The sequence below is a fragment of the Dankookia rubra genome (assembly GCF_004355005.1).
GTDB classification, from domain to species: Bacteria; Pseudomonadota; Alphaproteobacteria; order Acetobacterales; family Acetobacteraceae; genus Paracraurococcus; species Paracraurococcus ruber_A.
On the sequence record NZ_SMSJ01000048.1, the window covers coordinates 1 to 43,410 of the forward strand.

The window sequence follows — 43,410 nt, forward strand, 5'->3', positions numbered from 1 at the left end:
GGCCGGGCGCATCCCGCCGCTCGCGGCCCGGCCGCTCTATGTCGAGCCGCCGGCGGTGCGGCTGCCGGCGTGACCCTGGCCGCGGCCGGCGCGGCGGATGCCGGGGCCCTCGCCGCGCTGCATGCCGCCGCCTTCCCGCCGGGCGAGGCCTGGGGGGCGGATGCCATCGCGCTGATGCTCGAACTCCCCGGTACCTACGGCATCTGGTCGCCGGGCGAAGGCTTCGTCCTGGCCCGCGTGGCGGGCGGCGAGGCGGAGATCCTGACCCTCGCGGTCTGTCCCGCGGCGCGGCGGCGGGGCCTCGGCGGGGCGCTGATGGCGGCGGCGCTGGCCGGCGCGGCGCTGCGCGGCGCGGCGGCCATGTTCCTCGAGGTGGCGGCCGGCAATGCCGCGGCACTTGGGCTCTACCTGGGGCTCGGCTTCGCCGAGGTCGGCCGGCGGCGGCGCTACTACCCCGACGGCTCGGATGCGCTGGTCCTGCGCCGCGGCCTGGACCCGGCGCCGGGCGCGGCCTCCTGACGCGGATCGATCCAGTCTTGTCACGACATGCCGGCCGCCCGGCCTGCGCGCGCCGGCAGGGTCGCGGCTCAGCCCTTCCGCAGCAGCAATTCGGTGATGCCGTCGGCGGTGTCGCGTTGCGCCAGAACGGTGTGGCCCTGTTCGGTCGCGGTGCGCGGCACGTTGCGGGTGGGCTCCTCCCCGCGCATGCGGATCAGCAGCGTTTCCCCGCTTTTCATGCGGTCAAGTGCGAGTCTGGTGCGGACAAAGGTCATAGGGCAAGTGTCGGTGGTGATGTCGAGCGACCGATCACCGTTCAGTTCTTGCATGTAGACAGATTCCAATGGATCATGCGGTACGAATCGCCGAAACGCATTGCGAAACGGCTATGGTCGGCAGTATAGCTCGGCGACCGACAACGGGAAGATGCGTCACATGGCCGAAGATTCACCCTCTGCTGACCTGCTGGGACTGACCGCTGAAATCGTCGCGGCGCATGTTTCCAACAATCCGGTGGCACTCACCGACCTGCCGAACCTGATCACCGAGGTTTACCGCACGCTGACCTCCGTCGGCCTGCCCGCTTCCAAGCCGCAGCCGGAGCGTCCGCAACCTGCGGTGCCCGTCAAGAAGTCGATCACACCCGAATACCTGATCTGCTTGGAAGACGGTAAGAAGTTGAAGATGCTGAAGCGGCATCTGCAGACCTCCTACAACATGACCCCCGAGCAGTACCGGGAGCGATGGGGCCTCGGGTCCGACTATCCTATGGTTGCGCCGAACTACGCCAAGCATCGGTCGTCGCTGGCCAAGAAGATCGGGCTCGGCACCAAGCCGCGGGGCCGCCCGGCCCGCGGTGCGCGGCGGGATGCCGTGGCCGCCGCCATCGCCGTCCCGACCAAGTTCGGCTGACCTGCCGGCGGCGGGCCCGCGGCCGGCCCAGGCCGGCGCCAGGGGGCAGCCGCCGCTTTCCGGCGCCGCCTCCCCGCCTCCGCCATGGTGGCCTGCGCCGCGGGAGGCTATGGTCCCGCCCCTGACCGAACCGAAGGGGGCCGGGTGTGCCGGCCACCGACCATCAAGGGCCGCGACCGAGCCGCATGGACACCCCCGCTTCCACCGACCGCGAGGGCATTTCCCGCATCGAGAGGCTGTGCATCGACCGCGGCCTGAAGATGACCGGGCAGCGCCGGCTGATCGCCCGCGTCCTGTCGGAAAGTGCCGACCACCCGGATGTCGAGGAGCTGTACCGCCGCGCGCATGAGCGGGACGCGCATATCTCGATCGCCACGGTCTACCGCACCGTCCGGCTGCTCGAGGAGAAGGGCATCCTCGAACGGCACGACTTCGGCGGCGGCCGCGCCCGCTACGAGCCCACCGAGCACGGTCCGCACCACCACCTCATCGACGTGGATACCGGCAAGGTGATCGAATTCGCGGATGCCCGGCACGAGGCCATGGCGCAGGAGATCGCCGCCCGGCTCGGGTTCCAGCTGGTCGACCACCGGCTGGAACTCTTCGGGCGCCGCTTCCCCGAGCCAAAGCCGGCGGCGCCGGCGCGCCGTGCCCCGCGTCCGCGCAACGGGCGCGACCCGGCATGAGCGGCAGCGCGGTGGAGTCGGGCTTCGGCGAGTTGCGGGCCGGCAATCTCGGCGTGCGCCTGGCCGAGACGGCGGCCGAGATCGACGCCTCCCTCGCGCTCCGCTTCCGCGTCTTCTACGAGGAGATGGGCGCTCACCCGGATGCCGCGACGCGCGCCAGCGGCCGCGACCGGGACGAGTTCGACGCCGTTGCCGACCACCTGCTGGTGGTGGACCACGACCTGGGGGAGGGGCCGGAGGCCGTGGTCGGCACCTACCGGCTGATCCGCCGCCGGGCCGCCGCCAGCATCGGCCGCTTCTATTCCGCCGCGGAATACGACATCGCCCCGCTGGTCGCCCTGCCGGGGGAGATCCTCGAGCTCGGCCGGTCCTGCGTCGATGCCAACCACCGCACCCGCGGCACCCTGCAGCTGCTGTGGCGCGGCATCGCGGCCTATGTCTTCTACCGCAAGATCGACCTGATGTTCGGCTGCGCCAGCCTGCACGGCACCGACCTCGACGCGCTGGCGCCGGCGCTGACCTACCTGCACGCGCACCACCTGGCGCCGCCGGCGATCCGCCCGCGCGCGGTGCCCGGCCGCTTCGTGCCGATGGACCGGCTGGACCCCGCCACGCTCGACCTGCGGGCGGTGGTGAAGGAGCTGCCGCCGCTGGTGAAGGGCTATCTCCGGCTCGGCGGCTTCGTCGGCGACGGCGCGGTGCTGGACCACCAGTTCAACACCACCGATGTCTGCATCGTGGTGAAGACCGAGCTGGTCACCAACAAATACGCCAAGCACTACGAGCGGGCGAACGGCGTCGGCCTGACGGAGTGACGGCGGCGCCCCTGCGCGGGTGGGCGCGCGGGAACCCTGCCGCCCCCCGCCGCGTCCGGGCGGGATGCCCGGGCATCGCCTGCTCGCCTTCCTCGCCGTCCTGCTGACCGCCCTCGCCATGGTCCCGGCCGGGGCGCACCTGCTGGCGCTGCCGAACAAGCTGGCGATGGGGCGGGACGCCTACCTCGCCGCCCAGGGCGCCTATGCCGGCTGGGCCATGGCCGGCGCCTTCCCGATCGGCGCCATCCTCGCCTGCCTCGGCCTGGCGCTGCGGCCGCCGCGGCCGGCCTCGCCCTGGCCGGCCCTGCTGGCCGCCCTGCTGCTGGCGGCGGGGCTGGCGGTCTTCTTCCGCTGGACCCTGCCGGCCAACCGGGCGACCGCCAACTGGACCCGGCTGCCGGAGGACTGGCCCGGGGGCTGGGACGCGCTGCGGGCGCAGTGGGAATGGTCGCACGCCGCGAATGCCGTGCTGACCTTCCTCGCGCTCCTCGCCGTACTCGGCGCGGCGCTCAGCCCGGCTCGGGAATCGGCACGTCGAAGCCGTTGAGGGTGACCGAGACCAGGCAATAGAGCCCGACCAGGTAGACCAGCTCGGCCGCGGCATCCCGGCCGAAGACCTCCACCCCCTGCTTCCAGGTGATCTCCGGCAGCACGCCGCCGGCGACCAGGGCGGCGGCGATGTCGTAGGCCACCGCCTCCTCCCGCGTCAGGTCGGCGGGGCGCTGCCCCGCGACGATGGTGGCGATCTTCGCGTCCGGCAGGCCGCGCTGCTCGGCGGCGATGACATGCGCGTAGATCTCGTAGGCTGCCCGGAACTTGGCGCCGGTGACGAGGATCGCCACCTCCCGCACCGGGCGGGGCAGCTTGGTCTCGAAGGACAGGGTCTTGGTCAGCTCCCAGATCGGCCCGCCGATGCGCGGCCAGTGGATCCAGGGATTCCACGGGCCCTCCAGCGACCCGTCCGGGGCGATGGTGGCGAAACCCTTGAAGTTCTTCTCGATGCCCGCCTTCATGTCGGCGTGCAGCGGCTTCTGCGCATCGTCGAGCTGGGCGGGCGGGATCAGCGGCAGGCGCATGCGGGGTCTCCGTTGTCGCGGGCTATCCCCCGGGTAACGCCGGTCGCTCCCGTTTGACGCATGGCCTGGACGGGGGACGCTCGTCCGCCTTAGCCTTCGCGGCATGAGCGACGCCCCCCCGAGCCCCGAGAAGGCCCCCGCCATCCACGACATGGGCGGCCTCAGCCGCTTCCGCTGCAGCCCGGTCGAGCGCGACGAGGCGCCGCCGGACGCCTTCGGCAGGCGGGTCGACGCGCTGCGGCAGGTGCTGGCCGCGAAGAAGATGATGACGGTGGACGAGCTGCGCCGCGGCATCGAGTCGATCCCCGAGGACGAGTATTTCGCGCTGACCTACTACGAGCGCTGGATGACCTCGATCTGCACCCTGATGGTCGAGAAGGGCGTGGTCGCGGCGGAGGACCTGCGGTGACCGGGCCGGGCAGCGTCGCCGGCGAGTCCGGCCAGCACGAGGCGCGGTCGGCACCGGCTGGCGCCCGCTTCGCGGTGGGCGACCGCGTCCGCGTGAAGGACGACTGGCCGGAGCGCCGCGGCCCCTGCCACATCCGCACGCCGCACTACCTGCGGGGACGGGACGGGCGGGTGGAGGCGGTGCTCGGCGCCTTCCCCAACCCCGAGGACCTGGCCTTCGCCCGCCCGGCGCCGGTCCGCACGCTGTACCACGTGCTGTTCGAGCAGCCGCCGATCTGGCAGGAGGGCGAGCCGGGCGACACCGCCCTGGTCGAGATCTTCGAGCACTGGCTGGAACCCGCCACCCCCGAGAGGAAGGCCGCATGATGCCCGCCGGTTCACGCCCCCGCGCCGCCCGGCGCCCCGGCGATCGGGGGGCGGCATGAGCGCCCCCGCCCGCGCCGCCTCCGTCGCCCGGCTCGAGAAGCTGCTCGCCGCGCTGATGGCCAAGGGTCTCGTCACCGAGGCGGAGCTGGCCGAGATGCAGGCCCGCACCGACCGCGCCAGCCCGGAGATCGGCGCCCGCATGGTCGCCCGCGCTTGGCTCGACCCCGCCTGGCGGGCGAGGCTGGTCGCCAGCGGCAGCGAATGCGCCGAGGCGATGGGCGTCTCCATGGCCGGCGCCCCGCCGCTCGGCGTGCTGGAGGACAGGCCCGGCCTGCATCACCTCGTCGTCTGCACGCTCTGCAGCTGCTACCCGCGCGCCGTGCTGGGCTATCCGCCGAGCTGGTACAAGAGCTTCGAGTACCGCTCGCGCGCCATCCGCGACCCGCGCGGCGTGCTGGCGGAATGGGGCACCACCCTGCCGCCGGGGACGAAGATCCGCGTCGTCGACAGCACCGCCGACTACCGCTGGATGGTGCTGCCGATGCGCCCCGAGGGCACCGAGGGCTGGTCCGAGGACCAGCTCGCGGCGCTGGTCACGCGCGATGCGCTGGTCGGGGTTGCGCTGCCGGTGCTGCCGATGGCCGCTGCCGCCGAATAGCCTGCGCTCCGGCGCGGGTTCGCGCGTCCAGAGCGCCCGGGAGGACACCATCCGAAGGACAGGCGAAGCGCGCGCCGCGGCGGCGCGCCGGTGAACGAGGCCGTTCCCCCCCAGGCCTCGCCGGCCCGGGCTGCTCAGGCCCAGGCTGCGCAGCTCCAGGCCGCGATCGAGCAGGACGGCCTGCCGCAGCCGCGCCGCGCCTGGGCGGTCGCCGCCGTCTCGCTCTCCATCGCCATCACCGTGCTCGACAGCTCGATGCTGAACGTGGCGCTGCCGGGAATCGCCCGGACGCTCGGCATCACCCCGGCCAGCGCGACCTGGCTGCTGAACGCCTACCAGCTCACCGTCGTCACCACGCTGCTGCCCCTGGCGTCGCTCGGGGAGAAGCTCGGCTTCCGCCCGGTCTTCCTCGGCGGCTTCGCGCTGTTCGGCCTGGCCTCGCTCGGCTCCGCCATGGCGCCGGGCTTCGAGGCGCTGCTGGTCTGCCGCATCCTGCAGGGGCTCGGCTCGGCCGCGGTGATGAGCCTGACGGCGGGGATGATCCGCCACATCTACCCGCTGAAGCAGCTCGGCCGCGCCATCGGCATCAACAGCATGGTGGTGGCGACCGCCGGCGCCTCGGCGCCGAGCCTCGCCGCGGCGATCCTGACGGTCGCGCCCTGGCAGGGGCTGTTCGCGGTGCATGTGCCGGTCAGCATCATCGGCATCCTCATCGGCTGGCGGTCGCTGCCCGACCATCCCGGCACCGGGCGGCGCTTCGACTGGGCCAGCGCCGCGCTGAACATCGCCAGCTTCGGGCTGTTCTTCCTCGGCGTCGACCTGGTGCTGCACGCGACCGTCCCGGCGCTGCTGCTGATCGGCGGCGGGGTGGGCGCCGGGGTGCTGCTGGTGCAGCGCCAGCTCAGCCAGCCGGCGCCGCTGCTGCCGCTCGACCTGCTGCGGATCCGCACGATCGCCTTTTCCGTCGCCGCCTCGGTCTGCGCCTTCTCCGCCTGGTATTCGAGCTACGTCTCGCTGCCCTTCCTGCTGCAGTCGGCCGGGATCAGCCAGGGCGGCACCGGGCTGATCATGACGCCCTGGCCGCTCGGGATGGCCTTCGGCGCGCCGGTCGCCGGGCGGCTGGCGGACCGCATCCCGACCTCGCTGCTCTGCGCCGCGGGGATGGCGGCATTGGCCGCGGGCCTCGCGGTGGTGTCCGGCCTGCCGCTGCTCGGCAACGGGTTGCTGGTGGGCGGGATGATGGCGCTCTGCGGCGCCGGGTTCGGCACCTTCTCCGCCCCCAACAACCGGACGATGCTGGGCTCGGCGCCGAAGGCGCGGGCCGGCAGCGCGGGCGGCATGCAGGCGACGGCGCGGCTGCTGGGCACGACGCTCGGCACCACCGTGGTCGGGCTGTGCTTCCAGCTGGCCGGGGCCGGCGGGGCGCGGGTCGCGCTGCTGGCGGCGATCGGCTTCGCGCTGGCCGCCGGGGCGCTGAGCCTGGTGCGGCGGCGGATGTAGCCCTGGCCGCCGCGGCGCGGCTCCGATCCGAGGGTAAGGCGCGCCGGCCAGAAAAAGGGGGCCGGTGGTTGCCCACCGGCCCCAAGTGGTAAACCGCACGCCCGGCCCCAGGCCGCGGCGCAAGGTCACTGGGAGGAGACGTCCAAGGCATCGCCTGAACGTGTACAATCTAACTCACGGAGACGTGAGTCCAAAGGAAATTCGGCCGGATGATACATGAATCCGCTGTTAACCGATGCGTGGCCGGGTCCGAAACAGTATGATCCGGACAAAAAAAGGGCCGGTGGTTGCCCACCGGCCCAAGTGGTGATCGAAGTGCCCAGCCCCAGGCTGCGGCAGGAGATCACTGGGAGGAGACGTCCAAGGCATCGCCTGAACGTGATTTGTATACGATCATCACGATTACGTGAATGTGGGCGAATCATGTACAAGAATCCATCCAGCGCCGCGCCGGTCCCCGGGGCTGCGGCGGCTCGCGTCCCGGAGTGAACGCCGCAGCGCCGTGACTCCTTGTTGTCGGGGCAGCTTCGCGCATCCGGCCGTTCACGACCTGCCGCGATCTGCTCTATCCCGCCGCATGCGCCTCGCCGCCCCCATCCTGTCGCTCCTGCTGCTGCTCGGCGCCTGTGCCGCGCCGCGTCCGGCCCCGGACCCCCCGCTGCCCTACCCGCCGGCGGCGCGCGAGCGGATGCTGCGCATCGCGCTCGCCGAATGGGCGGACTGGGGCGGGCTGGTGGTCGCGCCCGGCCAGCGCCCGCCGACCGCCCGGGCGGAGAGCGAGCCGGCGAATTTCCCCCGCGTCCTGGCCTATTGGCGGGCCGTGCCGCAGGACGAGGGCGCCGTCGCGCGCAACCGCCGGCTTTATGCTGCGGCGCTCGCCGGCGACCCGGACGGCGCGGCGCTCTGGCAGGAGCCCTTCTGGTCCGCCGCCTTCGTCAGCTACGTCATGCAGGCCGCCGGCATCGACCGCCGCGAATTCCCCGGCGACGCCGCGCATTCGGCCTATGTCGACGCGCTGATCGCCGACGCCGCCCGCTTCCCCGCCACCGCCCCCTTCCTGCCGCGCTCCCCCTTCGAGGTGCCGCCGCGCCCGGGCGACCTGCTCTGCGCCGATCGCGGCCGCGCGCCGATCCGCGACTGGCGGGAGCGTGCCGCCGACCAGGGCCGCTTCCGGCCGATGCATTGCGACATCGTGGTCGAGGCCGCCCCGGACCATGTCGACGCCATCGGCGGCAACGTGCTGGACGCTGTCACCCGCACCCGTTTCGCCGCGGACGCTTCCGGGTATCTTCTCCCCGAGCCGCCGGGCGCCCCCGCCTGGTTCGCCATCTTCGAGAACCGCCTCGGGCGGCTGCCGCCCTGGAGAGAGACATTCCCATGACCGACCTGTTCGAGCCGCTGGTCCAGCGCGGCGTGACCTTCAAGAACCGCATCGGCGTCTCGCCGATGTGCATGTATTGCTGCGGCGGCGACGGGAAGCCGACCGAATGGCACCTGCAGCACCTGATGTCGCGCGCCGTCGGCGGCGCCGGGATGGTGATGACCGAGGCCGCGGCGGTGACCGCCGAGGGCCGCATCTCCCCCGACGACCTCGGCATCTGGGAGGATGCGCAGCTTCCCGCCCATGCCCGCCTCGCCGCCGGGATCGCGGCGATGGGCGCCGTGCCGGGCATCCAGCTCGCGCATGCCGGCCGCAAGGCCAGCCGCAACGCCCCTTGGGAGGGCGGCCCGGCGCCCGCCGCGCGCGGCTGGGTGCCGCTCGCGCCCTCGGCCGAGGCCTTCGACGACTATGCCGTGCCGCGCGCCATGACCGAGCCGGAGATCCTGGCGACCATCGCCGCCTTTGCCACGGCGGCGCGGCGCAGCGTGCGGGCGGGCTACCGGGTGATCGAGCTGCACGCGGCGCACGGCTATCTCGGCCACCAGTTCCTTTCGCCGCTGTCGAACCGCCGCAACGATGCCTGGGGCGGCGACCTCGACGGCCGCGCCCGCTTCGTCCTCGAGATGAGCCGCGCGACCCGCGCCGCCATCCCGGACGAGATCCCGCTCTGGGTCCGCGTTTCCCATACCGACTGGGTCGAGGGCGGCTGGACCACCGGGGAGACGGTCGAGCTGTCCCGCCGGCTGAAGGCGCTCGGCGTCGACATGATCGACGTCTCCTCCGGCGGGCTGCACCCGGCGCAGAAGATCGCGCTCGGCCCGGGCTACCAGGTGCCGGGGGCGGAGGCGGTGAGGACCGGCGCCGGGATCGCGGTGGCCGCGGTCGGGATGATCACCGAGCCGGCCCAGGCCCAGGCGATCCTGGCGGAGGGCCGCGCCGACCTGATCCTGCTGGCCCGCGCCCTGCTGCGCGACCCCTACTGGCCGATCCATGCCGCCGCGGCGCTCGGCCGGACCGAGGGGCTGCGGGTGCCGCCGCAGTATGAGCGGGGCTGGGCGACGCTCGGGAAGATGGGGCGGGATGCCTCGATCGCAGCGCCGCTCGCCACTCTGTAATCGCGATCTGGGGGACTTGCCCTGCAAGCTCCCCGCCGGGAGGCCCGGGCGAGGCACCGGACGCTGGCCCGGATTCGAGGGAGGCATGCGATGTCCGCCTACCTGATCGCCAACGTGAAGGTCACCGACCCCGCGCGGTTCGGCGAGTACATCCGCCAGGTCTGGCCGCTGATCGACCGCCACGGGGGCCGCTACCTGGTCCGCGGCGGTCCGGCGCAGGCGGTGGAGGGCGAGCCGGTCGAGGTCGTGGCCGTCATCGAGTTCGCCGACATGCCGGCGCTGCGCGCCTTCTGGGACAGCCCGGACTATGCGCCGCTGCGCGACCTGCGCCAGGCCTGCACGGTGTCGCAGGTCATCCTGGCGGAGGGCGCGCCGGCCGCCTGACAGGGGAGGAGACGAACCATGCCCGCCTATCTCGTCGCCAATATCCGGGTGAAGGACCCGGCGAAATTCGCCGCCTACCGCGACCAGGTCACGCCGATGATCGCCCGCTTCGGCGGCCGCTACCTGATCCGCGGCGGCGCGGTGACGCCGGTCGAGGGAAGGCCGAACCTCGAGCGCGTGGTGGTGCTGGAATTCCCCACGATGGACGCGCTCAAGACCTTCTACCACAGCCCCAACTACGCCCCGCTGATCGCCCTGCGGCAGGACGCGGCGGAGGGCGACGTGGCGTTGATCGAGGGCTACGCCCCGCCTGATCAGAGCAAGGCCTGATCAGAGCATCTGGCCGCCATCGACGATGATGGTCTGCCCGGTCACCCAGCGCGCGGCCGGCGATGCCAGGAACATCGCCACCTCGGCCACCTCCTCCGGCGTGCCGAGCCGGCCGAAGGGGATGCCGGCGAGGATGCCGTTGTAGAGCTTCGGGTCGCTGGTCTTCCGCGCCTCCCACGACCCGCCGGGGAATTCGATGCTGCCGGGCGCCACCGCATTCGCGCGGATGCCGCGCGGCGCATACATCGCCGCCTGGGACTGCGTGTAGTTGATCAGCAACGCCTTCACCGCCGCATAGGCCGGCGTCCGCAGGCTCGGCCGGTAGCCGGAGATCGAGGAAACGTTGACGATGCAGCCGCGGCTCGCCTCGAGGAAGGGCAGCGCCGCATGCGTCGCGCGCACGGTGGCCATGACGTCGACCGAAAGCCCCTGCGCCCAGTGCTCCTCGGTGTCCTGGCTGCCGAAGCCGGAGGCGTTGTTGACCAGCACGTCGATGCCGCCGAGCGCCTCGCCCGCCGCGGCGACATAGGCCGCGACGGCGGCGCGGTCGCCGAGGTCGCAGGGGGCGGCATGCGCCGTCACGCCGAGTGCGGCGATCTCCGCCCGCGTCGCCTCCAGCGGGCCGGTGCTGCGGGCGCAGATCGAGACCGCGGCGCCGGCCCCGGCGAAGCCCAGCGCGGTGGAACGCCCGATGCCGCGGCTGCCGCCGCAGACCACCACGCGCCTGCCCTTGAAATCGAACATCCCCGTCGTCTCCCTCAGTCTCTCTCTCGCCAGGCGGCCATCAGCGCCGCCGAGGTCATCAGGTCGGCGTATTTCTGCCCCATGTCGAAGAGGTTGGCCTCGTGCGGCCCGACCGCCCGGTCGCCGACGCAATCCGTCACGCAGACCGTGCGGAAGTTGTGCTGCAGCGCGTCCACCACCGTCGCCCGCACGCAGCCCGAGGTGGTGCAGCCCGCCACCGCCACCGTATCCACCCGCCGCATCGAGAGCCACCCCGCGAGTTCCGTCCCGAAGAAGGCGGAGGCATTGCGCTTCCGCAGCACCCGCTCGCCCGGCGCCGGTGCCAGCGCGGGCACGATCTGCGACAGCGGGCTGGCCTCGGTCAGCCTGCGCAGGCTCGGCACCTTGCGGGCGAAGCCGCCGGCGTCCGAGCCGTCCTCGGCGTAGACCACGCGGGTATGCACCACCGGCCAGCCCCGTTCGCGCGCGAAGGCCAGCAGCGGCACGGTGCGTTCGATGGCCGCCGCGATGTTGCCGCCGCCGAAATGCGCCGGGTCGGTGAAGCCGACCACGAAATCGACGATGACCAGCGCCGGCGCCAGGCCGAGCCCGCTGCTCTGCCCCATGCCCTGGGCGGCGTAGATGCCGATCTCGGGATGCGCCATGCGGGATCCTCGTGCCGTGCGGGAAAGGCTATCGCGGTTCGCTTCCGGAGGTGAACGCGGCGTTGCCGCCGCGCGTCGTCGTCAGGGCGGGGTGCGCTCCGGCCTGTCCGGTTCACGACGGCGCCTTGGCGCGGCGCTGCCAGCAGGTCCGTCCCGGTTCAAACGACCGGGCCGCACATCGATGTGATCTATATCATCTGTATGACGCCGCGCGGCGATGCCCGCTTCCAGGATGCCGGCTCCAGGCTGCGGGTCGGTCCCGCACGAGGCCGGGAATTTCTGTTTTCGACCTTTTAACGAGCCACGAATTTCCACCTTCCGCATAGGAGGCGGCCATGGACAGATCTCCGAACGGCGCGGCGGGCACGCCGGTGCTCGCCGCCATTGTTATCGTCATTCTTCTGGCGCTGTCGGCCTGCACGGCTACTCCGCCGCCGCGCAGCTATGCCCAGCCCGGAGTCCCGAGCACCTATACGCGCCAGATGCACGACGCCGCCTATTATACCGGTGCCGATCCCGCCTTCCCGCGCACCGGGAAGGCGAGTGGCGGCGGCTCCGGCGGCGAATAGGCGGGCCGAGGCGGTTCGCGTCCGAAGGTGAAGGCGGCGCCGCTGCAGGCCTCGGTCCTCGGAGGGGGTCCCGGCGTCCGGGCGTCCACGCTCCGCCGCCCCTGCTCCGGCCCCTTGCCTGGACGGTGGAGTGGCGCGTCCGGCCAGGCGCGCCCTTCGCCGATCCGCGCCGGGCGGCGTCGCCCGCGCCGCATGGCTTGATGCCGCCGCGCCCAGGCGCATCTCTGCCCGGCATGAACATACCCTTCCTTTCCCGCCATCCCCGCGTCGCGCTGGTCCGCCTGCAGGGCGCCATCGCCGCCCGTCCCGGCTTCGGCGGCGGAATCAGCCTCGCCACCACCGGCCCGGTGCTGGACCGCGCCTTCGGCCTGAAGCGGCTTTCCGCCGTCTTCCTCGTCATCAACTCGCCCGGCGGCTCGCCGGTGCAGTCGAGCCTGGTGGCCGCCCGCATCCGCCGCCTGGCGGAGGAGAAGAAGCTTCCCGTCATCGCCTGCGTCGAGGACGCCGCGGCCTCGGGCGGCTACTGGATCGCCTGCGCGGCGGACGAGATCGTCGCCGACCCGTCCAGCATCCTCGGCTCGATCGGCGTCATCGCCTCGGGCTTCGGCTTCCAGGGCGCGCTGGAGCGCCTCGGGGTGGAGCGGCGGCTGCGCACGGCGGGGACGGAGAAGAGCTTCTGGGACCCTTTCCGGCCCGAAAGCCCGGAGGATGCGGCGCGGCTGGAAACCCTGCTGGGCGACCTGCACGGCGAATTCCGCGCCTGGGTCACGGCCCGGCGCGGCGCGCGGCTGAAGGCGCCGCCCGAGGAGGTGTTCACCGGCCGCTTCTGGCCCGGCCGCCGCGCGGTGGAACTGGGCCTCGCGGACCGGCTGGGCGACGCGGCGGGGGAGGCGAAGCGGCGCTTCGGCGAGAAGGTGCGGCTGGTGCCGGTGGGTGGGCCGCGGCCCTCGCTGCTGCGGCGCCTGCTGCCCGGCCTTTCGGCCGAGGCGGTGCTGGCGGCGGTGGAGGAACGGGCGGCCTGGGCGCGGCTCGGGCTGTAGGGCGGGGCCGCGCAGGTCCCGGACACGTTCCTGGCCCGGGTGGCACCGGGGCGGAGGCGCGGTTTCCGGACAAAGCCGGGGCCTCGGTCACGGCGGCGTCGGGGCGACGGGGTGGGGAGGGATGCGCGCGCCATCCCTGGATTTTATTCCTATAGACATGTAAAAGGCAAGCCCGGCCTTGCGGTCCGGGCTCCATCCTTGCGGCAGCGGAGGCGGTGAGGCCCCCGCCGGTTCAGCCACCCTGGCGGGCGGCCTGGCCGGCCAGCTGCCGGCGCGGCGCCGGCGCGGCGCGGTAGACCAACTGGCGGTTCTCGCCGCCGCCGACCACCTCCGCCACCAGGCCGGACGGCGCCTGGACGCTCGGGGCGGGCGCATAGGCCAGGCGCTGGTTCTCGCCGCCGCCGATGATGGTGGCGAGGCCGCCACCGACGAGGTTGCCGCTGGGGACGGCATAGCTCACCGCGGCATCGGCGCCGCCGCCGACCAGGCGGGGGCCGTTGTCCTGGGCCTGCGCGGCGCCAATGGCGGCAAGAGCGATCGCGGAGGCGAAAAGGGCGTTGCGGATCATCTGGGTCTCTCCTCGGGGTGCCACCGGATGCGGTGGCGTTGGGCGGATAGATACCGGACGATTGGATCGTGCACGATAGACCAATTCGCATGGCCGCCCCGCGATTTGATCATGGGCGCTTAAATCGTGCGCGATATATTAGAACGGCCGGATGACAGGAGGCTGCATGACCGAATCCCCCGCCGCATGCCCCGGGGTGGCCGCCACGCCGCTCGACCTCGACGAATTCCTCTGCTTCGCGGTGCATTCCACCGCGCAGGCGATCGGCCGCGCCAACAAGCCGATGCTGGACGCCATCGGCCTGACCTATCCGCAATTCCTGGTCATGGTCGTGCTCTGGGCGGAGGACGACCAGACGGTGGGCCGGATCGGCGACCGGCTGTACCTCGAATCCAATACCCTGACCCCGCTGCTGAAGCGGCTGGAGGCGGCGGGATACGTCACCCGCCTGCGCTGCCCGGAGGACGAGCGCCAGGTCCGCATCCGCCTGACCGAGCAGGGCCGTGCGCTGCGGGCCAAGGCGGCGGCGCACCGGCCGGAATGGGTCGACCGCGCCTTCGCCGACCGCGCGGCCATGTGCGAGCTGCGGGCGCGGATCACCGACCTGCGCGAGCGGTTGCTGCCGAAGGCCTGACCGTCAGCCCACCGACCCGCCCACCTGCCGGATCCAGTCCGGCAGGTTGTAGTAGGTGCTGACCCGGGTGATCCGGCCGCCATCCACCTCCAGGAAGGCTCCGGCCGGCAGGCTGTAGCGCTGGCCCCGGGCCTCCGGCAGGCCGGGATCGGTCGCCAGGTACTCGCCTTCCACCCGGAACTCCGCCGCGGCGCGGCGGCCGGTGGCATCCACCATCACCACCAGGTCGCGGATCGCTTCCCGGTACGAATGGTCCATCTTCGCCAGGAAGGCGCGGAAGGCCGGCCGGCCCGCCTCGCGCGGGCCCTGGTTGATGTCGTGGAGCACCTCCTCCGCCAGCAGCGCCAGCATGGCCTCCCGGTCGCCGGCGTCGAAGGCGGCGTAGTAGGCGCGGATCAGGCGTTCCGTGTCCGTCATGGGCGTGCTTCCTTCCTGGCGCGGGGCAGCCCCCACTATGTTCCGCGGCGCCGGCATGGCAAAAGCCGCCGCATGTCGACCGCCGCATCCACCGCCGCCCCCGCCCGGCCCCCCAGCTTCCAGGAGCTCATCCTCCGGCTGCACGCCTATTGGTCGGCGGAGGGCTGCGTCATCCTGCAGCCCTACGACATGGAGGTCGGCGCCGGCACCTTCCACCCGGCGACCACCCTGCGCGCGCTCGGCCCGAAGCCCTGGAAAGCCGCCTATGTCCAGCCCAGCCGCCGACCCTCTGACGGGCGCTACGGCGAGAACCCCAACCGCCTCCAGCACTACTACCAGTACCAGGTCATCCTGAAGCCCTCGCCCGCCGACCCGCAGAGCGCGCTGATCGGCAGCTACCGCGCCATCGGGCTCGACCCGCTGGTGCACGACATCCGCTTCGTCGAGGACGACTGGGAAAGCCCGACCCTCGGCGCCTGGGGCCTCGGCTGGGAGGTCTGGTGCGACGGGATGGAGGTGACCCAGTTCACCTATTTCCAGCAGGTCGGCGGCATCCCCTGCGAGGTCCCCTCCTGCGAGCTGACCTACGGGCTCGAGCGCCTGGCGATGTACATCCAGGGCGTCGAGAACGTCTACGACCTCGACTTCAACGGCCAGGGCGTGAGCTATGGCGAGGTCTTCAAGCGGGCCGAGGTGGAATACAGCCACCACAACTTCACCCACGCGAACGTGGAGAAGCTGTTCCGCCACTTCCAGGACGCCGAGGAGGAATGCGCCGACCTGCTGAAGCAGGGCCTGGCGCTGCCGGCCTACGACCAATGCATCAAGGCCAGCCACCGCTTCAACCTGCTCGACGCCCGCGGCGCCATCAGCGTGACCGAGCGCGCGGCCTATATCGGCCGTGTCCGCGCCCTGGCGAAGGGCTGCTGCGAGGCGTGGATCAAGGGCGGCGGCTAGGGTAGAATGATGCCCGGCATTCTACCATGGAGGCCCCGATGGGCCAGCTGAACATCAAGGACGAGGCGCTGATCGCCGACGCCAAGGCGCTGGCGGACCTGCTCGGCACCTCCACCACCGACGCCATCCGCCGCGCGGTGAACGACCGGCTGGCGCGCGAGCGGGTCGGCCGGGACGAGGAGAGGCGCCTCCGCTTCGAGCGCATCATGGCGATCGCCAAGGAAGCCTCGAAGCTGTTCCCGCCGGGGACCAGCAGCGACCATTCCGACCTCTATGACCAGGACGGGCTGCCCCGGTGATCATCGATACCTCCGCCATCATGGCGATCCTGCGCGACGAGCCGGACGCCCCGCAACTCGGCGAGGCGCTCACCCAGGCGGCCTCCGTCTCCATCTCGGCCGCGACCCTGGTGGAGGCCTGCATGGCGGTGGAAGGGCGGGCCGGCCCCCCGGTGCGGGACCGGCTGGAACGGCTGCTCGCGGCAGGCCGCGTCGAGGTCGTCCCCTTCACCGCCGAGCACGCCGCCGTGGCCGCCGAGGGCTGGCGCCGCTACGGCAAGGGCCGCCACCCCGCCGGCCTCAACCTCGGCGACTGCTTCGCCTATGCCCTGGCCAGGTCGCGCGGCGAGCCGCTGCTGTTCAAGGGCGACGACTTCTCCAAGACCGACGTAAAGGCCGCGCTCCAGCCCCATGCCTGAACTCCTGATCGAGCTCTTCTCCGAGGAAATCCCGGCCCGCATGCAGGCGCGGGCGGCGGAGGAGCTGTGCGCGGCGCTGCTGAAGGCCCTGTCGCCGCTGATGACCGCGGCGCCGCGCCCGCTCTTTGGCCCGCGCCGGATCGCGGCGCTGGGGGAGATGGCGGCGCGCGCCGAGACGCCGGGCCGGGAGGAGCGCGGGCCACGCCTCGGCGCCCCCGATGCGGCGCTCGACGGCTTCCTCCGCAAGCATGGCGCGACCCGCGACCAGCTCACCCAGCAGGGCCAGTTCTGGGTGCTGCAGAAGCCGGGGCAGGTGACCGAGGCCGCGGCGCTGCTGGCCGGGACGCTGCCCGGGCTGCTGCGCGGCTTCCCCTGGCCGAAGTCGATGCGCTGGGGCACCAGCGACTTCGCCTGGGTGCGGCCGCTGCAGCGCATCCTCTGCGTCCTCGACGGTGAGCCGGTCCCCTTCGCGCTGGCGCAGGGCGAGGACGCGGTGCATGGCCTCGCCGCCGCCGGGCTGACCGAGGGGCATCGCGTGCTGGCGGGCACCGAGCCCTTCCCGGTGCGGTCCTTCGCCGATTACGAAAGCGGCCTGCGCGAGCGCTTCGTGGTGGCCGATGCCGCCGAGCGCGAGCGGATCATCGGGACCGGCATCGCCGGCCTCGCCGCCGCCGAGGGGCTGGAGGTGGTGCCCGACCGCGGCCTGCTGGCCGAGGTCGCCGGGCTGGTCGAATGGCCGGTGCCGCTGCTCGGCCGCATCGACGAGGCCTACATGGACCTGCCGCCGGAGGTCATGCGGACCTCGATGCGGGTCAACCAGCGCTACTTCGCCCTGCGCCACGGGGATGGCCGCGCCGCGGCGCGCTTCGCCGTGGTCAGCAACATCATCCCCCGCGACGGCGGCGCGGCGATCGTCGCGGGCAACGAGCGGGTGCTGCGGGCGCGGCTGTCGGATGCGCGGTTCTTCTGGGACCAGGACCTGAAGCAGCCGCTGGAGAGCACCCTGCCGAAGCTGGAGGGCGTGGTCTTCCACGCAAGGCTCGGCACCCAGGGGCAGCGGGTGGCGCGGCTGGAACGGCTGGCCGGGCTCGTCGCGCCGATGGGCGGCGCCGAGCCGGGCCTGGCCGCGCGGGCGGCGCGGCTGGCCAAGGCCGACCTGGCGACCGGGATGGTCGGCGAGTTCCCCGAACTGCAGGGGGTGATGGGCCGCTACTACGCGCTGGCCGGCGGCGAGGACCCGCGCGTGGCGGAGGCGATCGGCACGCATTACCGGCCGCTCGGCCCGGGCGACGCGGTGCCGGCCGAGCCCGTGGCGGTGGCGGTGGCGCTGGCCGACAAGCTCGACCAGCTGGTCGGCTTCTTCGCGGTGGACGAGCGCCCGACCGGATCGGGCGACCCCTATGCGCTGCGCCGCGCGGCACTCGGGATCATCCGGCTGATCCGGGAGAACGGGCTGCGGCTGCCGCTGGCCGGGCTGATCGGGGAGGCCTTCTTCGGCTACCCGCAATCCACCGGCAGCACCGCCAGCCCGGAATTCGGCATGGCGGTCGCGGCGGAGACGATGCAGGCCGGCTGGCGGCCGCCCGCCGGGTCCGCCCATCCGCCGATGGTCGCCGCCTTCGCCGCCGGGCTGCTCGACTTCCTGGTCGAGCGCCTCCGCGTCCAGCTCCGCGCCGAGGGCGCCCGGCACGACATCCTCACCGCCGTCTTCGGCGCCGCGCCGGACGACGACCTGGTGCGGCTGCTGGCCCGGTCCGACGCCTTGGCCACCATGCTGGCCACCCCGGACGGGGCCAACCTGCTGGCGGCCTACAAGCGGGCGGCCAACATATTGCGCATAGAGACCCGCAAGGACGGCCCGCATGACGGCCCGGTCGACCCCGCGCGTTTCGTCACCGGCGCCGAGCGGGCGCTGGGCGAGGCGGTGGCCGGCACCGCCGCCGGCGTGGCCGCGGCGCTGGCCGCGGAAGACTTCCTGGCGGCGATGGCGCAGCTTGCCAGCCTCCGCGCCCCGGTCGATGCCTTCTTCGACCAGGTCGTGGTAAACGATGCGGACCCGCAACTCCGCGCCAATCGCCTGCGTTTGCTGCATATGCTCTGCGCCGCCATGGATGCGGTCGCGGACGTCTCGAAAATCGAAGGTTGAAACCGCCCGGGTGTATTAACGCCGCGTTCATGCAAAGCTGTGTCGAACGCCAGGCATCCGAAAGCCAAGGGGAACATCGCCGATGAGCAAGTGGGTCTACAGCTTCGGCGCCGGCCATAACGAAGGCAAGGCGGAGATGCGCAACCTGCTGGGCGGCAAGGGCGCCAACCTGGCCGAGATGGCCAGCATCGGCCTGCCCGTGCCCCCCGGCTTCACCATCACCACCGAGGTCTGCACCTACTACTACGACCACGAGAAGCAGTATCCGCCGGAACTGCGCGACCAGGTCGGCGCCGCGCTGGCGCTGATCGAGACCGCGGTCGGCGCCAGGTTCGGCGATACCCAGAAGCCGCTGCTCGTTTCCGTCCGCTCCGGCGCCCGGGTCTCCATGCCCGGGATGATGGACACGGTCCTCAACCTCGGGCTCAACGACCAGACGGTGGACGGCCTCGCCGCGGCGTCCGGCGACCCGCGCTTCGCCTGGGACAGCTACCGCCGCTTCATCCAGATGTACGGCAGCGTCGTGCTCGGCGTCGACCATCACCGCTTCGAGGAGATCATCGAGCACGTCAAGCTCGACCGCGGGATCGTCGAGGATACCGGGCTCACCGCGCAGGACTGGCACCGCGTGGTCGACGGCTACAAGGAGATGGTGGCCGAGGTCACCGGCAAGCCCTTCCCGATGGACCCCGCCGCCCAGCTCTGGGGCGCGATCGGCGCCGTCTTCGGGTCCTGGATGAACGCGCGGGCCAATACCTACCGCCGGCTGCACGACATCCCGGCGAGCTGGGGCACCGCGGTGAACGTCCAGGCCATGGTCTTCGGCAACATGGGCGAGGATTGCGCGACCGGCGTCTGCTTCACCCGCGATCCCAGCACCGGCGAGAACATCTTCTACGGCGAGTACCTGATCAACGCGCAGGGCGAGGACGTCGTCGCCGGCATCCGCACGCCGCAGCCGATGGCCCAGCTCAAGGCCAAGCCGCACGAGCGCAGCATGGAAGCCGCCATGCCGAACGCCTACCAGGAACTCGTCGCGGTCCGTGCCAAGCTCGAGCAGCACTACACGGACATGCAGGACATCGAGTTCACGGTGCAGCAGAACAAGCTCTACATGCTGCAGACCCGCAACGGCAAGCGCACCGCGGCCGCCAGCCTGAAGATCGCCGTCGACATGGCGCGGGAAGGCCTGATCAGCGAGACCGAGGCGATCAAGCGGGTCAATCCCTCCGCGCTCGACCAGCTGCTGCACCCGACCCTCGACCCCAAGGCGCCGCGCAAGCTGCTGTCGAAGGGCCTGCCGGCCTCCCCCGGTGCCGCCTGCGGCACGGTGGTCTTCAACGCGGACGAGGCCGAACTGCGCGCCGCCAAGGGCGAGAACGTCATCCTGGTCCGCATCGAGACCTCGCCGGAGGACATCCACGGCATGCATGCCGCCAAGGGCGTGCTGACCACCCGCGGCGGCATGACCAGCCACGCGGCGGTGGTCGCCCGCGGCATGGGCCGGCCCTGCGTCGCCGGCGCCGGCGGCGTCACCATCGACTACGGCGCCCAGGCGCTGCAGGCCGGCGGGCAGGTGGTCCGCGCCGGCGAGACCATCACGCTCGACGGCGCGACCGGCGAGATCTTCATCGGCAGCGTGGCGATGGTCGAGCCGCAGCTCTCCGGCGACTTCGCCACGCTGATGGAATGGGCGGACAAGGTGCGCCGGCTGAAGGTGCGGGCGAATGCCGAGACGCCGCTCGACGCCGACACCGCGCGCAAGTTCGGCGCCGAGGGCATCGGCCTCTGCCGGACCGAGCACATGTTCTTCGACCCGCAGCGGATCGGCGCGGTGCGGCAGATGATCATGTCGGAGACCGAGAGCGGCCGGCGCGAGGCGCTGTCCCGCCTGCTGCCCTTCCAGCGCAAGGACTTCGCCGACCTCTTCCGCATCATGGTCGGCCTGCCCGTCACCATCCGGCTGCTCGACCCGCCGCTGCACGAGTTCCTGCCGCACTCGGAAGCCGAGATCGCCGAGGTCGCGGGCTCGCTCGGCACCGACGTCGCCACCATGCAGCGCCGCGCGGCGGAACTGGCGGAGGCCAACCCGATGCTCGGCCACCGCGGCTGCCGGCTCGGCATCTCCTACCCCGAGATCTACGAGATGCAGGCCCGCGCCATCTTCGAGGCCGCCGTCGAGGTGGCGAAGGAGAGCGGCGCCGCGCCGGTGCCGGAGATCATGATCCCGCTGGTTGCGACGCGGCGCGAGCTCGAGATCACCCACAACCAGGTCGACAAGGTGGCGCAGGAGGTCTTCGCCGAGACCGGCCACCACATCGAGTACTACGTGGGCACCATGATCGAGCTGCCGCGCGCGGCGCTGACCGCCGACCGGATCGCCGAGGTCGCCGACTTCTTCAGCTTCGGCACCAACGACCTGACCCAGACGGTCTTCGGCCTGTCGCGCGACGACGCCGGCAAGTTCCTGCCGCTCTATGTCGAGAAGGGGATCATGCCGAAGGACCCCTTCGTCAGCATCGACATCGACGGCGTCGGCGCGCTGGTGAAGATCGCCAAGGAGAAGGGCCGGTCGGTGAAGCCCGACCTCAAGCTCGGCATCTGCGGCGAGCATGGCGGCGACCCCGCCTCGATCCAGTTCTGCGAGGAGGCCGGGCTCGACTACGTCTCCTGCTCGCCCTACCGCGTGCCGGTGGCGCGGCTGGCGGCGGCGCAGGCGGCGCTGACCGGCGGCGGCGGCGACCGCACGGCTTGAGGCGCGGCGGCCCGGCGCGGCGCAGCCGCGGCGCCGGGCGCCTCGTTCCGCAGACCGCCGGCAACTGCCCCGCCCCGGTCCCCGTTGGCCCGGGACCACGGGAGACATCGCCATGCCGGACAACCAGCAGACCCCGCAGCCGAAGCAGCGCCAGGACCACCAGCCCGGCACCGAGGCGGAGATGCGGCCGCAGCCGCAGGACCGCATGGAGCACTGGAAGCCGAGCGGCAAGCTGACCGGCAAGACCGCGCTCGTCACCGGCGGCGACAGCGGCATCGGCCGGGCCGTCGCCATCGGCTTCGCCAAGGAGGGCGCCGACGTCGCGGTGCTCTACCTGGACGAGCACGAGGATGCCGCCGAGACGAAGCGGCACGTGGAGGCGGCGGGGCGCAAATGCGTGACCATCGCCGGCGATGTCGGCGACGCGGCCTTCGTGAAGCAGGCGGTGGACCAGGCGGCGACCGCGCTCGGCGGCCGCATCGACATCCTGGTCAACAACGCCGCCGAGCAGCATGTCTGCGAGGACTTCGCCGAGATCCCGGAAGCCCAGGTGGAGCGCACCTTCCGCACCAACATCCTCGGCATGTTCTGGATCACCAAGGCGGCGCTGAAGCACATGCCCTCGGGCAGCGCGATCATCAACACGACCTCGATCACCGCCTTCAAGGGCAGCCCGATGCTGGTCGACTATGCCAGCACCAAGGGGGCGATCCTGGCCTTCACCCGCAGCCTGTCCCAGGCGCTGTTCCAGCAGAAGCGGATCCGGGTGAACGCGGTGGCGCCGGGGCCGATCTGGACGCCGCTGATCCCGGCCAGCTTCGACGAGGAGAAGACCGCCAAGCACGGCGAGAGCGCCGGGATGGGCCGCGCCGGCCAGCCGGACGAGGTGGCGCCGAGCTACATCTTCCTCGCGGCCGACAGCGACAGTTCCTACATCAACGGGCAGACGCTGCACCCGAATGGCGGAAGCGTGGTGAACGCGTAAGGAAGGGCCGGGGGAGGAGGTATTCTCCCCCGGACCCCCCCATCCATCTCTGTGGGTCGGCGCCCGCTGCGCGACGGCTGCCGGACTCACAAAAGGGAAGGGTGGGGCCCGGGGAGGGAATACCTTTCCCTCCCCGACCTTGGCTTCAGATCCACCGCCGCACGCGCCCCATATACGCCGCATAGGGCGCCCCGAACCGCGCCCGCAGATAGGCTCCTCCCGCGCCACCACGTGCCGGTCCAGCACCAGGAAGGCGGCCACCAGCGCCAGCCAGGGCCAAAGGTCGCCCCAGTGCAGCGCGAAGCCCGCGGCCACCGCCAGGAAGCCCAGGTAGATCGGGTTGCGGCTGAGGCGGAACGGCCCGCGTTCCAGCAGCGCCTTGTCCGGCCTGTCCGGCCGCGGGTCGACCCCGGCGCGGAGCATGGTCACCACCGTCCAGACCGAAAGCCCCATGCCCAGCGCCATCAGCAGCGCGGCGAGGTTGGGCGCCGGGGTGCTGACCGGCACCGGCACGGTCCGCTGCAGCAGCCAGCCGGTCCCGACCAGCAGCCCGACCAGGACCGGCGGCGGGACGCGGACGCCGGGACCGTGAAGGTCAGGGGCGGATATAGGCGAAGCCTTCCTGCTGCAGCCGGGTCAGCTCCACCACCCCGGCCGGGACGACGTCGCCCTCCGGCACCGCCAGCAGCGCCTCGCGGGCGACCTTCTGGCCGCGCAGGCTGTTGCTGCAGACCAGGAACCGGGCGCCGCGGCGGCGCAGCGCGGCGACATCGGCGCCCAGCTCGGGATTGCCCGCGGCGTCCAGCAGCAGGCGGATGCCGGAGGAGTTCAGCAGGCAGACCAGCTCGAGCCCGTCGCCCACCACGTCGAGGTGGTTGCGCATGTTGCCGAGCGCGGTGCGCCAATGCGCATGGTCCGGCCCGCCCTCGTCGCCGACATGGTAGACGACGCGCTGGCGGATGGGGGCGGCGGCGGCGATGCCGGCGGGGGTGGCAGCCAGGGCGATCCCGGCGGCGAGGCGGCGACGTTGCATGGGTTTGGTCCTCCTGGGCGGCAGGCTACACCACCGGCTCGCGCGCCGGGATCACCATCCAGCCGGGGATGCGGGGGGTCAGCACCGCCTCGCCGCAGGCCAGCCTGCGGCCGTCCAGCGCGTCCAGGCGCAGCTGGGCGATGCCGCTGCCGTCGCGGCCGGAGCGCATCGCGCCGACCTCGGCGCCCCCCGCCAGCACCGGCGTGCCGGGGGCGGGCAGCGGGCCGTCGACCGCAACCGGCACCAGCCGGCGCTTGAGCAGGCCGCGGTACTTGGTCCGCGCCGTCAGCTCCTGGCCCATGTAGCAGCCCTTGGTCCAGGAGACGCCGTGCAGCTCGTCGTAGCCGGCCTCGAGCAGCACGGTCTGCTCGGGCACCAGGTCGCGCGAGCCTTCCGGCAGGCCGAGCGCCAGGCGGTGGCGGTCCCAGTCCTCGGGCGAGGCGTCGGCCGGCAGCGGCGCGGGCGCCAGGGCGCGCCAGCCGGCCTCCGGCAGGCGCGGGTCGGGCGCGGCGATGGTGTCGGGCGGCACCGGCGCGCCGCCCCAGCCGGCATGCACGGCGAACTCGGCCGAGGCGTCGCGGACCGCGACCCTGGACCGCAGCCGGAAGCGGGTGAGCTTCTGCGCCAGCATCGCCGCCTGCGCCCGCTCGCAGTCCAGCAGCAGGCGGTCGCCATCGGCCAGGATGAGGAACTCCGCCAGCCACTTGCCCTGCGGGCTGAGCAGCGCGGCGAAGACCGCCGTGCCAAGCCCTGAGGGCCCCTGCGGCTCCGCCGCAGGGGATGGGGGGCCGGCCCCGGCGACGTCGTTGGTGACCAGGCCCTGGAGGAAGGCGGTGCGGTCCTCGCCCGTCACCTCCAGCACGCCCCTTTCGGGCAGATACGCGATCGGCATGGCGTGCAGGTGGGCGATCCCCCCGCCGGCTGCAACGGGTGCCCACATCGGCGCCGGCGTGTTACAGGCGCGGCGCCGTGCGCATCCTCTTCATCACCTCCACCCGGATCGGCGATGCCGTGCTGTCGACCGGGCTGCTGGACCACCTGATCCGCACCTACCCCCACGCCAAGGTGGTGGTGGCCTGCGGCCCGGTGGCCGAGGGCGTCTTCGCCCGCATGCCGGGCCGCGCCTGGACCATCGTGCTGACCAAGCGCCGCTTCCGCGCGCATTGGTGGGAGCTGTGGCGCCAGGCGGCCGGCCAGCGCTGGGACATCGTGGTCGACCTGCGGGGCTCGGCATTCTCGTGGCTGGTGCGGGCGAAGCGCCGCTACGTCCTGCGCGGCGGGCGGCAGCCGGGGCACCGGCTGGCGCATCTCGGCGCGCTGCTCGGCCTCGACCCGCCGCCGCTGCCGGTCGCTTGGTTCGGGCCGGCCGAGCGCGCGCGGGCGGCTTCGCTGCTGCCCGGCGAAGGCTTGTGGATCGGCCTCGGCCCGACGGCCAATTGGGACCGCAAGGTCTGGCCGGCCGAGCGCTTCGTCGCGCTCTACCGGGCGCTGACCGCACCGGGCGCGCCGCTGGAGGGCGCGCGCGCCGCGGTGCTCGGCGGGCCGGGGGCGCAGGAACGCGCCATGGCGGCGCCGGTGCTGGCCGCCCTCGGCGGGGAGGCGGTGGACCTGGTCGGCGGGCTGGCCCTGCCGGAGGTCGCGGCGGTGCTGGCGCGCTGCGCCCTCTTCGTCGGCAACGACAGCGGGCTGATGCACCTTTCGGCCGCGACGGGCACGCCGACCCTCGGCCTCTTCGGCCCCTCGCCGGTCGAGGCCTATGCCCCGGCCGGGCGGCGGACCGCGACGGCGGTGGCGCCGGGCAGCCCCGGGCTCGACAGCATGACGGGCCTGACGCTCGAGATGGCGCGGGAGGCGGCCGAGCGGCTGCTGGCGGCGAAGGTGGCGGCGTGAGCGCCTCCGCCCGCCGCGACCCCGCGGCCCCCGAAGGCCTGCCCCGGCCCGGCCCCCGCATCTCCGCCCTGGTGGTCGCGCGCAACGAGCAGTCCCGGCTGCCGGCCTGCCTGGCGACGCTGGCGGCGGCGGACGAGGTCGTCGTCGTGCTCGACCGCAGCACCGATGCCAGCGCGGAGATCGCCCGCGCCCATGGCGCCCGGCTGCTGGAAGGCGGCTGGGAGCTGGAGGGCGAGCGCCGCAACGCCGGCATCGCCGCCTGCACCGGCGACTGGATCCTCGAGGTCGATGCCGACGAGCGCGTCCCGCCCGCGCTCTGGGCCGAGATCCGCCGCGTCGCCGCCGCCTCCCCGCACGCCTTCCACCGCGTCCGCATCGACAACTACGTCGGCGACCGGCTGATCCTGCACGGCTGGGGCGGCAGCTTCGGCACCACCCTCAAGCCCATCCTGTTCCGCCGCGGCGCCAAGCGCTGGCGCGGCCAGCGCGTCCACCCCGGCCTCGACTGGACGGGAACCGAGGGCGAGCGGATCACCGCGCAGGGCATCCGCCACGAGCTCGACCGCGACATCTCCGACATGCTGCGCCGGCTCGACAAGTATTCCTCGGCCAAGGCGGCCGACATGCTGGCGGCGGGCAGGATCGGCTCGCTGCCGGACAACCTGCGGCGCTGCGTTTCCCGCTGGATCAAGTGCTATGTCGGGCGGAAAGGCTACAAGGAAGGCGGCTGGGGGCTGCTGATCGCGCTCTGCGCCGGGCTCTTCCCGCTGTTGTCGCACCTGAAGGCCAGGCTGGAGCCGGAGCGGCACCGGCCGAACCCGCGGGGGTGAGGGTCGTGCCGGAAGCGCGCGGGTGCGCATAGTCCTGGCGACCGAAGGCCCGCGGCTCGGCGCCGGGGCGCTGGCCGACCGGCCGCTGGGCGGGGTCGAGACCGCCTTCGCCCTGCTCGCCGCGGCCTTCGCCCGGCGCGGGCATGACGTGGAACTGCGCGCCGGGACCGCGCCCGCCGAGACCCGCGACGGGCTGCGCTGGGCGCCGCTGGCCCGAGGGGGCGGCCAGGGCGGCGCGCCGGCCGACCTCGCCATCGCCAACCGCCTGCCGCGGCTGTTCCGCGCGCTGCCACGGGGCCGGCGGGTGCTCTGGCTGCACAACCCCGGCAACTACCTGCGCAAGCCGCGCCACCTGCTGCCGCTGCTGGCCGCCTGGCCGCGCATCGTCACCCTCGGCCCCGCGCATTCCGCCAGCCTGCCGGCCTGGCTGCCGCTGCGCCCGGCCGAGATCCCGCTGGCCCTGGCGCCGCCCTTCGACGCGCCCGCGGCCCCCAGGGCGCCGCCGCCCCCGGTCGCCATCTTCGCCTCCAACCCGCTGCGCGGGCTCGACTGGCTGCTGGAGCTTTGGGCCCGGCGGATCCGGCCGGCGCTGCCGCTTGCGGAGTTGCACCTCTATGCCGGTGCCGCCACCTATGGCGGCGACGCGCGCCTGGCCGCCCGCGCCGCGCCGGTGCTCGCCCGGGCCGCCGGCATGGCGGGGCAGGGCGTCCGCGTCTTCGATCCCCTGCCGCGCCCCGTCCTGGCGGCGCGGCTCAGCGAGGCCCGCCTGATGCTCTACCGCGGCGATCCCGGCGAGACCTTCTGCCTCGCCCTGGCCGAGGCCCAGGCGAGCGGCCTGCCCGCGGTGGTGACGCCGCTCGGCGCGGTGGCGGAGCGGGTGGCGGATGGCGTGACCGGCGTGGTCGCCCGCAGCGACGCCGCCGCCGCCGAGGCGGCGATCCGCCTGCTCTCGGACGACGCCGCCTGGGCCGCCATGCACCGCGCCGCGCTCGCCCGCGGTCCCGGCCCCTCCTGGGACGACGTCGCCGCCCGCTTCGAGGCCCTGGCATGACCGCCACCGCCCCCTTGCGCATCGCGCATGTGATGGCCGGCGCGGCCATGGGCGGCGCCGAGGCCTTCTACGAACGCCTTGTCCTGGCCCAGCATGCGGCGGGGGAGGAGGTGCTGGCGGTGATCCGGCGGGAGGCGGGGCGGGCGCAGCGGCTGCGGGACGGCGGCCTGCAGCCGGTGGAGCTGCCCATGGGCGGCTATTTCGACCTGGTGACCCGGCCGCGGCTCGGCCGGGTGCTGGCCGCCCATGCGCCGCGCGTGGTGGTGGCCTGGGCCAACCGGGCCGGGCGCCATGCCGGGGCAGTGAAGCGGCGCGGCGCGCCCTGGGCCCTGGTCGGCCGGCTCGGCGGCTACTACGACCTGAAGTACTACCGCCATTGCGACCACCTCGTCGGCAATACGCGGGACCTGCGCGACTGGATCATCGGCCAGGGCTGGCCCGCCGCGCGCACCCATTTCGTGCCCAATTTCGCGCATGACTTCGCCGGCCTCGCCCCCGCCGCGCTGCCGGCGCCGGCCGGGGCGCCGAGGCTGCTCGCGCTCGGCCGGCTGCACGCCAACAAGGGGTTCGACGTGCTGCTGCGGGCGCTGGCCCGGCTGCCCGGCGCGCATCTGTCGCTCGCCGGGGAGGGGCCGGAGCGCGCCGCGCTGGAAGGCCTGGCGGCGGAACTCGGCCTCGCCGGCCGCGTCGCCTTCCTCGGCTGGCGGCGGGATACCGGGGCCTTGCTGAATGCCTGCGACATCTTCGTCTGCCCCTCGCGGCACGAGCCGCTGGGCAACGTGGTGCTGGAAGCCTGGTCCGCCGCCCGCCCCGTGGTCGCCGCCGCGGCGCAGGGGCCGGTCGAGCTGATCCGCGACGGGGAGACGGGATTGCTGGTGCCGAAGGAAGACCCGGTGGCGCTCGCCGCCGCCATCGCCGGGCTGCTGGACGCGCCGGCCCGCGCCGCGGGCCTCGCCGCCGCCGGCCGGGCCGAGTTCGCCCGCGACCATGCCGCGGCGCCGGTGCTGGCGCGCTGGCGCGAGTTCATCCAAGCCGTGGAGCCGCGCTGATGTGCGGCCTGGCCGGCCTCGCCCTGCGCCAGGGGCTCACGCCGGACGGCACGGTGCTGGAGGCGCTGACCCGGGCGCTGGCGCATCGCGGCCCGGACGGCGCCGGGCACCACGTGGCCGGCAGCGTCGCGCTCGCCCATACCAGGCTGGCCATCATCGACCTCGTCACCGGCGACCAGCCGCTGTTTGCCGGACCCGCCGCGCTGGTCGCCAATGGCGAGGTCTACAACTACCGCGAGCTGCGCGAGGCGAACCAGCTCCGCTGCGCGACGGCCAGCGACTGCGAGCCGCCGCTGCATCTCTGGCGGCGCGACGGCATCGGCTTTGCCGAGGGGCTGCGCGGCATGTACGCGATCGCCCTGCAGGACCGCGCGGCGCGGCAGGTGGTGCTGGCGCGCGACCCCTTCGGCATCAAGCCGCTCTATGTCGCGGACGTGCCGGGCGGCATCGCCTTCGCCAGCGAACCGCAGGCGCTGATCGCCGCCGGGCTGGTGCAGCCGCGCGTGCGCGCCGCGGCGCGGGCCGAGCTGCTGCAGCTGCAATTCACCACCGGCGCCGAAACCATCTTCGAGGGCGTCACCCGCGTCCTGCCGGGCGAGACCATCGTCATCGCCGACGGCGCGGTGACCGAGCGGCGCCGCCGCGCCGCGCTGCCCGAGGGCGGGCCGGAATCGTTCACCGCCGAGCAGGCGCTGGCCCGGCTGGACGCGGCGCTCGAGGAGAGCGTCCTGCTGCACCAGCGCTCGGACGTCCCCTATGGCATGTTCCTCTCGGGCGGCATCGACAGCGCCGCGGTGCTGGCGATGATGGCGCGGCTCAATGCCCAGGGGGGAACAAGCCCGGTGCTGGCCTTCACCGCCGGCTTCGACGTGCCCGGCGCGGCCGACGAGCGCGCCCAGGCGGCGGCGCTGGCGCGATCGGTCGGCGCGCGGCACGTCACCGTCGCCGTCACCGAGGCGATGGTCTGGCGCGAGCTGCCGAGGATCGTCGCCGCCATGGACGACCCGGCGGCCGACTACGCCATCATCCCGACCTGGTTCCTGGCGCAGCGGGCGCGGCAGGAGGTGAAGGTGGTGCTCTCCGGCGAGGGCGGCGACGAGCTCTTCGGCGGCTACGGCCGCTACCGCGCGGCGATGCGGCCCTGGTGGCTCGGCGGCAAGGCGCCGCGCGCGCATGGCAGCTTCGACCGCGTGGATGTCCTGCGCGCGCCGCCGACCGGCTGGCGCGACGGCATCGGCGCGGCGGAGGCGTCGGCGGCCTCGGCCGGGCGGACGCGGCTGCAGGCGGCGCAGGCCCTCGACATCGCGGACTGGCTGCCGAACGACCTGCTGATCAAGCTCGACCGCTGCCTGATGGCGCATGGCGTCGAGGGCCGCACGCCGCTGCTCGATTCCGGCGTCGCCGCGGCGGCCTTCCGGCTGCCGGATGCGCTGAAGGTGCAGGGCCACACCGGCAAGTGGCTGCTGCGGCAATGGCTGGCGCAGCACATGCCGGCAGCGGCGCCCTTCGCGCCGAAGCAGGGCTTCACCGTGCCGGTCGGCGCCTGGATCGAGCGCGTCGGCGACCGGCTCGGCCCGCTGGTCGCGGCGCAGCCGGGCGTTGCCGAGGTCGCCCGGCCGGACCGGGTGGCGTCGCTGTTCCGCCATGCCGGCGGCGACAAGCACAAGGGCTTCGCCGCCTGGCACCTGCTGTTCTACGCGCTCTGGCACCGCCGCCATGTCGAGGGGCGGCGCAGCGAGGGCGACGTGTTCGAGGCGCTGGCGGCGCGCTGAGCGCCGCCCGCCCTCAGAAGATCTTCTCGATCAGGAACATCAGCACCACGCTGCCGATCGCGCCGGCGCCGACCATCAGGACCGCCCGGTTGCTCTCGGCGTCGAGCCGCCGGAGATAGTCCGACCTGTTGGTGTCATAGGCCATGATGCCGCTCCGCTCCGTTGCGCCCGCCGTGGCGCGGGCCGGCGGGAAAACGTGGCCGTCGCGGCGGCGGTTGCCGGACGGTCCGCCCGCGTCACCGTAGCAGGGCCGAGAGGTGGTTCGCCGCCGCACCGGCCTGGGCTATAGGCTGGTGGCCGCACTCCCCCGAGGAAGGAACCCCGCCCCATGACCAGCTACGACCTCATCCTGCGCGGCGGCGCCTGCGTGCTGCCCTGGGGCGTCGAGACCACCGATGTCGGGGTGCGGGAAGGGCGCATCGCCGCGCTCGGCGACCTGCGCACCGCGCATGCGGCGAACGAGGTCGATTGCCGCGGCCTGCACGTGCTGCCCGGGCTGATCGACGCGCACGTGCATCTCCGCGACCCCGGCGACCCGGCGGTCGAGGACCTGTCGCACGGCACCAGGGGCGCGCTGCTCGGCGGCCTGACCGCGGTCTTCGACATGCCGAACACCGCGCCCTCCATCACCGACCGCGAGCGGCTGGACTGGAAGCGCGGCTATCTCGACGGCCGCGCCTGGGTCGATGTCGGGATCTATGTCGGCGCTAGCATGCGCAACATCGGCGAGCTGGCCTCGTTGGAACTGCAGCCCAACGTCTGCGCGGTGAAGGTCTTCGCCGGCAGCAGCACCGGCGACCTGCTGGTGGCCGACGATGCCTCGCTGGAAGCGGTGATGCGCAGCGGCCGGCGGCGGATCTGCTACCATTCGGAAGACGAGTACCGGCTGCAGGAGCGGAAGCCGCAATTCACCTCCGGCATGCCGCACCGCAACCACATGGTCTGGCGCGACGTGGAATGCGCCTTCCTCGGCACGCGGCGACTGATGGCGCTGGCCCGCAGGACCGGGCGTCCCGCGCATATCCTGCACGTCTCGACCGCCGAGGAGCTCGACCACCTCCGCGACTTCCGCGACCTTTGCACGGTGGAGGTGCTGCTCAACCACCTGACCCAGACCGACGAGGCCTATGACCGGCTCGGCGGCTATGCGGTGATGAACCCGCCGATCCGCGACGAGCGGCACATGCGCGCCGCCTGGGCCGCGGTGGCGGACGGCACGGTGGACGTGGTCGGGTCCGACCACGCGCCGCACAGCCGCGCGGCGAAGGAGCGCCCCTGGCCGGATTGCGCCGCGGGGCTGACCGGGGTGCAGACCATCGTGCCGCTGATGCTCGACCATGTCAGCGCCGGGCGGCTCTCGCTCTCGCGCCTCGTCGACCTGATGTGCGCCGGCCCGGCGCGGGTCTACGGGGCGACGGGGAAGGGGCGGCTGGCCGCCGGCTACGACGCCGACTTCACCATCGTCGACATGAAGAAGCAGCGGACCATCGAGGAGAGCTGGATCGTCTCCCCCTGCGGCTGGACGCCCTTCGCCGGCCATGCCTGCACCGGCTGGCCGGTGATGGCGATCCTGCGCGGCGAGGTGGCGATGCGCGAGGACGAGGTGATCGGCGCGCCGCGCGGGCAGGCGGTGCGCTTCGCCGAGGCGCGGGGGTGACAGGAAGGTCGGGGAGGGAAACTGGCATTCCCTCCCCAAGCCCCGCCCTTCCCGCTTGTGGGGCGGGCGCCGCCGCGCGGAGGGTGCCAGACCCACGAAAATGGATGGGGGGTCCGGGGAGAATACCTTCTCCCCGGCCTTCCCATCGCGTCCCCGTGTTTTCGCCCTTGCCATGCCCCGGCGCAGTCTGCGGCCGTCACATGGGGAGGACGAACCGATGAGTGGTTCCTACAAGGGCGCCTGCTTCTGCGGCGCGGTCGAGATCACCGTGACCGGCGCGCCGAACGCCATGGGCTATTGCCATTGCCGGTCCTGCCGGTCCTGGTCGGGCGGGCCGGTGAATGCCTTCAGCCTCTGGTCGCCGGACGCGGTCAAGGTCACCAAGGGCGCAGAGCACCTGGCGACCTATGCCAAGACCGAGATGAGCCACCGGCAGTTCTGCAGCAAGTGCGGCGGCCACCTGATGGCGCAGCACCCGCCGCTGCAGATGGTCGACGTCTTCGCCGCCACCATCCCGGAGCTCGACTTCCAGCCGGCGGTGCACGTCAACTACGGCGAGACGGTGCTCCGCATGAAGGACGGGCTGCCGAAGCTGAAGGACTTCCCGGCCGAGTTCGGCGGCTCGGGCGAGATGGCCGCGGAATAGCCGGAGCGGCGTGCCGGACCTCCGCTCCGGCACGCGGCGACCCGCGTCAGCTGCCGGGTCGTCCGGCCTTCGCCCGCTCCGCCTCGCGCCGCCAGTCCTCGGTGGTCTTCACCGCCGGCCGGGCCGGGCCGGCATAGGGGTCCACCTGCGACTGCGTCGCGGCGACGGCGCGGCAATCCTCGCACATCTCGAGCACCGCGAGCCGCGCCGGGTCGGCGAACATCCAGTGGCCGGATGTCGTCAGCTTCGCCTTCACCCGGTCGATGCTGCTGCGGGTGCCGAAGGCCTTCGCGCAGACGGTGCAATGCGCCGGCGGCTCGGCCTTCACCACCACCGGCTGCGCCGCCGTCTCGGCGAAGTTCAGCCGCGGCTCCAGCGTGATCACCTTCTCCGGGCAGGTCGCGGCGCAAAGGCCGCATTGCACGCAGGCATCCTCGACGAAGCGCAGCTCCGGGCTTTCCGGGTTGGCACTGAAGGCGCCGGTCGGGCAGACCATGGTGCAGGCGAGGCAGAGCGTGCAGCCCGCGGCCGCGACGCGGGCCAGGCCGAAGGGCGCCTGCTCCGGCATCGGCACGACATCCGGCGCCGACGGGTCGTGCAGCGCGCCGAGCGCCAGCCGCAGCACCTCCCGCGGCGTGCCGAGGGCGAGGAATTGCGCCGGGGGGGTCGCGCCGCGCAGCGCCAGCGGCGGGGCCAGCGCCTCGGCCAGGGTGAAGGGATCGTCGGTCTCGATCGCCGCGGCGCGCGGCAGGGCCGCCGCCAGGCCGAGGCCGTCCAGCGCCGCGCCGGCGTAGTCGAGGTTGCGGAACAGTCCTTCCGTCCCGTGGCCCCGGCGCGCCGGCAGCAGCACCCGCACGCCCGCCGCGCCCCAGGCGAAGGCGGCGAGGAGGATCGACAGGTCGGCCTGCGCGACCTCGTTCAGCCGCAGCGGCAGGACCCGGGCGGGCAGGCCGTCCCCATGCCGGGCGAGCGCGTCGATCAGCGCCTCGCCATGGGCGGCGTCGTGCAGCAGCACCACGGCGTCGCGGCCGCCGGCCTCGGCGAAGCCCAGCAGCAGGGCGCGCAGCCGGGCCAGGCTGGTCGCCGGCGGCGGCAGGGCATAGGTGGCGGCGCCGGTCGGGCAGACCGCGGCGCAGGCGCCGCAGCCGGCGCAGATCTCGGCGGAGATCACCACATGGTCGAGGGCGCGGCCCGTCGCGACGTCCCGGCCCGGCGCGATCGCCCCGGTCGGGCAGAGGTCGAGGCAGCGCGTGCAGCCCGTCCGCCTGTTGCGGCCATGCGCGCAGAGCCCGGCCTCGAAGCTGACGAAGCGCGGCTTGTCGAACTCGCCGACCAGCCCGGCGGCCGCGGCGACCGCGCGTTCCACCGCGGCGGGATCGGCCGGGTCGGCGCGGAGGTAGCCCTGCCGCACCTCGTGCGCCGGAAAGAGCGGCACGCCGCCGGTCAGGTCGAGGATGATGTCGCAGCAGCTCGCGGCCCCGTCCCGCGCCGGGCCCCAGCGGTAGGCGTCGCGGGAGGCCGGGCTCGGCGCCGCATAGCCGTCCACGGTCACGTCGAAATTGCCGAGCCAGCCGGTCGCGGCGCGCGCCCGGCCGCGCAGCACGGGGAAGGCGGCGGTGCGGGCGGGGGCGACCGGCTCGGACCCATCCAGCAGCACGGTCAGGTCCAGCCGGTCGGCCAGCCGCCCGGCCGCGGCGATGGCGCCGGCCTCGCGGCCGAGCACCAGGGTGACGCCCTCGCTCCGCAGCGGCACCAGCGGGACGGGGGGCAGCGGCACCGCCGCGGCGGCCAGCAGCCCGGCCATCTTCGGCCCGGCCGCCGCGCCCTCCCGCGACCAGCCGGCCTGTTCGCGGACGTTCACGAAGGTGAGCGGCGCCGTGCTGCCGGCCGCCTCGGCCTCCTGGGCAAAGAGCGGCGCCTCCTGCGTGCAGGCGACGGCGACGGGGCGGCCATCGTCCAGGGCGCCGAGGAAGCGGTCGAGCTGGGCGCGGCAGAGCTGCTCGGCGGTGCGCAATTCGGTCCCCCGCGCGGCGCAGCCGCGGGCGAGCGCCCGGCCGTCGAGGACCATCGTGTCCTCGCAGCTGCAGACGAAGCATATTGTCCCGCGCCCCTCCGGGGCGACAGGGCGGTCCCGCTCGGTCATCCGAACACCATTCTCCTCGGGCCGGCGCCTGGGCGTGGCGGGGCAGCGCGCATATATGCCGCGCTCCCGCCGCTTGCGACCCATGGCCCGGAGCCGTGCCGATTCCCGACCTGCCCGACCTGCCGACCGTCTTCGCTCCCGTCCCGCTGCGCGAGGGCGGCGATGCCATGGCGCGCGCCATGGCCCTGGCGCCGGAGCGCGGGGCGGGGACGCTGGCCTGGGTGCGCTCCGCCGGCCGGGCCGAGGCGGCGATGGTGCTGGAGCCGGAGCTGCCGCTCGCCGCCGCCCGCCTCGCCTTCCTGGCCGCCTGCAACGCCCTGGCCGATGCGCTGGCCGCCGAGGGCCCGCCGGAAATCCCGGTGGAATTCGCCTGGCCCGGCAGGCTGCGGGTCAACGGCGCCGCCTGCGGCGCGGTCCGCCTGGCCGCGCCCCCCGGCTGCGCCGAGGAGGAGGTGCCCGCCTGGCTGGTCCTGGGGATGGAGGCGCGGATCGCCCTGACCCTGCCGGTCGAGCCGGGGGAGCGGCCCGACCTGACCGGCCTCGCCGAGGAGGGCTGGGAGGGGCTGAGCGCGGCCGAGCTGACCGCGGGCTGGGCCCGGCACCTCATGGCCAGTCTCGACGACTGGCAGGCGCGCGGCCCGCGCCGGCTGTCGGAGAACTTCCTGGCGCGGCTGGCCGACGAACGGGAGGTCCCGGGCCAGCGGCGCGGGATCGACCCGGCGACGGGCGACCTGGTGCTGGACCGGGACGGGGTACGGGCCAGGTGGTCCCTGCGGGAGGCGCTGGCGTGAGGGCGGGCCAGCGAAGGCCGGGGGAAAAGCATTCTCCCCGGACCCCACAGCTATTCTTGGGAATCCGGCACTCGCCACGCGACGGAGCCCGACCCACACAAAGGAAGGGAGGGGCCTGGGCAGCGAATACTCCTTTCCCTCCCCGGCCTTTCTGGGGCGCCCCATGAAGCTCCCCCGCACCCTCCGCCTCGACCCCTCCGACCTCGTCGTCTTCACCGCCGCGGCCGAGCCCGGCGAATGGGCGGTGCCCGGCGGCTTCGCCTTCTGGGACGAGGACCCCGCCGCGCTCTCGGGCAAGCGCCGGCAGGATTTCCGCGCCGGCTTCCTCGGCCTGTCTTCCTTCGGCTTCTCGACGCTGGTCGAGGTCGCCGAGGCCACACCCGGCCAGCGCGAGCAGGCGGTGGCGGCGCTGGCCGCGCATGTCCTCGCCCGCTACGGCGCGCCGGACGCCGCCGCCGCCCGCGCCGCGGCGGAGGAGGAGATCGGCTTCGCCGCCTCGCTCTGCGACCACCCGCCCGGCACCGTCCTGGCGCTGGCCCGCGTCGTGGAGGACGGTGCGGTCCGCGAGCGGTTCCGCACCCTGCACCGGCGCGAGGCACCGCACCGCGACTTCGGCGCCCTGCCGGTCTTCGCCATCCTCGAGACCGAGGGAGAGGACCCGGAGCGCCCCGACCTGACCAGGCTGTCCCCGCATGGATGACTTCTGGGTGGCCTCCGGGCACCTCTTCTGCGACCGCGACGCGGCCGGCCGGCTGCGGCCGACGCCCGACCTTTGGCGCGCCTTCCTCGCCCGGCCCGAGCTGGTCCCGCCGGAGGAGGCCTGCGACGCCGAGCTTGCCTTGCACACCGGCCTGCTGGCCGACCCGCTGCGCGCGGTGCCCGCTTCCCGGGTGGCCGCGCTCGCCGATCCGGATGCGCGGGAGAATTGGCAGGTCTTCCTGCGGTTCCGTGACCGGGTGCAGGCGCAGCCCAGCCTGGAGGCCGCCTGGCTGGCGCTGTTCCGCGGCGACGTCCACGGCATCCCGCCGCTCTTCCTGCAGATGCTGACGCATCTCGTCGCCCGCGCCGCCCTGGAGGGGGAGGGGAACGCCTATACCCTCCGCGCCGCCGAGCTCTTCTTCCGCCCACAGCGCGCCGCCATCCACCAGGGCGCGACCCTGCTGGCGGACGAGGAGGTGCTCGACGCCCGCGCCGCCGAGGGCGACCTCGGCCCCATCGGCCGGCTGCTGACCGAGGCCGGTGCCGCGCCGCGCGAGGTGGAGCTCGATGTGCTGGCGGAGGCCAATGCCGCGGGCTACCGCGCCCGGTCGGACGCGCACGACCTCGCCCTCGACATCGCCGAGGACCGGCCCGGCCAGCACGGCCTGGCCCGCGCCCTGGAACGCTTCATCCACCACGTCATGGGGGAGCGGGTGACGATCCGCCCGGTCCCGGTGATCGAGGACCGGACCTGGACCTGGCATGTCGGGCTCGACCCGGAAGCCACAGCGATCGCCAATGACCTTTGGCAGGGCAAGCCGGTGCAACAGGTCCGGCTTGCCCGCATTCTCTGGCTGGGTGTCCTGGAGTTCGCGGAAATGTCGCGGGTGTTGCCGCGGGCGGCGGGCCGGCCGGTCTACCTGGCCCTGGCGATGGATGCGGCGCGGCGGGTGCGGCTGAAGCCGCAGAACCTGGTCGGGCTGCCGCTCGCCCTGCCCGGGGAGGGCGCATGATGCGCGTCCCGCCAGCCCCTGGCCTGCGGCCACCGCCGGCGGCCGGGTGCCCGAAGCGGCGCCGGCACCCCAGGCGCGACCTGCGCCGGCACGTCACGAGGCCGGTATGAGCGCCCGGCTCGAGGTTCCCGGCACCGTCCGCGTCCCCGTCGCGGTGCTGGTCGAGCGCCGGCCCGGCGTGACGCCATGGGCCGAGTGGTCCTGGCGCCCGGTCGAGGTGCTGGAGCAGGCGCCCGAGCTGCCGCCCTGGACCGTGCTGCGGGAGTCCGAGGGCCGCACCCTCTTCCTCGCCGGCCATGCCGAGGTGGCGCTGCACCCGACCGACACCACCAATTACCGCGACAACCTGACCGCCGCCGCGCCCTCGGTCTGGGTGGTGCTGCGGGAAGCGGCGACCGCCCCCGGCCTGGCGCTGCACCTCGTCACCGTCGATGCCGGGGAGGCGCATGTCTATGCCGATGCCGGCAACGACCTGCTGGAAGCCTTGCCGATGCCGCCCGGCCTGCGCGCCGTCACCGGGCGATTCGTCGCCGAACACCACGTCGAACGCCGCTTCCACAAGCGCCGCCGCGACCGCGCCGACCCCGAGGCGCTGGCCCGCGGCGGCGCCCGCCCGGAGGCGGAGGAGGAGGCCGGATGAGCGGGAGCGAAGGATTCCTCGGCCGCTGGTCGCGCCGCAAGCGCGAGGCCACCGTCACCCCGGCGCCGGCCGCGGCGCCGCCCGCCGCGGCGGCGCCCGCGGAGGCCCTGCCGGAATTCGACCCGGCGAGCCTGCCGCCGATCGAGAGCCTGACCGCCGACAGCGACATCACCGCCTTCCTCCGGCCGCAGGTGCCGGCGGCGCTGCGGAGCGCGGCGCTGCGCCGCGCCTGGACGCTCGACCCGGCGATCCGCGACTATGTCGGCCCGGCCGACTATGCCTGGGACTACAACGCCGCGGACGGGATGGCCGGCTTCTCGCTGGAACTGGGCGGCGACGTGAAGCGGCTGCTGGCCCAGGCCATCGGGCTGGTCGAGGAGGAGGAGAAGCCGCCCGAGGCGTCCGGGGAGGTGCCGGCAGAGGCGGTCGCGGAGATCCCCGGGCCGCCCGCGCCACTGACCGCCCTGGCCGCGCCGCCGGCCGACCTGGCCGCGGAGCCGGTGCCCGGACCGACGCCCGGAACGCTGCCTGCACCGCTGGCCGAACCGGCGCCTGAGGCCGGGGCCGGGCCGGCGCCGCCGGCCGCAGCCCCGCTGCCGCGCCGGCATGGCGGCGCCCGGCCGGTCTGAGGCGGATTGCCCGGAAGCGACCGCCGGGAGCGGCGGAGGGCCGGCGGCGATGCCGCATCCGGCGGGGCCGCGCCCGCCGGATCCCGCCGGGGCCGGACGGTGTCGATCCCGCTGCCGAGCCATCTTGCCGATCGCGAGCGGCACAGTCACCTACCGGCCGGATGCGGGCAGCCGGCGGGGCAGCACGGGGAGCCGGACCATCATGGCGATCAGCGACACGGCGCAGCGCGATTCGGTGGAGGCGGAGCGGGCGCAGCTCTTCGGCCTGCTCGCGCGGCTGCTCTCGGCCGTGCCTGATGCCGGCCTGCTGCGGAGCCTCGCGGGGCTCGCCGGCGATGCCAGCCCGGTCGGCCTTGCGATCGGCGGCCTGGCCCGCGCCGCCGCGGCGGCCGCACCGGCGGCGCTGGACCGCGAGTTCTTCGACCTCTTCACCGGCGTCGGCCGCGGCGAGCTGCTGCCCTATGCCTCCTACTACCTCACCGGCTTCCTGCACGAGCGGCCGCTGGCCGAGCTGCGCGGCGACCTCGCCCGGCTCGGCATCGCCCGGACCGAAAGCGTGGCGGAGCCGGAGGACCACATCGCCTTCCTTTGCGAAACCCTGGCCGGGCTGATCGAGGGCCGGCTCGGCCCGCCGGAGGAGGCCGCGCCCTTCTTCGCGCGGCACATGCGCCCCTGGGCGGCGCGCTGCTTCGCCGACCTGGAGAGGGCCGAGGCGGCGAAGTTCTACCGGTCCGTCGGCACGCTGGGACGCGTCGCCGTCGAGATCGAGCAGGCCGCGGCGGAACTGCCGCAATGAACAGCGTGCCAGGACCGGGGGAGGGATGGGCAGGCGCGGAAGGCAGGACGGGCAGGACCCGGCGCGGCGCGGGCCGCTGACCGCCGCGGCCTCGACCGGCCGAGGATGGGCGGCGCCACCCGCCGCGGCCATGGGGCGCGCGCGGCCGGGGCGGCCCGGCCTTCGCCGCGCCGCAGAATCCCGGCCCCGGGCGCTGCCGCCCTCCGGCGATCTGCTCTAAGCTGCCCGCATGAAGCTCATCGGCCTCGCCGGCTGGAGCGGGGCCGGCAAGACCACGCTCCTCACCCGGCTGATCCCCTGCCTCGCCGCGCGGGGGATCGGCGTCTCCACGCTCAAGCACGCGCATCACCGCTTCGACGTCGACACGCCGGGCAAGGACAGCTGGCTGCACCGGGAGGCCGGCGCCCGCCAGGTCCTGGTCGCCTCCGAGCACCGCTGGGCGCTGATGACGGAGAACCGCGGCGCGCCCGAGCCCGGCCTTCGCTTCCTGCTCTCCCGCCTTTCCCCGGTGGACCTGGTGATCGTCGAGGGCTTCAAGCGCGACAGCCACCCGAAGGTCGAGGTTTTCCGGGTTGCCAACGGCAAGCCCTGGATCCACCCGGAGGACCCGCATGTGGCCGCCGTGGCCAGCGATCTGCCCCCGCCCGGCGCGCTGCCCTGGTCCCCCCTGGACGATACGGAGTCCGTCGCCGATCTGGTGCAGCGGTTCGCCGTGGATCTCGCGGCCTGGCAGGGGTGAGGCGCATTGGCGCAGCTCTCGGATGACTGCTTCGCCTTCGGCGGCCCGCTGCTCTCGGTGGAGGCGGCCGAGGCGCTGATCGCCGACCGCGTCCCGCCGGTCGCGGGGATCGAGCAGGTCGGGCTCGCCGCGGCGCTCGGCCGGGTGCTGGCGCGCGACCTGCCGGCGCCGCAGCCGCTGCCGCCCTTCCACAACAGCGCGGTGGACGGCTACGCCTTCCGCCATGCCGACCTCGGCGCCGCCGGCCCGACCGCGCTGCGGCTCGAGGGCCGGGTCGCCGCCGGCCAGGCGCCGCCGCCGCTCTCCCCCCGCACCGCCGCCCGCATCTTCACCGGGGCGCCGATGCCGCGCGGCGCCGACACCGTGCTGATGCAGGAGGACGCGGCGCTGGAAGACGGCGCCGTCCTGGTCCCCGCCGGGCTGAGGCCCGGCGCCAATGCCCGGCCCGCGGGGGAGGACGTGGCCCAGGGCGCCCTGGCGCTGCCCGCCGGCCGCCGGCTGCGGGCGCCCGAGATCGGCCTCGCCGCCGCGCTCGGCTGCGCCGCGCTGGCGGTCGCGCCGCGCATCCGGGTCGGCGTCTTCTCGACCGGGGACGAGCTCGCCTCCCCCGGCACGCCGCTCGGCCCGGCGCAGACCCATGACAGCAACCGCTTCACCCTGCTGGCCCTGCTGGCGCGGCTGCCGGCGGAGGCCATCGACCTCGGCATCCTGCCCGACGACGCGGCGGACTGCGCCGCGGCGCTGCGGGCGGCGGCCGGCGGGCACGACCTGCTGCTGACCTCGGGCGGGGTGAGCACGGGGGAGGAGGACCATGTCCGCGCCGCCATCGAGCAGGGCGGCCGCCTGGTCTTCTGGCGCCTCGCGGTGAAGCCGGGGCGGCCGGCGGCGCTCGGCGTCATCGGCGGCACGCCGGTGCTCGGCCTGCCGGGCAACCCGGTGGCGGCGGTGGTCACCTTCCTGCACCTGGCCCGGCCGCTGGTGCTGCGGCTGGCGGGCGCCGCGGCCGAGCCGCTGCCCCGCTTCACCGCCGAGGCGGCCTTCGCCTACCGCAAGAAGGCCGGGCGGCGGGAATATGTCCGCGTCCGGCTGCGGCCCAGCGAGGGAGGGGGCGCGGCGCTGCCGGTCGCCGAGAAATTCGCCCGGGAAGGGGCGGGGCTGCTGACCTCGCTCACCGAGAGCGATGCCTTCGTCGAACTGTCCGAGGAGGTGCTGGCGGTGGCGCCGGGCGATGCGGTGCGGGTGCTGCCCTTCGCGGCGATGTTCTGAGCATCCGCCGCCGCATGCCCGATCGCCCGGCCCGGCCGGGCCTGCCGCCGCTTCGGCCTGGCGGTCGCCGGGCGGCGTCGTGCCTGCGGGCGCCGGCGTCGTCCGGCGGCCAACCGGGCGCCCGGCGCGGTCAGGCCGCGCGGCGGTCCCGCGGCCTCAGGGGAAATGGTCGAGGAACAGCCGCTGGGCGAGCGTGACCGGCAGCAAGGCCAGCGAAAGGGCGGTCATCAGCACCGCGCCGCCGAGCGCGGCAGCCAGCAGGGTCATGTTCTTGGCGCGCAGGCTGCGCGTGATTGCGTGTTGCACATCCGCCTCCCACCCGTTTCGAGTGCCTGCTGAAAATATCACGGTAGCGGACCAAGATCGTCCACGGGCCGGTGAGCGGCCCGGTCGTATCGGGGTGTTGATGACCGGCCCGTCCCGGGCCGGGGCGAGCCCTCGCACCCGCGCTGCGGCCGCTCGCCGCCTTTCCCTGCCGCCCCCGGCGGCGGTGCGCCTTTTCTGCTGAACGTGGAACGGTGGCGTCCGTTCCCCCCGCGCCGCTGCGCCACGGCCGCGGCTCGCGGCGGCAGGATGCCCTGGGCGGCCGCCGGGGCTTGCGCGAACCTCCGCCCTAGGGCGCGGCCAGCCCGGCGAAGTCGCGCGCCAGCGCCTCGTAGATCGGCCGCTTGAACGCGACCGCCAGTTCCGGCAGCTCCTCCAGTCGGGCCCAGCGCCAGGCGTCGAATTCCGGATGCGGGTCGAGGTCGAGCCGGATGTCGCCGTCCTCGCCGAGGAAGCGGAGCGCGAACCAGCGCTGCCGCTGGCCGCGATACCGGCCGTGCAGCGCCTTCCCGACCAGCGCCGGCGGCAGGTCGTAGGTCAGCCAGTCCGGATGCTCGGCGATGATCTCGGCGCGGGCGGTGCCGATCTCCTCCTCCAGTTCGCGGAAAACCGCGACGCGCGGGTCCTCCGCCCCGTCGATGCCGCCCTGGGGCAGTTGCCAGCCGCCGGCGGCGCCTTCGGCATTGGGGAAGTTCGCCCGGCGGGCAACCAGCACCAGGCCGTCTCGGTTGAACAGCACGGCCCCGACGCAGGGGCGGTAGTCCAGGGGGGCTGGCTGGTCCATGGCGGGTCTCCGCGATTCCGCCGGGCTTCTACCGGAGATCGCCGCGCCGGGCGACCGCAGGGGGAAAACCGCTCGATTTTCGCGGGTTGCCGGGGTATGGGAATATTGTCAACGCCAGCATCGGGCCAGACCGCAGCGGGGCGTGGCGGTCCGGGCGCGCGGAGCCGCCGGGAACACGGAAAGGGCGGTGCCGCAGTCGCGCGCGGGGCAGGTGGCGGCAGGGCGTGGCGGCCGCGATTGCCCGGACCTGCGCTGGCGGCGCCGGGCCATGGGGACGCCCGCCTGCCCAGCTTCGCCGCTTCAATTCCTCAATTGCGAAATTCCTGAAGCCCGCCGCGCCGCAAGCCGCGGAATGCCTGGCCATGGCGCCGGCCGGGCCGGAACGGCCTCAGGAGGATTGATGGGAATTGAGCGGAATTTCAGGCTTTAGGCGGTTCAGATCCTGAAGCCGCGGGTCAGCGTCCGCGGGCCGGCTCCACCTCCGGCCGCCGCACCAGCGCGGTCACTGGCGCCAGCACCAGGCCGCGCGACTCGACGCCGCCGGCCCAGGCCGCCACCCGGTCGACCAGCACCGGGGAGGCCTCCCCGGCATAGCCCAGCGCCGCGCCGTGCTCCCGCGCCAGCGCCTCCAGCTTCGCCAGCTTGAGATCGATCTCGCCGCGGGTGGCGGGGTCGTCCACCACCAGGTCGACGGCGCGGCCCCAGGCGCGCCACGGCGCCTTCGCCCCATCGGGGCGGGGGTCGAGGTAGAGCAGGCCGCGGGCATGCAGCGTCGCCTGCAGCGCGCTCATCGCCTCGCCCAGCTGGGCGAAGCGCTCGCCGCGCATCGGCCCCAGCGCGCCGATCGCGCCGACATAGCCGGTGAAGCGCGACAGCGCCCACAACAGGCGGTCGCCGTTCTCGGACGGCGAGAGGCCGGTCAGCAGCGCCCGGTCGCCCGGGTTGTTCAGCGGGTAGCCGGTCGGCTCCAACGGCAGCGCCAGCAGCAGCTCCTGCCCCTTGGCCCGGGCCTGGTCCAGCAGCAGCTCGACCCGCGGGGCATAGGGGCTGAAGGCGAGCGCGACGCCGCCGGGCAGCCGGCGGATGGCCTCCTCGGTCACCGCGGCATTCATGCCGAGGCCGCCGATGACGAGGCCGACCCGCGGCCGGGTGTCCTGCCGGTCGAAGGGCCTGCCATAGGCGCGGATCGAGGACCGGCCATCCGGCCCGATCCGCGGCAGCTTGCCATAGGGGCCGGATTCCAGCAGCGCCGGCTCCGCCGCCGGGCTCGGCCCGGCCGGCCGGGCGGCGCTGCGCAGGCTGGCCTCGGCCACGGGCGGGGGATCGGGCGCGGTGGCGGCGGCGGACGGCGCTGGGCGCGCGGCCGGGGCAGG

51 protein-coding genes and 1 pseudogene are annotated in these 43,410 nt (G+C 73.9%); 38 read left to right on the forward strand and 14 right to left on the reverse strand.

What is annotated here, in order from left to right; translation table 11 throughout:
- Window positions 1-519 (forward strand): GNAT family N-acetyltransferase (locus E2C06_RS24435; protein WP_338324230.1); only part of this gene is annotated, 519 nt, incomplete at its 5' end.
- A 68-nt stretch (window positions 520-587) separates the two neighbouring features.
- Here E2C06_RS24435 and E2C06_RS24440 read toward each other — a convergent pair.
- Window positions 588-827: a sulfurtransferase TusA family protein gene (locus tag E2C06_RS24440; protein WP_133291249.1), complete on the reverse strand. Its 240-nt coding sequence runs from the start codon at window positions 825-827 to the stop codon at window positions 588-590.
- A gap of 106 nt (window positions 828-933) precedes the next feature.
- Between E2C06_RS24440 and E2C06_RS24445 the strand changes: the two genes are divergently transcribed.
- From E2C06_RS24445 to E2C06_RS24460, 4 genes are all read left to right on the forward strand, one after another.
- A complete protein-coding gene (locus tag E2C06_RS24445) occupies window positions 934-1,410 on the forward strand; it encodes a MucR family transcriptional regulator (RefSeq protein WP_133291205.1) in 477 nt (158 codons plus the stop codon).
- A gap of 185 nt (window positions 1,411-1,595) precedes the next feature.
- Complete coding sequence (locus E2C06_RS24450) at window positions 1,596-2,096, forward strand: Fur family transcriptional regulator (protein WP_133291206.1); 501 nt, start codon at window positions 1,596-1,598, stop codon at window positions 2,094-2,096.
- Window positions 2,093-2,911, forward strand: coding sequence for a GNAT family N-acetyltransferase (locus E2C06_RS24455; protein ID WP_133291207.1), 819 nt, complete (start codon window positions 2,093-2,095; stop codon window positions 2,909-2,911). Before E2C06_RS24450 ends, E2C06_RS24455 begins: the two co-directional genes overlap by 4 nt.
- A 64-nt stretch (window positions 2,912-2,975) precedes the next feature.
- Window positions 2,976-3,458, forward strand: a complete 483-nt coding sequence (locus E2C06_RS24460) for a DUF1772 domain-containing protein (RefSeq protein WP_133291208.1) — start codon at window positions 2,976-2,978, stop codon at window positions 3,456-3,458.
- Here the strand turns inward: E2C06_RS24460 and E2C06_RS24465 are convergent.
- Complete coding sequence (locus tag E2C06_RS24465) at window positions 3,421-3,987, reverse strand: carboxymuconolactone decarboxylase family protein (RefSeq protein WP_133291209.1); 567 nt, start codon at window positions 3,985-3,987, stop codon at window positions 3,421-3,423. The two genes, E2C06_RS24460 and E2C06_RS24465, sit on opposite strands and share 38 nt — an antisense overlap.
- A 103-nt stretch (window positions 3,988-4,090) precedes the next feature.
- Here E2C06_RS24465 and E2C06_RS40405 point away from each other — a divergent pair, with 103 nt between their 5' ends.
- The 8 genes from E2C06_RS40405 (at window position 4,091) to E2C06_RS24505 (ending at window position 10,129) form a co-directional block, all read left to right on the forward strand.
- Window positions 4,091-4,396: an SH3-like domain-containing protein gene (locus E2C06_RS40405; RefSeq protein ID WP_133291210.1), complete on the forward strand. Its 306-nt coding sequence runs from the start codon at window positions 4,091-4,093 to the stop codon at window positions 4,394-4,396.
- Window positions 4,393-4,761, forward strand: coding sequence for an SH3-like domain-containing protein (locus E2C06_RS40410; protein ID WP_133291211.1), 369 nt, complete (start codon window positions 4,393-4,395; stop codon window positions 4,759-4,761). Before E2C06_RS40405 ends, E2C06_RS40410 begins: the two co-directional genes overlap by 4 nt.
- 55 nt (window positions 4,762-4,816) lie before the next feature.
- Complete coding sequence (locus tag E2C06_RS24480) at window positions 4,817-5,419, forward strand: nitrile hydratase subunit alpha (RefSeq protein ID WP_133291212.1); 603 nt, start codon at window positions 4,817-4,819, stop codon at window positions 5,417-5,419.
- A 90-nt stretch (window positions 5,420-5,509) separates the two neighbouring features.
- Window positions 5,510-6,919, forward strand: coding sequence for an MFS transporter (locus tag E2C06_RS24485; RefSeq protein WP_133291213.1), 1,410 nt, complete (start codon window positions 5,510-5,512; stop codon window positions 6,917-6,919).
- A 577-nt stretch (window positions 6,920-7,496) separates the two neighbouring features.
- On the forward strand, window positions 7,497-8,300 hold the full coding sequence (locus E2C06_RS24490) for a DUF2272 domain-containing protein (protein WP_133291214.1): 804 nt from the start codon (window positions 7,497-7,499) through the stop codon (window positions 8,298-8,300).
- Window positions 8,297-9,415, forward strand: coding sequence for an NADH:flavin oxidoreductase/NADH oxidase (locus tag E2C06_RS24495; RefSeq protein ID WP_133291215.1), 1,119 nt, complete (start codon window positions 8,297-8,299; stop codon window positions 9,413-9,415). The genes E2C06_RS24490 and E2C06_RS24495 overlap by 4 nt, the downstream gene beginning before the upstream one ends.
- 90 nt (window positions 9,416-9,505) lie before the next feature.
- A complete protein-coding gene (locus tag E2C06_RS24500) occupies window positions 9,506-9,799 on the forward strand; it encodes a DUF1330 domain-containing protein (RefSeq protein ID WP_133291216.1) in 294 nt (97 codons plus the stop codon).
- Window positions 9,800-9,817: 18 nt separating this feature from the next.
- On the forward strand, window positions 9,818-10,129 hold the full coding sequence (locus E2C06_RS24505) for a DUF1330 domain-containing protein (protein ID WP_133291217.1): 312 nt from the start codon (window positions 9,818-9,820) through the stop codon (window positions 10,127-10,129).
- On the opposite strand, the gene E2C06_RS24510 is transcribed toward E2C06_RS24505, so the two are convergent.
- Both E2C06_RS24510 and E2C06_RS24515 read right to left on the reverse strand, forming a co-directional pair.
- Window positions 10,130-10,873, reverse strand: coding sequence for an SDR family NAD(P)-dependent oxidoreductase (locus tag E2C06_RS24510; protein WP_133291218.1), 744 nt, complete (start codon window positions 10,871-10,873; stop codon window positions 10,130-10,132). It abuts the gene before it with no gap.
- 14 nt (window positions 10,874-10,887) lie between these two features.
- Entirely contained in the window at window positions 10,888-11,517 is a 630-nt protein-coding gene (locus tag E2C06_RS24515) for an isochorismatase family protein (protein ID WP_133291219.1), read from the reverse strand.
- A gap of 335 nt (window positions 11,518-11,852) precedes the next feature.
- Here E2C06_RS24515 and E2C06_RS24520 point away from each other — a divergent pair, with 335 nt between their 5' ends.
- Entirely contained in the window at window positions 11,853-12,086 is a 234-nt protein-coding gene (locus tag E2C06_RS24520) for a hypothetical protein (protein ID WP_133291220.1), read from the forward strand.
- 233 nt (window positions 12,087-12,319) lie between these two features.
- Window positions 12,320-13,126, forward strand: coding sequence for a S49 family peptidase (locus tag E2C06_RS24525; protein WP_193560499.1), 807 nt, complete (start codon window positions 12,320-12,322; stop codon window positions 13,124-13,126).
- 232 nt (window positions 13,127-13,358) lie between these two features.
- Here E2C06_RS24525 and E2C06_RS24530 read toward each other — a convergent pair whose 3' ends face one another.
- Window positions 13,359-13,694 carry a hypothetical protein gene (locus E2C06_RS24530; protein WP_133291222.1) on the reverse strand — a complete coding sequence of 112 codons (336 nt, stop codon included), beginning with the start codon at window positions 13,692-13,694 and terminating at the stop codon, window positions 13,359-13,361.
- Window positions 13,695-13,860: 166 nt separating this feature from the next.
- Between E2C06_RS24530 and E2C06_RS24535 the strand changes: the two genes are divergently transcribed.
- Complete coding sequence (locus tag E2C06_RS24535; protein ID WP_133291223.1) at window positions 13,861-14,328, forward strand: MarR family winged helix-turn-helix transcriptional regulator; 468 nt, start codon at window positions 13,861-13,863, stop codon at window positions 14,326-14,328.
- A 3-nt stretch (window positions 14,329-14,331) separates the two neighbouring features.
- Here E2C06_RS24535 and E2C06_RS24540 read toward each other — a convergent pair whose 3' ends face one another.
- Window positions 14,332-14,745 carry a ketosteroid isomerase-related protein gene (locus E2C06_RS24540; RefSeq protein WP_133291224.1) on the reverse strand — a complete coding sequence of 138 codons (414 nt, stop codon included), beginning with the start codon at window positions 14,743-14,745 and terminating at the stop codon, window positions 14,332-14,334.
- Window positions 14,746-14,817: 72 nt separating this feature from the next.
- On the opposite strand from E2C06_RS24540, the gene E2C06_RS24545 reads away from it, so the two are divergent.
- From E2C06_RS24545 to E2C06_RS24570, 6 genes are all read left to right on the forward strand, one after another.
- Window positions 14,818-15,702, forward strand: a complete 885-nt coding sequence (locus tag E2C06_RS24545; protein ID WP_133291225.1) for a glycine--tRNA ligase subunit alpha — start codon at window positions 14,818-14,820, stop codon at window positions 15,700-15,702.
- Window positions 15,703-15,740: 38 nt separating this feature from the next.
- The gene (locus tag E2C06_RS24550; RefSeq protein WP_165982635.1) at window positions 15,741-16,001 is read left to right on the forward strand and encodes a type II toxin-antitoxin system VapB family antitoxin; all 261 of its coding nucleotides are present in this window, start codon (window positions 15,741-15,743) and stop codon (window positions 15,999-16,001) included.
- Window positions 15,998-16,399: a type II toxin-antitoxin system VapC family toxin gene (locus E2C06_RS24555; RefSeq protein ID WP_133291227.1), complete on the forward strand. Its 402-nt coding sequence runs from the start codon at window positions 15,998-16,000 to the stop codon at window positions 16,397-16,399. Before E2C06_RS24550 ends, E2C06_RS24555 begins: the two co-directional genes overlap by 4 nt.
- A complete protein-coding gene (glyS, locus tag E2C06_RS24560) occupies window positions 16,392-18,545 on the forward strand; it encodes a glycine--tRNA ligase subunit beta (RefSeq protein WP_133291228.1) in 2,154 nt (717 codons plus the stop codon). The genes E2C06_RS24555 and glyS overlap by 8 nt, the downstream gene beginning before the upstream one ends.
- 82 nt (window positions 18,546-18,627) lie before the next feature.
- On the forward strand, window positions 18,628-21,300 hold the full coding sequence (gene ppdK / locus E2C06_RS24565) for a pyruvate, phosphate dikinase (RefSeq protein ID WP_133291229.1): 2,673 nt from the start codon (window positions 18,628-18,630) through the stop codon (window positions 21,298-21,300).
- A gap of 112 nt (window positions 21,301-21,412) precedes the next feature.
- Complete coding sequence (locus E2C06_RS24570) at window positions 21,413-22,285, forward strand: SDR family oxidoreductase (RefSeq protein ID WP_133291230.1); 873 nt, start codon at window positions 21,413-21,415, stop codon at window positions 22,283-22,285.
- Window positions 22,286-22,552: 267 nt separating this feature from the next.
- Here the strand turns inward: E2C06_RS24570 and E2C06_RS40885 are convergent.
- Window positions 22,553-22,750: pseudogene (locus E2C06_RS40885) on the reverse strand (methyltransferase family protein); the annotation flags it as partial.
- On the opposite strand from E2C06_RS40885, the gene E2C06_RS37875 reads away from it, so the two are divergent.
- Window positions 22,707-22,877, forward strand: a complete 171-nt coding sequence (locus E2C06_RS37875; protein WP_165982636.1) for a hypothetical protein — start codon at window positions 22,707-22,709, stop codon at window positions 22,875-22,877. The pseudogene E2C06_RS40885 and the gene E2C06_RS37875 sit on opposite strands and share 44 nt — an antisense overlap.
- A gap of 3 nt (window positions 22,878-22,880) precedes the next feature.
- Here the strand turns inward: E2C06_RS37875 and E2C06_RS24580 are convergent, their stop codons facing one another.
- The gene (locus E2C06_RS24580; protein WP_133291231.1) at window positions 22,881-23,318 is read right to left on the reverse strand and encodes a DsrE family protein; all 438 of its coding nucleotides are present in this window, start codon (window positions 23,316-23,318) and stop codon (window positions 22,881-22,883) included.
- Between the two features lie 25 nt (window positions 23,319-23,343).
- The gene (gene ygfZ, locus E2C06_RS24585; protein WP_133291232.1) at window positions 23,344-24,210 is read right to left on the reverse strand and encodes a CAF17-like 4Fe-4S cluster assembly/insertion protein YgfZ; all 867 of its coding nucleotides are present in this window, start codon (window positions 24,208-24,210) and stop codon (window positions 23,344-23,346) included.
- Between the two features lie 77 nt (window positions 24,211-24,287).
- Between ygfZ and E2C06_RS24590 the strand changes: the two genes are divergently transcribed.
- Genes E2C06_RS24590 through asnB form a run of 5 tightly spaced genes read left to right on the forward strand, consistent with a single transcriptional unit; the run spans window position 24,288 to window position 29,910 of the window.
- Complete coding sequence (locus E2C06_RS24590; RefSeq protein ID WP_133291233.1) at window positions 24,288-25,208, forward strand: glycosyltransferase family 9 protein; 921 nt, start codon at window positions 24,288-24,290, stop codon at window positions 25,206-25,208.
- A complete protein-coding gene (locus E2C06_RS24595) occupies window positions 25,205-26,038 on the forward strand; it encodes a glycosyltransferase family 2 protein (protein ID WP_241671449.1) in 834 nt (277 codons plus the stop codon). The genes E2C06_RS24590 and E2C06_RS24595 overlap by 4 nt, the downstream gene beginning before the upstream one ends.
- 22 nt (window positions 26,039-26,060) lie before the next feature.
- Window positions 26,061-27,089: a glycosyltransferase gene (locus E2C06_RS24600; RefSeq protein WP_133291234.1), complete on the forward strand. Its 1,029-nt coding sequence runs from the start codon at window positions 26,061-26,063 to the stop codon at window positions 27,087-27,089.
- Complete coding sequence (locus tag E2C06_RS24605) at window positions 27,086-28,138, forward strand: glycosyltransferase (protein ID WP_241671450.1); 1,053 nt, start codon at window positions 27,086-27,088, stop codon at window positions 28,136-28,138. Before E2C06_RS24600 ends, E2C06_RS24605 begins: the two co-directional genes overlap by 4 nt.
- Window positions 28,138-29,910: an asparagine synthase (glutamine-hydrolyzing) gene (asnB, locus tag E2C06_RS24610; protein WP_133291235.1), complete on the forward strand. Its 1,773-nt coding sequence runs from the start codon at window positions 28,138-28,140 to the stop codon at window positions 29,908-29,910. The genes E2C06_RS24605 and asnB overlap by 1 nt, the downstream gene beginning before the upstream one ends.
- A gap of 13 nt (window positions 29,911-29,923) precedes the next feature.
- Here the strand turns inward: asnB and E2C06_RS39720 are convergent, their stop codons facing one another.
- Window positions 29,924-30,055 (reverse strand): ThiF family adenylyltransferase, encoded by a 132-nt coding sequence (locus E2C06_RS39720; RefSeq protein ID WP_241671451.1) that lies wholly within the window; start codon window positions 30,053-30,055, stop codon window positions 29,924-29,926.
- A gap of 183 nt (window positions 30,056-30,238) precedes the next feature.
- Between E2C06_RS39720 and E2C06_RS24615 the strand changes: the two genes are divergently transcribed.
- Window positions 30,239-31,567 (forward strand): dihydroorotase, encoded by a 1,329-nt coding sequence (locus E2C06_RS24615; RefSeq protein WP_133291236.1) that lies wholly within the window; start codon window positions 30,239-30,241, stop codon window positions 31,565-31,567.
- A gap of 217 nt (window positions 31,568-31,784) precedes the next feature.
- Complete coding sequence (locus tag E2C06_RS24620; protein ID WP_133291237.1) at window positions 31,785-32,213, forward strand: GFA family protein; 429 nt, start codon at window positions 31,785-31,787, stop codon at window positions 32,211-32,213.
- 46 nt (window positions 32,214-32,259) lie between these two features.
- On the opposite strand, the gene E2C06_RS24625 is transcribed toward E2C06_RS24620, so the two are convergent.
- Window positions 32,260-34,356: a 4Fe-4S dicluster domain-containing protein gene (locus tag E2C06_RS24625; RefSeq protein ID WP_133291238.1), complete on the reverse strand. Its 2,097-nt coding sequence runs from the start codon at window positions 34,354-34,356 to the stop codon at window positions 32,260-32,262.
- Between the two features lie 95 nt (window positions 34,357-34,451).
- Between E2C06_RS24625 and E2C06_RS24630 the strand changes: the two genes are divergently transcribed.
- The 8 genes from E2C06_RS24630 to E2C06_RS24665 all read left to right on the forward strand — a co-directional run bounded on the left by E2C06_RS24630 (window position 34,452) and on the right by E2C06_RS24665 (window position 40,929).
- Window positions 34,452-35,147 (forward strand): biotin/lipoate--protein ligase family protein, encoded by a 696-nt coding sequence (locus E2C06_RS24630; protein WP_241671452.1) that lies wholly within the window; start codon window positions 34,452-34,454, stop codon window positions 35,145-35,147.
- A gap of 163 nt (window positions 35,148-35,310) precedes the next feature.
- On the forward strand, window positions 35,311-35,847 hold the full coding sequence (locus E2C06_RS24635) for a DUF6505 family protein (protein WP_133291239.1): 537 nt from the start codon (window positions 35,311-35,313) through the stop codon (window positions 35,845-35,847).
- The gene (locus tag E2C06_RS24640) at window positions 35,840-36,859 is read left to right on the forward strand and encodes a DUF6352 family protein (protein ID WP_133291240.1); all 1,020 of its coding nucleotides are present in this window, start codon (window positions 35,840-35,842) and stop codon (window positions 36,857-36,859) included. Before E2C06_RS24635 ends, E2C06_RS24640 begins: the two co-directional genes overlap by 8 nt.
- A gap of 106 nt (window positions 36,860-36,965) precedes the next feature.
- A complete protein-coding gene (locus E2C06_RS24645; RefSeq protein ID WP_133291241.1) occupies window positions 36,966-37,499 on the forward strand; it encodes a DUF3305 domain-containing protein in 534 nt (177 codons plus the stop codon).
- Window positions 37,496-38,128 carry a DUF3306 domain-containing protein gene (locus E2C06_RS40415; protein WP_133291242.1) on the forward strand — a complete coding sequence of 211 codons (633 nt, stop codon included), beginning with the start codon at window positions 37,496-37,498 and terminating at the stop codon, window positions 38,126-38,128. The genes E2C06_RS24645 and E2C06_RS40415 overlap by 4 nt, the downstream gene beginning before the upstream one ends.
- Window positions 38,129-38,330: 202 nt before the next feature.
- Window positions 38,331-38,924, forward strand: a complete 594-nt coding sequence (locus tag E2C06_RS24655) for a TorD/DmsD family molecular chaperone (protein ID WP_133291243.1) — start codon at window positions 38,331-38,333, stop codon at window positions 38,922-38,924.
- 229 nt (window positions 38,925-39,153) lie between these two features.
- A complete protein-coding gene (mobB, locus tag E2C06_RS24660) occupies window positions 39,154-39,663 on the forward strand; it encodes a molybdopterin-guanine dinucleotide biosynthesis protein B (protein ID WP_133291244.1) in 510 nt (169 codons plus the stop codon).
- A 6-nt stretch (window positions 39,664-39,669) separates the two neighbouring features.
- Window positions 39,670-40,929: a molybdopterin molybdotransferase MoeA gene (locus tag E2C06_RS24665; RefSeq protein ID WP_133291245.1), complete on the forward strand. Its 1,260-nt coding sequence runs from the start codon at window positions 39,670-39,672 to the stop codon at window positions 40,927-40,929.
- A gap of 156 nt (window positions 40,930-41,085) precedes the next feature.
- On the opposite strand, the gene E2C06_RS37880 is transcribed toward E2C06_RS24665, so the two are convergent.
- The 3 genes from E2C06_RS37880 to E2C06_RS24675 form a co-directional block, all read right to left on the reverse strand.
- On the reverse strand, window positions 41,086-41,235 hold the full coding sequence (locus E2C06_RS37880; protein ID WP_165982637.1) for a hypothetical protein: 150 nt from the start codon (window positions 41,233-41,235) through the stop codon (window positions 41,086-41,088).
- Window positions 41,236-41,542: 307 nt separating this feature from the next.
- Window positions 41,543-42,037, reverse strand: coding sequence for an RNA pyrophosphohydrolase (locus tag E2C06_RS24670; protein WP_133291246.1), 495 nt, complete (start codon window positions 42,035-42,037; stop codon window positions 41,543-41,545).
- Between the two features lie 455 nt (window positions 42,038-42,492).
- A partial coding sequence (locus tag E2C06_RS24675; RefSeq protein WP_206664678.1) for a divergent polysaccharide deacetylase family protein occupies window positions 42,493-43,410 on the reverse strand: 918 nt, incomplete at its 5' end.

Excerpts from the sequence above, each read along its gene's own strand:
- E2C06_RS24455 (WP_133291207.1), top strand. The coding sequence starts at position 2,093 with ATGAGCGGCAGCGCGGTGGAGTCGGGCTTCGGCGAGTTGCGGGCCGGC.
- E2C06_RS39720 (WP_241671451.1), bottom strand. The coding sequence starts at position 30,055 with ATGGCCTATGACACCAACAGGTCGGACTATCTCCGGCGGCTCGACGCC.
- glyS (WP_133291228.1), top strand. The coding sequence starts at position 16,392 with ATGCCTGAACTCCTGATCGAGCTCTTCTCCGAGGAAATCCCGGCCCGC.
- E2C06_RS24605 (WP_241671450.1), top strand. The coding sequence starts at position 27,086 with ATGACCGCCACCGCCCCCTTGCGCATCGCGCATGTGATGGCCGGCGCG.
- E2C06_RS24480 (WP_133291212.1), top strand. The coding sequence starts at position 4,817 with ATGAGCGCCCCCGCCCGCGCCGCCTCCGTCGCCCGGCTCGAGAAGCTG.
- E2C06_RS24530 (WP_133291222.1), bottom strand. The coding sequence starts at position 13,694 with ATGATCCGCAACGCCCTTTTCGCCTCCGCGATCGCTCTTGCCGCCATT.
- E2C06_RS24510 (WP_133291218.1), bottom strand. The coding sequence starts at position 10,873 with ATGTTCGATTTCAAGGGCAGGCGCGTGGTGGTCTGCGGCGGCAGCCGC.
- E2C06_RS24625 (WP_133291238.1), bottom strand. The coding sequence starts at position 34,356 with ATGACCGAGCGGGACCGCCCTGTCGCCCCGGAGGGGCGCGGGACAATA.
- E2C06_RS24450 (WP_133291206.1), top strand. The coding sequence starts at position 1,596 with ATGGACACCCCCGCTTCCACCGACCGCGAGGGCATTTCCCGCATCGAG.
- E2C06_RS24495 (WP_133291215.1), top strand. The coding sequence starts at position 8,297 with ATGACCGACCTGTTCGAGCCGCTGGTCCAGCGCGGCGTGACCTTCAAG.
- E2C06_RS24465 (WP_133291209.1), bottom strand. The coding sequence starts at position 3,987 with ATGCGCCTGCCGCTGATCCCGCCCGCCCAGCTCGACGATGCGCAGAAG.
- E2C06_RS24670 (WP_133291246.1), bottom strand. The coding sequence starts at position 42,037 with ATGGACCAGCCAGCCCCCCTGGACTACCGCCCCTGCGTCGGGGCCGTG.
- E2C06_RS24505 (WP_133291217.1), top strand. The coding sequence starts at position 9,818 with ATGCCCGCCTATCTCGTCGCCAATATCCGGGTGAAGGACCCGGCGAAA.
- E2C06_RS24540 (WP_133291224.1), bottom strand. The coding sequence starts at position 14,745 with ATGACGGACACGGAACGCCTGATCCGCGCCTACTACGCCGCCTTCGAC.
- E2C06_RS24645 (WP_133291241.1), top strand. The coding sequence starts at position 36,966 with ATGAGCGCCCGGCTCGAGGTTCCCGGCACCGTCCGCGTCCCCGTCGCG.
- E2C06_RS24535 (WP_133291223.1), top strand. The coding sequence starts at position 13,861 with ATGACCGAATCCCCCGCCGCATGCCCCGGGGTGGCCGCCACGCCGCTC.
- E2C06_RS24525 (WP_193560499.1), top strand. The coding sequence starts at position 12,320 with ATGAACATACCCTTCCTTTCCCGCCATCCCCGCGTCGCGCTGGTCCGC.
- E2C06_RS24570 (WP_133291230.1), top strand. The coding sequence starts at position 21,413 with ATGCCGGACAACCAGCAGACCCCGCAGCCGAAGCAGCGCCAGGACCAC.
- E2C06_RS24500 (WP_133291216.1), top strand. The coding sequence starts at position 9,506 with ATGTCCGCCTACCTGATCGCCAACGTGAAGGTCACCGACCCCGCGCGG.
- E2C06_RS40405 (WP_133291210.1), top strand. The coding sequence starts at position 4,091 with ATGAGCGACGCCCCCCCGAGCCCCGAGAAGGCCCCCGCCATCCACGAC.
- E2C06_RS24635 (WP_133291239.1), top strand. The coding sequence starts at position 35,311 with ATGAAGCTCCCCCGCACCCTCCGCCTCGACCCCTCCGACCTCGTCGTC.
- E2C06_RS24515 (WP_133291219.1), bottom strand. The coding sequence starts at position 11,517 with ATGGCGCATCCCGAGATCGGCATCTACGCCGCCCAGGGCATGGGGCAG.
- E2C06_RS24440 (WP_133291249.1), bottom strand. The coding sequence starts at position 827 with ATGCAAGAACTGAACGGTGATCGGTCGCTCGACATCACCACCGACACT.
- E2C06_RS24615 (WP_133291236.1), top strand. The coding sequence starts at position 30,239 with ATGACCAGCTACGACCTCATCCTGCGCGGCGGCGCCTGCGTGCTGCCC.
- E2C06_RS24580 (WP_133291231.1), bottom strand. The coding sequence starts at position 23,318 with ATGCAACGTCGCCGCCTCGCCGCCGGGATCGCCCTGGCTGCCACCCCC.
- ppdK (WP_133291229.1), top strand. The coding sequence starts at position 18,628 with ATGAGCAAGTGGGTCTACAGCTTCGGCGCCGGCCATAACGAAGGCAAG.
- E2C06_RS24445 (WP_133291205.1), top strand. The coding sequence starts at position 934 with ATGGCCGAAGATTCACCCTCTGCTGACCTGCTGGGACTGACCGCTGAA.
- E2C06_RS24550 (WP_165982635.1), top strand. The coding sequence starts at position 15,741 with ATGGGCCAGCTGAACATCAAGGACGAGGCGCTGATCGCCGACGCCAAG.
- asnB (WP_133291235.1), top strand. The coding sequence starts at position 28,138 with ATGTGCGGCCTGGCCGGCCTCGCCCTGCGCCAGGGGCTCACGCCGGAC.
- E2C06_RS24460 (WP_133291208.1), top strand. The coding sequence starts at position 2,976 with ATGCCCGGGCATCGCCTGCTCGCCTTCCTCGCCGTCCTGCTGACCGCC.
- E2C06_RS24545 (WP_133291225.1), top strand. The coding sequence starts at position 14,818 with ATGTCGACCGCCGCATCCACCGCCGCCCCCGCCCGGCCCCCCAGCTTC.
- E2C06_RS40415 (WP_133291242.1), top strand. The coding sequence starts at position 37,496 with ATGAGCGGGAGCGAAGGATTCCTCGGCCGCTGGTCGCGCCGCAAGCGC.
- E2C06_RS24490 (WP_133291214.1), top strand. The coding sequence starts at position 7,497 with ATGCGCCTCGCCGCCCCCATCCTGTCGCTCCTGCTGCTGCTCGGCGCC.
- E2C06_RS37875 (WP_165982636.1), top strand. The coding sequence starts at position 22,707 with ATGGTCACCACCGTCCAGACCGAAAGCCCCATGCCCAGCGCCATCAGC.
- E2C06_RS24620 (WP_133291237.1), top strand. The coding sequence starts at position 31,785 with ATGAGTGGTTCCTACAAGGGCGCCTGCTTCTGCGGCGCGGTCGAGATC.
- ygfZ (WP_133291232.1), bottom strand. The coding sequence starts at position 24,210 with ATGCCGATCGCGTATCTGCCCGAAAGGGGCGTGCTGGAGGTGACGGGC.
- mobB (WP_133291244.1), top strand. The coding sequence starts at position 39,154 with ATGAAGCTCATCGGCCTCGCCGGCTGGAGCGGGGCCGGCAAGACCACG.
- E2C06_RS24655 (WP_133291243.1), top strand. The coding sequence starts at position 38,331 with ATGGCGATCAGCGACACGGCGCAGCGCGATTCGGTGGAGGCGGAGCGG.
- E2C06_RS24520 (WP_133291220.1), top strand. The coding sequence starts at position 11,853 with ATGGACAGATCTCCGAACGGCGCGGCGGGCACGCCGGTGCTCGCCGCC.
- E2C06_RS24640 (WP_133291240.1), top strand. The coding sequence starts at position 35,840 with ATGGATGACTTCTGGGTGGCCTCCGGGCACCTCTTCTGCGACCGCGAC.